General features: G+C 44.6%; 50 protein-coding genes and 7 tRNA genes (1 of these 57 only partly in view). 19 read left to right on the top strand and 38 right to left on the bottom strand.

Annotation, left to right across the window (positions count from 1 at the left end; all coding sequences use genetic code 11):
- Positions 1–190: 190 nt before the first annotated feature.
- Positions 191–2,605: a beta-mannosidase gene (locus tag K5L93_RS03440; protein WP_220718480.1), complete on the top strand. Its 2,415-nt coding sequence runs from the start codon at positions 191–193 to the stop codon at positions 2,603–2,605.
- A 93-nt stretch (positions 2,606–2,698) separates the two neighbouring features.
- Here the strand turns inward: K5L93_RS03440 and exaC are convergent, their stop codons facing one another.
- A complete protein-coding gene (exaC, locus tag K5L93_RS03435; protein WP_220718479.1) occupies positions 2,699–4,219 on the bottom strand; it encodes an acetaldehyde dehydrogenase ExaC in 1,521 nt (506 codons plus the stop codon).
- Positions 4,220–4,462: 243 nt separating this feature from the next.
- Here exaC and K5L93_RS03430 point away from each other — a divergent pair, with 243 nt between their 5' ends.
- Positions 4,463–6,226, top strand: a complete 1,764-nt coding sequence (locus K5L93_RS03430; protein ID WP_220718478.1) for a sigma-54-dependent Fis family transcriptional regulator — start codon at positions 4,463–4,465, stop codon at positions 6,224–6,226.
- A gap of 42 nt (positions 6,227–6,268) precedes the next feature.
- Here the strand turns inward: K5L93_RS03430 and K5L93_RS03425 are convergent, their stop codons facing one another.
- The gene (locus K5L93_RS03425) at positions 6,269–7,615 is read right to left on the bottom strand and encodes a family 8 glycosyl hydrolase (protein ID WP_220718477.1); all 1,347 of its coding nucleotides are present in this window, start codon (positions 7,613–7,615) and stop codon (positions 6,269–6,271) included.
- A 256-nt stretch (positions 7,616–7,871) separates the two neighbouring features.
- Positions 7,872–10,448 (bottom strand): DUF294 nucleotidyltransferase-like domain-containing protein, encoded by a 2,577-nt coding sequence (locus tag K5L93_RS03420; protein WP_220718476.1) that lies wholly within the window; start codon positions 10,446–10,448, stop codon positions 7,872–7,874.
- A 360-nt stretch (positions 10,449–10,808) separates the two neighbouring features.
- Here K5L93_RS03420 and K5L93_RS03415 point away from each other — a divergent pair, with 360 nt between their 5' ends.
- The 3 genes from K5L93_RS03415 (at position 10,809) to K5L93_RS03405 (ending at position 13,900) form a co-directional block, all read left to right on the top strand.
- Positions 10,809–12,269 (top strand): DUF3360 family protein, encoded by a 1,461-nt coding sequence (locus tag K5L93_RS03415; RefSeq protein WP_152781546.1) that lies wholly within the window; start codon positions 10,809–10,811, stop codon positions 12,267–12,269.
- A gap of 694 nt (positions 12,270–12,963) precedes the next feature.
- Positions 12,964–13,548: a PEP-CTERM sorting domain-containing protein gene (locus K5L93_RS03410; protein ID WP_220718475.1), complete on the top strand. Its 585-nt coding sequence runs from the start codon at positions 12,964–12,966 to the stop codon at positions 13,546–13,548.
- Positions 13,549–13,657: 109 nt separating this feature from the next.
- A complete protein-coding gene (locus tag K5L93_RS03405; RefSeq protein ID WP_220718474.1) occupies positions 13,658–13,900 on the top strand; it encodes a hypothetical protein in 243 nt (80 codons plus the stop codon).
- Between the two features lie 48 nt (positions 13,901–13,948).
- Here K5L93_RS03405 and lipA read toward each other — a convergent pair whose 3' ends face one another.
- From lipA to leuS, 14 genes are all read right to left on the bottom strand, one after another.
- Positions 13,949–14,917 (bottom strand): lipoyl synthase, encoded by a 969-nt coding sequence (gene lipA / locus K5L93_RS03400; protein WP_016402207.1) that lies wholly within the window; start codon positions 14,915–14,917, stop codon positions 13,949–13,951.
- The gene (gene lipB / locus K5L93_RS03395) at positions 14,914–15,570 is read right to left on the bottom strand and encodes a lipoyl(octanoyl) transferase LipB (protein ID WP_220718473.1); all 657 of its coding nucleotides are present in this window, start codon (positions 15,568–15,570) and stop codon (positions 14,914–14,916) included. Before lipB ends, lipA begins: the two co-directional genes overlap by 4 nt.
- Positions 15,570–15,848, bottom strand: coding sequence for a DUF493 family protein YbeD (ybeD, locus tag K5L93_RS03390; RefSeq protein ID WP_040307275.1), 279 nt, complete (start codon positions 15,846–15,848; stop codon positions 15,570–15,572). The genes lipB and ybeD overlap by 1 nt, the downstream gene beginning before the upstream one ends.
- Positions 15,849–15,972: 124 nt before the next feature.
- Positions 15,973–17,151 carry a serine hydrolase gene (locus K5L93_RS03385; RefSeq protein WP_220718472.1) on the bottom strand — a complete coding sequence of 393 codons (1,179 nt, stop codon included), beginning with the start codon at positions 17,149–17,151 and terminating at the stop codon, positions 15,973–15,975.
- Between the two features lie 93 nt (positions 17,152–17,244).
- The gene (locus K5L93_RS03380; protein WP_220718471.1) at positions 17,245–18,054 is read right to left on the bottom strand and encodes a septal ring lytic transglycosylase RlpA family protein; all 810 of its coding nucleotides are present in this window, start codon (positions 18,052–18,054) and stop codon (positions 17,245–17,247) included.
- Positions 18,044–19,021 carry a lytic murein transglycosylase B gene (gene mltB, locus K5L93_RS03375; protein ID WP_220718470.1) on the bottom strand — a complete coding sequence of 326 codons (978 nt, stop codon included), beginning with the start codon at positions 19,019–19,021 and terminating at the stop codon, positions 18,044–18,046. Before mltB ends, K5L93_RS03380 begins: the two co-directional genes overlap by 11 nt.
- An 8-nt stretch (positions 19,022–19,029) precedes the next feature.
- Positions 19,030–20,142, bottom strand: a complete 1,113-nt coding sequence (gene rodA / locus K5L93_RS03370; protein WP_220718469.1) for a rod shape-determining protein RodA — start codon at positions 20,140–20,142, stop codon at positions 19,030–19,032.
- Positions 20,143–20,144: 2 nt separating this feature from the next.
- On the bottom strand, positions 20,145–22,007 hold the full coding sequence (mrdA, locus tag K5L93_RS03365; protein ID WP_220718468.1) for a penicillin-binding protein 2: 1,863 nt from the start codon (positions 22,005–22,007) through the stop codon (positions 20,145–20,147).
- Between the two features lie 10 nt (positions 22,008–22,017).
- A complete protein-coding gene (gene rlmH, locus K5L93_RS03360) occupies positions 22,018–22,488 on the bottom strand; it encodes a 23S rRNA (pseudouridine(1915)-N(3))-methyltransferase RlmH (RefSeq protein WP_016402199.1) in 471 nt (156 codons plus the stop codon).
- Complete coding sequence (gene rsfS / locus K5L93_RS03355; protein ID WP_016402198.1) at positions 22,485–22,829, bottom strand: ribosome silencing factor; 345 nt, start codon at positions 22,827–22,829, stop codon at positions 22,485–22,487. The genes rlmH and rsfS overlap by 4 nt, the downstream gene beginning before the upstream one ends.
- Before the next feature lie 57 nt (positions 22,830–22,886).
- On the bottom strand, positions 22,887–23,528 hold the full coding sequence (nadD, locus tag K5L93_RS03350; RefSeq protein ID WP_220718467.1) for a nicotinate-nucleotide adenylyltransferase: 642 nt from the start codon (positions 23,526–23,528) through the stop codon (positions 22,887–22,889).
- Positions 23,521–24,531 carry a DNA polymerase III subunit delta gene (holA, locus tag K5L93_RS03345; RefSeq protein ID WP_220718466.1) on the bottom strand — a complete coding sequence of 337 codons (1,011 nt, stop codon included), beginning with the start codon at positions 24,529–24,531 and terminating at the stop codon, positions 23,521–23,523. The genes nadD and holA overlap by 8 nt, the downstream gene beginning before the upstream one ends.
- Before the next feature lies 1 nt (position 24,532).
- Complete coding sequence (locus K5L93_RS03340) at positions 24,533–25,027, bottom strand: LPS-assembly lipoprotein LptE (protein ID WP_220718465.1); 495 nt, start codon at positions 25,025–25,027, stop codon at positions 24,533–24,535.
- Between the two features lie 45 nt (positions 25,028–25,072).
- Entirely contained in the window at positions 25,073–27,652 is a 2,580-nt protein-coding gene (gene leuS, locus K5L93_RS03335; protein WP_220718464.1) for a leucine--tRNA ligase, read from the bottom strand.
- 173 nt (positions 27,653–27,825) lie between these two features.
- Between leuS and K5L93_RS03330 the strand changes: the two genes are divergently transcribed.
- Entirely contained in the window at positions 27,826–28,320 is a 495-nt protein-coding gene (locus K5L93_RS03330) for a zinc ribbon-containing protein (RefSeq protein ID WP_220718463.1), read from the top strand.
- Between the two features lie 43 nt (positions 28,321–28,363).
- On the opposite strand, the gene lnt is transcribed toward K5L93_RS03330, so the two are convergent.
- The 5 genes from lnt to miaB are packed head-to-tail and all read right to left on the bottom strand — an operon-like array spanning position 28,364 to position 33,835.
- Positions 28,364–29,917, bottom strand: a complete 1,554-nt coding sequence (gene lnt, locus K5L93_RS03325; protein WP_220718462.1) for an apolipoprotein N-acyltransferase — start codon at positions 29,915–29,917, stop codon at positions 28,364–28,366.
- A complete protein-coding gene (corC, locus tag K5L93_RS03320; RefSeq protein ID WP_220718461.1) occupies positions 29,918–30,802 on the bottom strand; it encodes a CNNM family magnesium/cobalt transport protein CorC in 885 nt (294 codons plus the stop codon). It lies immediately after the preceding gene.
- 37 nt (positions 30,803–30,839) lie between these two features.
- Positions 30,840–31,286, bottom strand: coding sequence for an rRNA maturation RNase YbeY (gene ybeY / locus K5L93_RS03315; RefSeq protein ID WP_220718460.1), 447 nt, complete (start codon positions 31,284–31,286; stop codon positions 30,840–30,842).
- A gap of 2 nt (positions 31,287–31,288) precedes the next feature.
- On the bottom strand, positions 31,289–32,350 hold the full coding sequence (locus K5L93_RS03310) for a PhoH family protein (RefSeq protein ID WP_220718459.1): 1,062 nt from the start codon (positions 32,348–32,350) through the stop codon (positions 31,289–31,291).
- A gap of 57 nt (positions 32,351–32,407) precedes the next feature.
- On the bottom strand, positions 32,408–33,835 hold the full coding sequence (miaB, locus tag K5L93_RS03305) for a tRNA (N6-isopentenyl adenosine(37)-C2)-methylthiotransferase MiaB (protein ID WP_220721433.1): 1,428 nt from the start codon (positions 33,833–33,835) through the stop codon (positions 32,408–32,410).
- Between miaB and K5L93_RS03300 the strand changes: the two genes are divergently transcribed.
- Positions 33,797–34,066 carry a hypothetical protein gene (locus tag K5L93_RS03300; RefSeq protein ID WP_220721565.1) on the top strand — a complete coding sequence of 90 codons (270 nt, stop codon included), beginning with the start codon at positions 33,797–33,799 and terminating at the stop codon, positions 34,064–34,066. The genes miaB and K5L93_RS03300 overlap by 39 nt on opposite strands.
- Positions 34,053–35,210, top strand: coding sequence for an FAD-dependent monooxygenase (locus K5L93_RS03295; RefSeq protein ID WP_220721432.1), 1,158 nt, complete (start codon positions 34,053–34,055; stop codon positions 35,208–35,210). The genes K5L93_RS03300 and K5L93_RS03295 overlap by 14 nt, the downstream gene beginning before the upstream one ends.
- A gap of 108 nt (positions 35,211–35,318) precedes the next feature.
- On the opposite strand, the gene K5L93_RS03290 is transcribed toward K5L93_RS03295, so the two are convergent.
- The 11 genes from K5L93_RS03290 to K5L93_RS03240 form a co-directional block, all read right to left on the bottom strand.
- Positions 35,319–35,393 (bottom strand) — tRNA-Gln (locus K5L93_RS03290).
- Between the two features lie 38 nt (positions 35,394–35,431).
- Positions 35,432–35,516: transfer RNA gene (locus K5L93_RS03285), tRNA-Leu, on the bottom strand.
- Positions 35,517–35,538: 22 nt separating this feature from the next.
- A tRNA-Met gene (locus tag K5L93_RS03280) sits at positions 35,539–35,615 on the bottom strand.
- 143 nt (positions 35,616–35,758) lie between these two features.
- Positions 35,759–35,833: transfer RNA gene (locus K5L93_RS03275), tRNA-Gln, on the bottom strand.
- A 123-nt stretch (positions 35,834–35,956) separates the two neighbouring features.
- Positions 35,957–36,031: transfer RNA gene (locus K5L93_RS03270), tRNA-Gln, on the bottom strand.
- 37 nt (positions 36,032–36,068) lie between these two features.
- Positions 36,069–36,153, bottom strand: a tRNA-Leu gene (locus K5L93_RS03265).
- A gap of 35 nt (positions 36,154–36,188) precedes the next feature.
- Positions 36,189–36,265, bottom strand: a tRNA-Met gene (locus tag K5L93_RS03260).
- A gap of 397 nt (positions 36,266–36,662) precedes the next feature.
- Positions 36,663–37,754: a redox-regulated ATPase YchF gene (gene ychF, locus K5L93_RS03255; RefSeq protein ID WP_220718458.1), complete on the bottom strand. Its 1,092-nt coding sequence runs from the start codon at positions 37,752–37,754 to the stop codon at positions 36,663–36,665.
- Between the two features lie 25 nt (positions 37,755–37,779).
- Complete coding sequence (pth, locus tag K5L93_RS03250; protein ID WP_220718457.1) at positions 37,780–38,370, bottom strand: aminoacyl-tRNA hydrolase; 591 nt, start codon at positions 38,368–38,370, stop codon at positions 37,780–37,782.
- Positions 38,370–38,993, bottom strand: coding sequence for a 50S ribosomal protein L25/general stress protein Ctc (locus K5L93_RS03245; protein WP_220718456.1), 624 nt, complete (start codon positions 38,991–38,993; stop codon positions 38,370–38,372). Before K5L93_RS03245 ends, pth begins: the two co-directional genes overlap by 1 nt.
- A gap of 759 nt (positions 38,994–39,752) precedes the next feature.
- Positions 39,753–40,013 carry an ATP-binding cassette domain-containing protein gene (locus K5L93_RS03240; protein WP_220718455.1) on the bottom strand — a complete coding sequence of 87 codons (261 nt, stop codon included), beginning with the start codon at positions 40,011–40,013 and terminating at the stop codon, positions 39,753–39,755.
- A gap of 322 nt (positions 40,014–40,335) precedes the next feature.
- Here K5L93_RS03240 and K5L93_RS03235 point away from each other — a divergent pair, with 322 nt between their 5' ends.
- The 5 genes from K5L93_RS03235 (at position 40,336) to K5L93_RS03215 (ending at position 45,378) form a co-directional block, all read left to right on the top strand.
- Positions 40,336–40,755, top strand: coding sequence for a hypothetical protein (locus tag K5L93_RS03235; RefSeq protein ID WP_220718454.1), 420 nt, complete (start codon positions 40,336–40,338; stop codon positions 40,753–40,755).
- 128 nt (positions 40,756–40,883) lie between these two features.
- The gene (secD, locus tag K5L93_RS03230) at positions 40,884–42,671 is read left to right on the top strand and encodes a protein translocase subunit SecD (RefSeq protein WP_373869965.1); all 1,788 of its coding nucleotides are present in this window, start codon (positions 40,884–40,886) and stop codon (positions 42,669–42,671) included.
- 2 nt (positions 42,672–42,673) lie between these two features.
- Entirely contained in the window at positions 42,674–43,576 is a 903-nt protein-coding gene (secF, locus tag K5L93_RS03225; RefSeq protein ID WP_220718453.1) for a protein translocase subunit SecF, read from the top strand.
- On the top strand, positions 43,573–44,664 hold the full coding sequence (locus K5L93_RS03220; protein WP_220718452.1) for a calcium:cation antiporter: 1,092 nt from the start codon (positions 43,573–43,575) through the stop codon (positions 44,662–44,664). Before secF ends, K5L93_RS03220 begins: the two co-directional genes overlap by 4 nt.
- A gap of 63 nt (positions 44,665–44,727) precedes the next feature.
- On the top strand, positions 44,728–45,378 hold the full coding sequence (locus tag K5L93_RS03215) for a DedA family protein (RefSeq protein ID WP_220718451.1): 651 nt from the start codon (positions 44,728–44,730) through the stop codon (positions 45,376–45,378).
- 116 nt (positions 45,379–45,494) lie between these two features.
- On the opposite strand, the gene yidA is transcribed toward K5L93_RS03215, so the two are convergent.
- Entirely contained in the window at positions 45,495–46,319 is an 825-nt protein-coding gene (gene yidA / locus K5L93_RS03210; protein ID WP_220718450.1) for a sugar-phosphatase, read from the bottom strand.
- 235 nt (positions 46,320–46,554) lie between these two features.
- On the opposite strand from yidA, the gene K5L93_RS03205 reads away from it, so the two are divergent.
- Positions 46,555–47,043 carry a GNAT family N-acetyltransferase gene (locus K5L93_RS03205; protein ID WP_220718449.1) on the top strand — a complete coding sequence of 163 codons (489 nt, stop codon included), beginning with the start codon at positions 46,555–46,557 and terminating at the stop codon, positions 47,041–47,043.
- A gap of 174 nt (positions 47,044–47,217) precedes the next feature.
- Here the strand turns inward: K5L93_RS03205 and K5L93_RS03200 are convergent, their stop codons facing one another.
- A complete protein-coding gene (locus K5L93_RS03200; protein ID WP_220718448.1) occupies positions 47,218–48,252 on the bottom strand; it encodes a YcjF family protein in 1,035 nt (344 codons plus the stop codon).
- Positions 48,249–49,676, bottom strand: a complete 1,428-nt coding sequence (locus tag K5L93_RS03195; RefSeq protein ID WP_220718447.1) for a YcjX family GTP-binding protein — start codon at positions 49,674–49,676, stop codon at positions 48,249–48,251. Before K5L93_RS03195 ends, K5L93_RS03200 begins: the two co-directional genes overlap by 4 nt.
- A 331-nt stretch (positions 49,677–50,007) precedes the next feature.
- On the opposite strand from K5L93_RS03195, the gene K5L93_RS03190 reads away from it, so the two are divergent.
- Positions 50,008–51,108 (top strand): ISAs1 family transposase, encoded by a 1,101-nt coding sequence (locus tag K5L93_RS03190; RefSeq protein WP_220721412.1) that lies wholly within the window; start codon positions 50,008–50,010, stop codon positions 51,106–51,108.
- A 740-nt stretch (positions 51,109–51,848) separates the two neighbouring features.
- Entirely contained in the window at positions 51,849–53,567 is a 1,719-nt protein-coding gene (locus K5L93_RS03185) for a carbohydrate-binding module family 20 domain-containing protein (RefSeq protein ID WP_220718446.1), read from the top strand.
- 138 nt (positions 53,568–53,705) lie between these two features.
- Here K5L93_RS03185 and K5L93_RS03180 read toward each other — a convergent pair whose 3' ends face one another.
- A complete protein-coding gene (locus K5L93_RS03180; RefSeq protein WP_220718445.1) occupies positions 53,706–54,359 on the bottom strand; it encodes an MFS transporter in 654 nt (217 codons plus the stop codon).
- 109 nt (positions 54,360–54,468) lie between these two features.
- Between K5L93_RS03180 and K5L93_RS03175 the strand changes: the two genes are divergently transcribed.
- Complete coding sequence (locus K5L93_RS03175) at positions 54,469–55,500, top strand: IS630 family transposase (RefSeq protein WP_220718255.1); 1,032 nt, start codon at positions 54,469–54,471, stop codon at positions 55,498–55,500.
- Here the strand turns inward: K5L93_RS03175 and K5L93_RS03170 are convergent.
- Positions 55,492–55,968: an MFS transporter gene (locus K5L93_RS03170; protein ID WP_220718444.1), complete on the bottom strand. Its 477-nt coding sequence runs from the start codon at positions 55,966–55,968 to the stop codon at positions 55,492–55,494. The genes K5L93_RS03175 and K5L93_RS03170 overlap by 9 nt on opposite strands.
- A gap of 604 nt (positions 55,969–56,572) precedes the next feature.
- On the opposite strand from K5L93_RS03170, the gene K5L93_RS03165 reads away from it, so the two are divergent.
- Both K5L93_RS03165 and K5L93_RS03160 read left to right on the top strand, forming a co-directional pair.
- Positions 56,573–57,160, top strand: coding sequence for a substrate-binding periplasmic protein (locus tag K5L93_RS03165; RefSeq protein ID WP_220718443.1), 588 nt, complete (start codon positions 56,573–56,575; stop codon positions 57,158–57,160).
- Positions 57,161–57,280: 120 nt separating this feature from the next.
- A protein-coding gene (locus tag K5L93_RS03160) for a bifunctional transcriptional activator/DNA repair enzyme AdaA (RefSeq protein ID WP_220718442.1) crosses the window boundary here: on the top strand, positions 57,281–57,671 show its 5' portion. It continues 488 nt past the right edge of the window; only the first 391 of its 879 coding nucleotides appear in the window; its start codon is at positions 57,281–57,283; its stop codon lies off the right edge, out of view.

Below are 57,671 nucleotides of genomic sequence, written 5' to 3'. Positions count from 1 at the left end.
TGTGGGTGAAGTTATAAGCAAAAAGTTATAAAAACGCTATAACTCTATGACAACTCTCTTGAAACTCTATCAGCCAACACCGGTAATTTTTGATACCTTCCACAAAGCATTTCTCTATCTCTTGTTCCTGTTATCTGCACTACGTAGGCTGCTTATAAATCCTATGTTGTAATGCTTAGCGAGTGCTTAAATGATGCAGATATTCCTAAATCAAGCTTGGCTGTTAAGTTCTCCAGAATATCCAGAGATTAAAGTAGCTTGCCAGATTCCCGGTGATAACCATTCAGCTTTGCTTGAGGCGGGGTTAATCCCCGATCCTTATCAAGCCTGTAATGAAGCAGATGTTCAGTGGGTGGGTGAGGCTAATTGGACGCTATCTACTCGCTTTGAGTTAAGCGCTTCGCAGCTCGACAGCGACTTTATCGATTTACATTTAGGGCGTGTAGATACCGTTGCCGATATCTATATTAACCAGCATTTAGTTGCGCAATGCGACAATATGTTTCGTTTGTGGTCTTTTAATATTAAGCCTTATTTAAAGGCTGGCAGTAATCAGCTGCAAGTACGGTTTTCCCGTTCTGATTTAGCCGCAAAGCAACGAGCTAGTACTTTACCCTTTGCCGTCCCTTCTTCCATGGGCAACAACCAAATTCCTTATATGAATAGTTTACGCAAGTCGCAGTGTCACGCTGGCTGGGATTGGGGAATTTGTTTGATGGTGAATGGTATCTACGATCCGGTAGAAATTAAGTTCACCAACCAAGCTCGATTGTTAGCTGTGCAAGTTGAGCAGCAGTGGCATGACAACAGTGTGGATGTGTTGGTTAAGGTTAGTCATGACTCATCTTGCCGCTCACCAATTGATATTCAATTTGCAGAGCATGCCTTGCAAATCCAGCCCTCAACTGAATCATCCATTACTGAGGCGCGATTCCACATTGCGGAGCCACAGCTATGGTGGCCAGCAGGTTATGGTGAGCAGCCTTTATATTTGCTGCAAGTTAAGTTGGCTGAGCAGCTTATTGAGAAAAAGATAGGCTTACGAAAACTAGAGCTAGATACGCGAGCCGATAGCCATGGTTCTGCGATGACCTTTGTGATTAACGATTGCCCCGTTACCGCCAAAGGCGCTAACTGGATCCCGCTTGATGCGATGCCATCGAGGCAAACAACAGAGCGTTATCGCCAGCGATTAACTGATGCTAAAACCGCCAACATGAACATGTTGCGGGTTTGGGGCGGCGGCCAATACGAGGCAGATGAGTTTTATCAACTGTGTGATGAGTTAGGCTTAATGGTGTGGCAAGACATGATGTTTGCTTGCTCATTGTATCCATCTACCGATGACTTTGTGGCCAATGTGCAGCAAGAGTTAAGCGACCAAATTCAACGTTTACGCGACCATAGCTGCATTGTGCTGTGGTGTGGCGACAACGAAGTGATTGGCGCAATTAATTGGTATCCAGAATCCAAAGCTAATCGAGAGCGCTATGTGGTGAATTACGACAGGCTTAATCGCGCTATTCAACAGACGGTAGAACAGCATGATGCTAGCCGGGTATTTTGGCCTAGTTCGCCCTGTAATGGCGCATTAGATTATGGTGATGCGTGGCATGACGACAGTAAAGGCGATATGCACTTCTGGGATGTTTGGCATTCGGGTAAATCTTTCTCTGCTTACCAACAAATTAAGCCTCGTTTTTGCTCTGAGTTTGGCTATCAATCTTGGCCTTCATTGGCCGAGGTGAAAAGTTTTGTGCCCAAAGATGACTGGAATATTTGCTCACCCACTTTTGAGGCTCATCAAAAGAACCCTAGTGGTAATAGCATTATTACCGAGATGTTTACGCGGATGTTCCGCTTTCCGGCAAACTTTGAACAAATGCTTTATTTGAGCCAAGTGCAACAAGCCTTGGCGATAAAAACGGCCTGTGATTATTGGCGAGCCAATAGCCCCCAATGCAGAGGCATGCTGTATTGGCAGCTTAATGATAATTGGCCGGTTAGCTCGTGGTCGAGCATCGAATATAGCGGCCGCTGGAAGCAGTTGCACTATCACGCCAAGCGTTTTTTTGCTCCGCAATACTTAAGCTTTTTAGAAACAGATGAAGCCTTAGAGTTACGCCTTATCAACGATAGTGCAGCTTCAAACACTTTACGTTGTGACTTACAATTTGTCACTTGGCAAGGGGAGAGAGAGTTTAGTAAAGAGCTGGAGTTTACTATAGCCGCTGATGGAAACGAGGTGGTTTGGTCCACCCCCCTAACAGAGCTGAACCAACTGCGCACTCAAGGTTTTTTCATTGTTAAATGGCGCTCTAATGGTGAAGAGCTGCAAAATACTTGGGTGGGAGGTACCTACAAAAGCCTGCCAATTGCTAACGCAAAGGTGAGTGTACAAGCTGATGAAGTAAATCGAAGTATTACTCTAAGTACCGACAAACCTGCTTTGTTTGTGCATCTAGAGAGCGACGCGAATGGCCGTTTCTCTGATTCAAGTTTTACTTTACTGCCACAACAGCCAATAAGCCTTGACTATATTGGTGATGAGTTTGAGCTCATGGCTCGCAACTTAAGGGTTTATCATCTAGCTAATAGTTACTAAATGTTAATCTTTTCGACTTGGTACTAGCCTAAAAGATTTGAGCATTAATCAATAAGAGAGCCTAGGCTCTCTTATTATTTTTTCAGTTAAAATTTAAAAGAAACCCAGAGGGTTAACATCGTAACTCACTAGTAGGTTTTTGGTATTTTGATAATGAGAAATTGCCACTTGGTGCGTTTCTCTGCCAATACCCGAGCGTTTGTAGCCGCCAAACGCTGCATGGGCAGGGTAGGCATGGTAGCAGTTTATCCATACTCGACCTGCTTCAATTTTACGCCCCATACGCTGCGCTAAGTTCATGTCGCGAGTCCATACGCCTGCGCCTAGGCCATATTCGCTATCGTTAGCAATGGCCAGTGCTTCTGCTTCATCTTTAAAGGTGGTAACAGAGATGACCGGGCCGAATATTTCTTCCTGAAATACTCGCATGTCATTAGTGCCTTTTAAGATCGTTGGGCTAACGTAATAGCCGTTATTGTGCTCACCCGGTAACACAGCGGTGACACCGCCAGTTAATACCTCGGCACCTTCGTTTTTGCCGATCTCTAAATAACTCATAATTCTATCTAGCTGCCCTTTAGAAACCTGAGCGCCAACTTGGGTGTTAACATCTAAGGGATCACCTTGCTTAATGGTTTTTACTCGCTCTAATACCCGTTGCATAAACTTATCGTAAATAGATTCCTGAATTAGTGCGCGTGAAGGGCAAGTACATACCTCGCCTTGGTTGAAAAAGGCTAGAAGTAGGCCTTCAATCACTTTATCCAAATACTCATCTTCGTGGTCTATGACATCGGCAAATATCACATTGGGCGATTTACCGCCTAGCTCTACGGTGGAAGGAATCAGTGAATCTGCCGCGCATTTAAGAATGTGTTGGCCAATTTCGGTAGACCCAGTAAACGCTAGTTTGGCAATGCGAGGGCTAATGGCTAAGGCTTGGCCAGCCTCTTCACCAAATCCGTTTACTATATTCACCACGCCTTTTGGAATAAGGTCTTCGATTAACTCCATTAATACCATAATGGAAGCAGGAGTTTGTTCGGCGGGTTTAAGCACCACACAATTACCTGCTGCTAAGGCTGGGCCGAGTTTCCAGGCCGCCATTAGCATTGGGAAATTCCAAGGGATAATTTGACCCACAACGCCTAGTGGCTCGGGGAAGTGATAACTTACAGTGCTGGCATCTAAGTCGGCTGCACCGCCTTCTTGAGCTCGAATACAGCCAGCAAAGTAGCGGAAGTGATCAACCACAAGAGGCAGATCGGCATTGAGCGTTTCGCGGATCGCTTTGCCATTTTCCCAAGCTTCGGCCACGGCCAAATACTCAAGGTTCTGTTCAATTCTATCGGCAATGCGCAACAACATATTTGAGCGTTCGGTAACTGAAGTGCTTCCCCAGCTTTCTTTGGCTGCATGGGCGGCATCTAAAGCAAGACCGATATCGTCAGCGTCTGAGCGAGCCACTTGGCAATAAACCTTACCATTAACCGGAGAAGGGTTATCAAAGTACTGGCCGTTTACTGGCGCTACCCATTCGCCGCCAATAAAGTTGTTGTATTGCTCTTTAAAAGTGATTAACGAACCTTCGGTACCTGGCTGTGCGTAAACCATAGTCAATTCCTTTTTGTTTTGTTATCAATATGTTTCTTGTGAGCGCGTTTCGTGACACGCCTGCGCTTTACATAGCAAGTGCTAAGCCATTGCGTAGAAACTTGTTGTTAACAAAATGTAAAACTATGATTATTCACACAAACAATTTTGCACAGTGTGAGTAGCGAAATCTAGCCGGCTTAATGGGCTTGTCACACTGTTACTTTTTGGCACAGTTACATTGTCTCACTATGGAACACTGCAATGACCAACAAGCTACAACTTCCTAGCTCTATTAATGCATCTTGGTTGCGCAGCCAAGACGCCGGCCTGCAAGAGCAAGTTGCTCCTCAGGTTTTACGCTTGGCTAAAACCGAGTTGGCAGAGCGCCATCATCGACAACAAGCGTTGATTTCATTGGTGGAGCGCTACGCCTATCCTTTGTTTGAGCAAGTAATGGCACATAGTTCGAGCAGGCTCATTTTGTCGGATGTAGACGGTTACCTTATTCACCATTGGGGAGTGAAACGCTACAACGATAAGTTGGCAACTATTGCGCTAGAGACTGGGGTGAATTGGTTAGAGCGATATAAAGGCACCAATGCGATTGGTACCGCTATTGCCACTGGGCAAGCTGTATCGGTAATTGGCGAGCAGCACTTTATTCAACAGCATCGCTTTATGAGTTGCAGCGCTTGCCCAATCTTTAGTCCGAAGGGCGAAATGCTAGCCATATTAGACATCACCAGTGAGCAACAACGGCATACTCAGCAAACCATGTTGCTTGCTGCTAGCCTGGCCCAGCAAGTTGAAACAGCCTTGTTATGCCAGTTGCCCGAGAGCCATTATCGGGTTGATCTTGCCGCGCAACCGCATTTGCTCAACTCTGGGTGGCAAGGCATTGTGGTGGCCGATAGCGAAGGCAAGGTATTAGGCTTAAACCCAATGGCACGTCAGTTGGTGGATAAGTTACATGTAGGCGAAGCCTTGGCCAGTCACTTTGGTGAGGATTGGCAGCAAGCTCACTTGGCAGATAAGGCAAACCTTCATCTGCAAACTAAGGCTTTAAAAACTAGGTCAATCGTTAGTAAAGGCATTTCTAGTAAGAGTGAGTCTCGCGACCCTCGGGTTAATTCCGCTTGGTGGCAAGCTTGCAAGGTGGTGAGTAAATCAATTCCGCTGCTCATTTTAGGTGAAACTGGTGTAGGTAAAGAGCGTTTTGTAAAACAGCTGCATCAACAAAGCCAACGAGCTAGCAAGGCCTTACAAGCCGTAAATTGCGCAGCCTTGCCAAATGAGCTGGTGGAAGCTGAGCTGTTTGGTTATCAAGCTGGCGCATTTACTGGAGCCAACCCCAAGGGTTTTGTGGGGAAAATTCGTCAAGCTGATGGTGGATTTTTGTTTTTAGATGAAATTGGTGAAATGCCTTTGGCTGCCCAAGCGCGTTTATTACGGGTACTGCAAGAGCGAGAAGTGGTGCCAGTGGGTGGCAATCAGGCCTATAAGGTAGACATTCAAGTGGTTGCAGCAACGCATGTTAATTTGCAGCAAAGGGTGAGTGAAGGCTTGTTTAGAGAAGATCTTTATTATCGCTTAAAAGGTTTGCAGATAAGCCTGCCAGCCCTGCGGGAGCGCAGCGACATTGGTTTGCTCATTAATAAGCTTCACCAACGTTATTGCGAGCATAAACAAGATATAGAGCAGCGCTTGTTTAGTAAAATGTTGGCGTATACTTGGCCGGGTAATTTGCGTGAGCTAGATAATTTTATGCAAGTGGCTTGTTTAATGACCGAGCAGCAAGCCTTGCTACGCAGTGCTGATTTACCCGATTCGTTGCAACAGCAACTGGCCTTAACTAGCCCGCTAGAGCAAAACTGTGAACAAGCAGAGCTGCAGCAAACCATTGAGCAAAACATCGCGCAGGTTTATCAGCATTGCCAAGGTAACGTGACGAAAAGTGCCAAACTGCTAGGCATTAGCCGCAATACCTTGTATCGCAAGTTACGCCAACTAAAACTTAAACATTAAAAAAGAGAGCCTAGGCTCTCTTTGGTTTTTTAAGGTAGTTGATTACTGATTTGCGTCTGTTGGGCCGTAAATCTTATATTCACCCGACATTTGCAGTACTGCAAACATGTGCAATAAACCGTCGTAGTAACGCCACTTACCGGTTGGCGTAGCTTGTTTCCACAAACGTTCGGTGAACTCTTTGGCCTCTTGGCTATCGGTAATTAAAGCAGCAGTGCCGTTCATTGCGTTTTGGCCAGAGCTGCCCCATTCAGATGCAACCTTTCCGCCCATTTCATGTACCGCAAAGTTTTGGCCTTTGCGTTTAAATTCATCAGCATAGAACGAAATTAAACGGTCAGCTAACTCGGTTTGGCGAGGGTCATCGTTAAACCAATGGTAGTCCATGGCAATGTTACCAATTACGCGGAACGCATCGTAACCAGATTTATGGCTAATATCGTTAAACGAGGTTTTTTGTGGAGTACCATCAAAAGCTGCGTATTCAGAGTACAAGCCTGTTTCTGGGTGGGCTGCGTTATACAAGTAATCGCGACTTACTTGTGCAGCATCAAGCCATAGTTGTTGGTCTTCATCTGCCCAACGGCCCAGTAGCTCATAAAAAGCAGCCACGTGGTAAGACGGATCGGTGTATAAACCTAAGCTTTTCTCGGTAACAAATAGGATTTGTTTTTCATCGCGGTTAAACATAGGAACCTGCGAGTCAGTCTCTTCTTTATTAACCATGGCTTGCAGAATTACGTTAGCTTCATCGCTATATTGGAAAATACCTTCGCCGGCACCCCAGCGGTTCTCTGCAAAGAATAAGGCCATAGCAAAGTAAAGCTCGCCGTCTGGTGCAGGGTTGTTATCCATTTTGGCAAACGGTGCTTCTGGTCTTAAATGCCAAGCAAAGTAATCTTTGTACCAACCTTCATGGTGTTGCATGTAAGTTTTAGAGAACTTCCAAAGCTTATTGAACATCTCTTGGTCGTCCATTTGCACGGCGATCATCATGCCGTAAGACATACCTTCCGAGCGAATATCGTTGCTACCAATATCTTTAATGAAGCCCATGTCGTCACCAACCGGGAAAAACACCGCTTTGCCGCTTTCACTGCGAGAATCAGAGTAAAACAGCTGCTGGTAAGTATCTTGTACTTTTTTATTCACTTGCTCTGGTGAAGCGATACCTAGTTCAACAAAGGCATTGCGGTATTCACCAGTATAAAAAGCCCCAGGAGCACTAATGTTGCTGGTGCTAGTGTTGCTTTGCTTCGTTGCTGGAGCAGAAGATTGCTCAACGGGAGCCGCGCAAGAGGCCAAAGCTAAAGGCAAGGCGCAAAACGCCAAGGTTTTCACCGTTTTCATTAAAGTATGACGGTGGGGGGTAAAAGTATTCATAGTCATAATATGCTTTGTTACCTTTGTTCTAATTGTAATCACTGTTCATAGGGCTTTTAAATAGGTGCTAAGCCAAACGATGTATTCAGGCTAGTGCAAAGGGCTGGGGGCTTATACTGTGATTTTCCGCAAAAGACTGTGAAATCTGGATAGTTTGCGTTGCATCGGCATAGTCTGGCCAAGGCAAACAAATATGGTAAAAGCAGCTGTGTAAATTTAATAATTACCGGAGGGGAATTATTGTTCATTTATAGATTTCCTTTTAGCTAGATTTAGCATTGAGGAAATCATGGTTAATTTTGTCGTGAAATAAACTAATTCTTTTCAATACGTTGCGCAGATTTTGTTGCTCTAGCTCGGTTAAATCTGCTAAGGCCAGCACATCATTTACTTTACGCAAATCTGTGTATTCCACGATTTGGTTCATAAAGCGCAGCTGCCAAATATGGTCGAAAATGTAGACCATTTCGCGAAAGCTCATGGCGTCGATTTCTTGTTTGGCGGCTAGCTGCTTAAGTCTTGTCATGGTGTTCGCTTCGCGAATATCGTGCTTAAGTGCGTAAATTCGGCAAAAAATTTCCATTGGGCGTAAACAGGCTTTTAGATTAACTGACTCTACGCCGTCGATATTCTCGGTTTTGATTTGTTTAAAGCTAGTGAGCGGCACTTTGTAAGACAGGCAGTTTTTGGCGTAGGTGGCTAGAAACTGCGGCTGGTTTTGCACCGTTGTTTGAATATGCTGTTGGATACTATCGACCAGCTGTTTTTTTCCATAAGTCGCGCGTATATCAAAAAATACATTTAGCTCTAATATCGAATCAGGCTTGGCGTGATTAATCCAAGCACTAAAGTTGGCAGTCCACTCATCTAGGCTTAGGCACCATTGGTGGTTGGTGGCCATAATCAAACCATCGCAATAGGGGTAACCTGCTTGATTGAGTAGGCCACAAACCCGCTCGGCCAGATGTAAAAAGTAGCGTCTGGTTTGTTTAAGTTTGCTCGGATCTTTGGGCGTCTCAAATACAATGGCATTGTCTTGGTCAGAGAACAGCGTCATATCGTGACGAGCATTGCTGCCAAAGGAAATAAAGGAAAAGGGGACTGGCGGCTTTCCTAGTTCTTGAATGCTTAGCTCTATAAATCGGCAAATGGCCGCATCGTAGGCACTACCAATGGCGCGGCGAAGATTATCAGGGCGAGAGCCTGCATCAATCATTTCGCGTATTAAATCTGGCAGTTGGTTAAGTGTTTCTACCACGCCACCTTGGCTATCGCTAAGCGCAATATCTTCGACCACGCGACTGTTTAGCACTTGGTAATCGCTGACTTGCTTTACCAGGCCATAGGCGCCGCCATAAATCTTTCGGGTTATTGGGCGGAATGAAATCACATGACCATGCTTTTCAGAAAAGAATATCTTTGACGAGCTAACAATTATATCTAGTTGTTTGCCGCTTTTGGTGCTTAAGCAAGCTTCAAACTCCGCAGGCTCGGCGCTGTGTTTGAATAGCCCATCTAAATGCTGCAATAAAGGGGTGTTTTTGGCGTTGGCGGGAAATAGCTGCTGCCAAATATTAGCGCTTTGAAGCTCGGAGTCGCTGTAACCCAGCATGCGATGTAGTCGGTTGTTTGAGTAAAGAATATCGCCGTTGGCTTCTAGAATGTAACCTTCGTTGGATGATTCAACCAAGGCGCGGTAACGATCTTTAGCCTCGTGCAGGGCGACTTCGGCGCGCTTTTTCCGGTTCTCGATGGTTCGGCTTTGACCAATGATATAGCTCATTATGGCGCTAAGCCCAAGGGTAATGATGAAAAAGGTGGTAAACAGCGTTTGTTCTAGTTTATCGATTTCTTTTTGCACATCGTCAAAATAGACACCGGTTCCCACTATCCATTGCCACTCTTCCACTGCTTGCACGTAGCTAAGTTTGGGCGCTGTTTTGTTGGCATCATCCTTCCATTGCCAGAGGTATTCTAAATAGCCTTCATGGTTGGCTTTAACCAGCTTGGTGAACTCAACAAAAATGTGTTTGCCACTTTTGTTTTCATTGTCTGAGTAATGAGTGAGATCTTGGCCTTTTAAGTCTTTACGGTAGGGGTGCATGATCATTCGTGGATGCATGTCGGTGATGAAGAAGTAATCTTTGTTTTCATCACCATAGCGCATTGCTTTTAGCTCATTGGCCGCTTTCGCCTGTGCTTGGCTTAGGCTTAGTTCTCCGCTTTGTTCTCGCGCTACGTAACTGTCGACTATGCTAATGGCCGAGGAAGTGAGCTCTTTTATCATTTGCTGTTTTTGACCCATCATCGAGTCTTCTACCAGTGGGATAATCACTAAAGCAACCGCGCTTACAAATAATATAATGGCCAAAATAGTGGGCAGTACAATGCGAAAAGCAAAGCTGCCTATAAAACCTTGCTGATTAGCGTTGTTATCACGCAGGCCATCAAAATATTCCGCCAGCTCTTTGGCATCTAATACCGCATTGAGTTCTTCATTGTGGGTGGCATCATGATATTTGGCGGTAAAAGTACCATTTTCAAAATCAGCACGAGAAGGCAGGTAGCCGTCGTAATCATCTTTAATATGGGTTTCGACAACGTTCTTAATTTGTTGGCGAGAGTATTTACCATCGAACTCTTGATAGGCTTCTTGAAGTGCTTCTTTGCAGTGTCTAAACCGGCGATGGTCGTAAGGGTCGTATTGGTCTAGCTTGCCTTCTCGTAGGTAGTGATCAAATCCGTCGTGGTCGAAAAAGCCGTCAATCCATTTATGGATGTCTTCTGCTCGAATGCCAAATAGCTGTTCTGTGCGCTGCGCGTGCTCGGAAATTTTCATCGTAATCAGTTGCTTGAACTAAGTTCAGCATAACAATTAGTAGATAATTAGCATATCGATGAAAGGGTAAAATAAAAAGCAGTTAACTTGCATGAATAGTAATCTAAATCAAAAAGTCATCAAACTTTATTGTCTTATACTAAGACAAATTTTCCAGTACCAGTTACTAAGGGTGCCTATGGTACCCTTTTTTCAGCCTGCGGGAAAATATGTGGCTTTAGCTCCCAGCTTTTAGGCACCTGCTTACTAGGTGTTCTGTAGCGTCTGGGATGTCGTCTCGTGTTAGCCGAAGGTTAACATACAGAGCATAAATGGAAGTTAATGCGCAATGGCCCCCGCAATTACATAGGAAGTAAAAACATGTCTAGTAAGAACAAGACATTCTATAGAGATATGCGCCGAAAAGCGCAGGAATTCGACAACCGTGAAGAGTTTTTGAACCACGATCTCAAAATTATGAGTTTTCGTCGTTGGGGGATCCATTTACCACTTCGAGATTACAGCATTGAAATTGAAGATTGGGTACCAGCGCTAGCCGCCACCATTGGTAAAGTTGTAATGGTAACCGCAATGGTTGCCGCGTTTGCCGCGCAATTTGGTTTATCGCCAGAGTTTGTTGCCGAAAACGTACGTTACGAGCTGCTTATTGCAGGCGCGTTATTTGTGATTTTGTTCTCTGCTATTTTAAACCCTAATGCTAACTTGGCCGGTACTCATGGGCCAATGATCCCTCTAATTCCCTTGATTGCTGCTGCAGGAGGACACCCGCTCGCGCTGGGTTTAATGGTGTGTGTATTTGGTTTGATTTTAGCTTATACCAAGGGGGGCTCAAAGTTAATGACGCTAACCGGGGTAGGGGTAAGAGGGGGCTTGCTGATTTACCTGGGGGCTGTGGGTTTAATTGGCCAAATTAACAAAACAGAAGCCTGGGCATCTGCTGGTGACCAAGGTTACATATCGTTTGCGGTGATTGGTGTTACTGTTTTAGTGTATGCCTATTTAGCAAAAGTAGGTAAACGTTGGTTAGCTATTCCGCTTTGTTCAGCCTTAGCCGGCATTGTTGCCTATGTATGTGGAGCAGATTTTGCCTTTACCACCGCACCTGGTTTACCACATTTCAGTCCGTTTTATTGGTGGGGTGAAGATACTGGTTGGCAATTAGGTTGGCCGAATCTTCAGCACTTCATTGCGGTTATTCCTTTTGCATTGCTTGCGGTAGCTATGTGGTCTCCAGATTATTTAGGGCACCGTGTATTCCAAGAACTTAACTACCCTAAAGAAGCCAAAGGCGTGTTAATGGATGTGGATGACACTATGGTGGGTGCATCTGTGCGTCAAGGTGTTGGTGCATTACTTGGTGGCGGTAACTTGGCCTCATCGTGGGGAACTTACATGATCCCTGCTGCAATTGCTAAGCGGCCAATTCCGGGTGGCGCTTTGCTAACCGGTATCTTATGTGTATTGGCATCGGTACTTGGCTATCCAATGGACTTAGCCATGTGGGAGCCAGTGCTGCGTGTTGCTTTAATTGTAGGGGTGTTCTTACCTTTGCTTGAAGCTGGCATGCAAATGATTCACAAGCACAAAGATTCTTTAAGTGCTGGTATTTGTATTTTTGCCTGTGCCTTTGTTAATCCGGTATTTGGTTGGGCTACTACCATGTTGCTCGATAACATGGGTTTGATTGGCGATCACGAGCGTGCTAAAGAACTATCGGCTAAAGATAAGTACCTTATTCCAGGTATAGCGTTTGTTATATGTGTAGGCTCATTGGCAATGGTGGGACAACTGCCGGGTATACCAGCTTTAATTGGTAATTAAACGAGATAAAACCTATCTTGTTTAGCAATAAGGCAGCCTGTTTGGCTGCCTTTTAATTTTCTCCATAAACAGTACTACTTGAGTACCTTGACCACATTTATTCAGCTATTTCCTTTTATTTTCTGACTAAAGTAGTTTGCTTTAAATGCCGATGAGTACTAATTACAGTTGTTTTTGCTGATGTTTTTTGGTGTCGAATTTCTTTACACTTCAATCCTTGGCTAGAATCTCTCGCTGTAATGACCATATTTATGATGAATAGCGCTTTCACAAAAATATCATAAAAACATCATTTATTGAGTGGTATTTTGCGGTTGGTTAAATTTTCGACGTAATATTCTGTAGAAAAATTTCATCATTTTAAATGCTGGTGTTTTTTACTTGCTTAATGACAAATACCAGAACTTTTAGAAATAGCTGATGTACAGACATATAGCGCTTCGCCTAGCTGCTACCGCCACAAATCATCATATAAACTTAGGCTTGAAGCGCTTTGATAAAGATTTGTTTTGTCGATATTGCTTACACTTTGTGTGATCTGTGTCACTTTGTTATTTTGAGGAACTGAAAATAAAATCTTTATAAAACATAGTCTTAATTATTTTATAAGTCTTTATATAGATTTGGCTTAGTACTTGCGAAGAATTTAGTGCGATAAAGGAATACCTTTTAATAACAGCAAAGGATCTGAGCAATGAAAGCACTACTATTAACCTTAACGACATTGTTTATGGCTATGTCGGCAAATGCAACGGTAATGTTAACTAGCGACAACCCAGCGCAAGCACCGGGAGTGGAAACTTATTTAGGTGATTTTCCAACACCTTTTAGTGATCCAACTGCTTTTCCTAACATTCCTGTTGCTCAAAGCGTGTTTGACGCAAGTACTGATATTCGAGCGGCATTTATGCTTGATCTAGGTATGTTAGATGAAACAACCGATGAAGGTACAGGCGGCTACTTAAATGGCCTATTAGATCTAGAGTTTTACTGGTTTAATGGCGCTAATTTAGTGTGGCAAAACTATAACCCTTACACTTGGGATCAAATTGAAGCTTGGCAGCCTAGCTTTGATGTTCTTGCTGTATGGAGTGATAGCAGTTTGTTTGACAACGGCCTAGTAGACAGTGGCGCTTGGACAGTGTTTGCTGCGGTCGAAGGAAGTGTAATTGGTGGTAAGCAATTTTCAGTTCCGGAACCAGCAAGTTATGCTTTAGTGCTATTTGGTTTACTTGCCATTGTGGGCAGAAGAATGCGCGGTTCATTATTCGCTAAATAAACTATAGCGGCTTACAAGGTCATTGAATTTTCATTTAATTGATCTTGTTAATAGCTGTTTTTGTATGTAGTTTATATTTTGTTCGACGTTGTAACAGAAGGGGCCAATTATGGTTTATGTAAAACGGACTTTGACAGCAGCTTTGTTGCTTTCTAGTACCTATGCCGCAGCGGCCGATGCACCAGCAGCACCAGCGCTGTCTCCAAACGATTTGTTTGCAGCGATTAGTGCTGGAACGCCTATTACTACAGCTAATTTGTTAGTTAGCGCTGGTTTGCCAGCATTTGTACCCAGTTTACCGGGTAATGGTGGTGGTCCGGGTGGTGGTGGTTTAACGGCTTCGCCAAATTAGTTGAATCAGTATTTAAAAAGAGAGCCTTAAGGCTCTCTTTTTTATAGTTTATTTCACTTCTTCGCCTTTGGCTTGTAAGTCTGCGTGGTAGCTTGATCGAACCAGTGGCCCACAAGCTGCGTGAGTAAAGCCCATGGCCTCTGCTTTTTCTTTTAGCTCATCAAACTCTTCTGGCGGTACGTAACGCGCTACCGGTAGGTGATGACGGCTAGGTTGCAAGTATTGGCCAAGCGTTAGCATGGTTACCCCGTGTTCGCGTAAATCACGCATAACCTGCAGGATCTCTTCATTGGTTTCGCCTAGCCCCATCATTAAGCCTGATTTGGTAGGCACATTGGGGTGTAGCTCTTTGAAACGCTTTAGCAGCGTTAATGACCATTGGTAATCTGAACCTGGGCGAACTTGCTTGTATAAACCTGGAGCTGTTTCTAAGTTATGGTTAAAAACATCTGGTGGGTTTTTGTCTAAGATTTCTAAAGCACGATCCATACGGCCTTTAAAATCAGGTACCAAGGTTTCTATTTGAATATGTGGGCTGCGTTGGCGAATCTCACTTACACACTCAGCAAAGTGGGCGGCACCGCCATCACGTAAGTCGTCGCGGTCTACCGAGGTAATTACCACATATTTTAGCTTCATGTCGGCAATGGTGGCGGCTAACTTGGCGGGTTCTTCGGCATCTAGTGCTAAGGGTTTGCCGTGGCCAACATCGCAAAATGGGCAACGACGAGTACAAATGTCACCCATAATCATAAAGGTAGCAGTACCGTGGTTAAAACACTCTGCCAAGTTAGGGCAAGATGCTTCTTCACATACCGAGTGCAAATTATGCTTGCGCATAGCACTTTTAATTTCATTGATTCGAGTGCTATCAGAAGGAAGTTTAATACGCATCCAATCGGGCTTACGTAACATGGTTTCCTTTTCCGAGGGTATTACCTTCACTGGAATAAATGCCATTTTGTCGGCATCGCGAAGTTTTACTCCGGGCTCCATACGCACTTTTTTTGCACTCATAGTGTGGGTAGTCCTTGTTGATGTTCTGTACTGCTATAAGCCAGCTGCTTCACCAACACCTTACTAAGGTATTCGGCAACCTGACTAATGTTTGGGTTAGCAACATAGTTGCTAATTTGTGCCATTTCTAAACCGACATAACCACAGGGGTTAATTTGCAAAAACGGACTTAGGTCCATGTCTACGTTTAATGCTAAACCATGGAAAGAGCAGCCTTTACGAATCCGTAAACCTAAAGAGGCTATTTTCCTTTGGTCTACATACACACCGGGGGCGTCTTTTTTGGCAAAGGCCTCAATCTTATAATGACTAAGAGTTTCGATGATACTTTGTTCGATAATGGTGACTAAGTCGCGTACACCAAGTTTACGGCGACGCAGGTTGAGCAAGGGGTAAGCCACTAGTTGGCCAGGACCATGGTAAGTGACCTGGCCGCCTCTATCTGCTTGCACCACCGGGATGTCGCTACTGGCTAGCAGGTGTTCAGCTTTACCCGCCTGACCTTGAGTAAACACTGGCTGGTGCTCTACCAGCCACAATTCGTCATCCTGCTCAGCGCTGCGTTGATCGGTAAAATCACGCATAGCTTGCAAGATGTTTGAATACTCTTGAAGGCCTAGTTGGCGAATGATTAAGCGGTTTTGCTCAGGCATTATAGTACGTGGCGTACGTCTTCAATGGCACCAATTTGGGTGTAAAGGCTCTCAATGTGTTGTTTGCTGGTAACTTTAACTACCAAGGTAATTGATTTGTAATTGCCTTTACTACTTGGACGCGTTTTAGGGCTGTAATCACCCGGCGCTAAACCTTGAATAACACTTAATACTTCATCTTCTAAAGTGTTGTTGTTTACGCCCATGATTTTAAAAGTAAAATCACATGGAAACTCTAAATATTCATCAAATTTAGTTTGCATTTCTGACCTAAGAATACTGATTTAAGCCGCGATTTTTGGTCGAGCTAGAAATAAAAAACGCGTTATTCTAACGCGTTTTTGTGAGCTTTGCCTAAAATTTCCGCCAATTGGCTTAGAGTTTATGCATTGGTCTTATTGCTTAACTAAATAAAGACGCAAAGAATAACTTAATGTAATCCAGTAAACGTTTGAAGATCCCGCCTTGTTCTACTTCTTGCAGAACAACTAATGGGTACTCTGCGACATCTTCTTCACCAATTTGGAAGTAAACAGAGCCTACGGTTTGGCCTTGGCTTAATGGTGCTTTTAGCTCTTCTTTTAGCTCAAAGCTTGCTTGAAGCTGGCTTGCTTGGCCGCGTGGTAGGGTAAGGGCGATATCTTGGTTAACACCTAAAGATACCGTGTCTTGGTCGGCCATCCATACCGTTTGTTCTACAAAGCTGTCGCCAGCTTTATATGGTTTAACGGTTTCGAAAAATCTAAAGCCCCAGTTAAGTAGCTTTTTACTCTCGGCTGCACGGGCTTTAGCAGAGTTAGTTCCCATAACTACTGCTACAAGACGCATGTCCTGATTAGTAGCAGAAGAAACTAAGCTATAACCGGCCTTGCTAGTATGGCCAGTTTTCATGCCATCTACATTTAGGCTTTTATCCCATAACAGTGTGTTGCGGTTGTGCTGAGTAATACCGTTAAAAGTGAATGATTTCTCTTTGTAAATGGCGTACTCGTCTGGCACATCGCGAATCATTGCTGTAGCCAAAATTGCCATATCTTTAGCCGTTGTATATTGCTCGGTGCTGTCTAGACCATGGCTGTTAGCGAAGTGAGTATTTACCATGCCTAAGTGGCCAGCCCAAGAATTCATTAAGCTGGTGAATGAGTCTTCGCTGCCGGCAATATGTTCTGCCATGGCTACACAGGCGTCGTTGCCTGATTGGATAATGATGCCGCGATTTAAGTCAGCAACTTTGACTTGCTTGCCTACTTCGATAAACATTTTTGAAGAATCTGGGAAGTTCTTAGACCAAGCTTTTTCGCTAATGGTTACCAAGCCATTTGGGTCAAGCTTGCCCGATTTGATTTCTTTACCAATGATGTAGCTGGTCATGATTTTGGTTAAGCTGGCAGGGGCTAGGCTGTCTTCTTCATTTTCGGCAGCGAGCACCCGGCCTGAATCAAAATCTACTAAGTAGTAGGCCTTTGCTGCAACAATAGGAGCATTAGGGATAACTTGAGGAGCAGCATAAGCTACGCTCATGCTACTTGTAATCAGAAGCGCAGAGGCGCAGCTAACACGCTGAAATACATTTTTTATCATGGTTGGCTCTTTGGCTTGTTAGTCAATAAACTCGGACGGCAAACACTATAACAAAACTTTTCGGCTGTTTGTTAGTATCCTGCTCTAAATCCACTAGTTTGCTTTTAGATTAATGATATAAGCGTCTTTATAGGGACCATTACGCATGTTTGCTAAGTACTTTTCAGCGCTTAATACATCGTAATAGGGGCCTAATCGCAGTTTCTGCCAGCCATTCTCGGTAACCAATTGAGTGCTTAAGCCTTCAGCTTGTAACTGTTGCTGGTGTTGCTCTAATACTTGCTGATTTTTACTGGCAAGTAGTTGAACATAGTATTGCTGAGCACCCGGCTGAGGCTTTGTGGCGGTATTATCGTTATCAAAACGCAACAGCTTAATTTTTACTGTGGCAGTGCCAGATTTCAGCATATCGAGCTTGTAAGCTGCAGCATAGGATAAATCGATGATGCGCTTTTGGTGAAAAGGACCTCGGTCGTTAACTCGCACAATAACGGTTTTGTTATTGCTTAAGTTGGTAACTTCTACATAGCTAGGCAGTGGCAAGTTTTTGTGGGCAGCCGACATACTATACATGTCGTAAATCTCACCGTTGGACGTGAGGTGACCATGAAACTTTTTGCCGTACCAGGACGCTTCCCCTTCCACTTCGTGCTGTTCTATATCACGCCATACTTGGTAGTTTTTTCCTTGCACGGTGTAGTCACGATTGCCTTGGCGGCTGTAGGGTTCAAAACGGGGGATGGGGTTTTCAATATGATCTAGCTCTGGAGCTGAATCAGGTGCCTTGTCATTACTCATCCCATAGCGCTGATCGCTTGGTGAAGAGCTACAAGCACTAAGTAGTGCTGCTAAGGCAACACTGCTTAAGTAAACGGTGATAAGGCGTCTAAATTTATTTGGCATTGGTTTGCGTCTGGGCCTTTCGTAGTTGCTCACTAAATTGATACACGGCCATGGCATAAAGCGGGCTGCGGTTATAGCGAGTTATCACATAGAAGTTATGTTCGGCTAACCAATAACTGTGGCCATCAGCTTCTTCCAGCTCAAGCAGTTTAACGGGGGGGTTATTTGTTAAGCTCGCTTCAGTTTTAATTCCCGCTTGAGACAGCTCTTGCCAAGTATTGTTAATTTCTAACTTGTTGCTTAACCATGGTTTAGCTTGTGTAGTGTTTGACTCTGCGGCATGTACGACGGGTTTGCCTAATTGCCAACGATGTTTGGCAAAGTAGTTAGCAACGCTGCCGATGGCATCAACTGGGTTGTTTAGCATGTCTACTTTGCCATCGTTATCAAAATCTACGCCGTAATGAATATAGCTAGAAGGGATAAATTGACCAAAGCCCATTGCGCCAGCGTACGAACCTTTAACTTCGTCTAAGGCCCAGCCTTGTTGTTCTGCTAAACGAATGTAATACGCAAACTCTTTGCTAAAAAACTGGCCGCGTTTAGGGTAATGGAAACCTAAGGTATACAAAGCATCAATGACTGGGTAAGTCCCTTTGTGTCGCCCGTAGTAGGTTTCAACGCCAATAATGGCAACTATTATTTGTGCCGGAACCTTAAACTCTTTTTCAGCGCGCTCTATGGTTTCTTGGTGCTCTTGCCAAAAGGCTAAGCCAGCTGCTAAACGTTCTTCGGTAAGGAATAAATCGCGGTAAAGGTGCCAAGGTTTGGCTTCCCATGGGCGAGTAATTGCATCGATTACCGCCTGTTGATAGGTGGCTTGCTCGGCGGCTTTTTCTAAGCTCTCGAGCGGAATATCAAGTTCTTGGCTTAATGCTTCAATACGTTGCTGCTGTTCGGTGTTGGCCAAGGCAGAAAATGACCAGATTTGAGACAGAGCAAGTAATAAGCAACAACATAAGCGCATAGCAATCCTTATTGGGCATAAAGCCGTTTGTGAGTATGAACAGACATCAGAATGCCAAAACCTGCCATCAGTGTCACTATCGATGTGCCGCCATAGCTCACTAAAGGAAGCGGAACACCTACCACGGGTAGTAAACCGCTCACCATGCCAATGTTTACAAAGATATAAACGAAGAAGGTTAAAATAATGCAACCAGCCAACAAGCGGCCAAAGGCTGTTTGTGCTTGAGTGGCAATAAACAAGCCGCGCCCAATGATGTAGAAATACAAACACATCAACAGCACTACGCCTAAAAAGCCAAACTCTTCGGCAAATACTGCAAAAATAAAGTCGGTATGTCGCTCTGGTAAAAAGTCTAATTGAGATTGGGTGCCTTGCAGCCAGCCTTTACCTGAAAAACCACCCGAGCCAATGGCAATTTTAGATTGAATAATGTGGTATCCCGCGCCTAGGGGGTCACTTTCTGGATTAAGTAAAGTGAGTACTCGCTGGCGCTGATAGTCGCGCATTAAGAAGAACCATAGCAAAGGGATAAAGGCGGCAATGGCAGCACCAGCAGCGCCCACTAATCGCCAGCTCATTCCGGCTAAGAACAAGGCAAAAATCCCTGAGGCGGCAACCAGTAAAGATGTCCCTAAATCGGGCTGCTTAGCGATAAGCAAGGTTGGCGCAATTGCAATGGTGGCACCAATCAGCAAGTGTTTGAAGCTCGGTGGGAGAGGGTGTTGGCTAATATAACGCGCAACCATGAGTGGCACCGCGAGCTTCATAATTTCAGACGGTTGGAAACGAATAAAACCGAGATCTAACCAGCGCTGGGCACCTTTACCCACATCGCCCACTATCAGCACCGCCAATAGCATCAACAAACCGGAGAAATAGAAGAAGGGCGCCCAGCGCAAATACACGTCGGGGGGCACTTGCGCTAGTACAAACATCACCACGGTCGCTAAGGCAATCCGCACTAGTTGGCGATTTAGCATCGCCATGCTCTCGCCGCTGGCGCTGTATAAAACAAACATGCCCAAGCCCATTAATAACACTAAACCAAGCAATAAAGGCCAATCTAGGTGCAGTCGCCACCACAAAGAGTTTTTCTGCTCTTGGCTATAGTTGCCCATGCTTAAAAGGTTTCCTTGGTTTCAAAATAACTATCGAATAGTTCACGAATAACTGGCGCTGCATTGGAGCTACCACCACCGGCATTTTCTACCACCACTGAGGCAACAATCTCGGGTTTTTCGAAGGGTGCATAAGCGACAAACATCGCATTATCGCGGTGTTGTTCTTTAAGGCTTTCTGCATCGTATTCCGCATCTTCGGCGATGCCAACAACTTGTGCGGTACCTGATTTACCAGCGGCGACATAAGTGGTGTCTTCAAAAGCTTTGCGGGCAGTACCGTTACTTTTGTTGATTACGCCATACATGCCATCTAAAGCAACCTGCCAGTTCTTATCATTGTTTAAGGCAATAGGCGCTTGAACTTGCGGTGGTAAGCCAATGTGTGAGTTGGCATCACCCACGCTTTTTAAAATGCGCGGGGTAATAATTTTACCTTTGTTTACCAAAATGTTGGTGGCTTGAGCCAGCTGTATAGGCGTAGTGGTCCAATAGCCTTGGCCAATACCAACAGAAATGGTATCGCCTTGCCACCAAGGTTGGCGGTAACGAGCACGTTTCCATTCGCGGCTTGGCATATTGGCTCGGCTCTCTTCATGAATATCAATGCCAGTGTATTTACCAAAACCAAACTTACTCATGTAAGCATGCATTTCGTCTATGCCAGTTTCATAAGCCAACTTATAAAAGTAAGTGTCAACACTTTGTTCAATCGCTTTATAAACATCAACCCAACCATGTCCCCAGCGTTTCCAGTCGCGGAAGCGGCGTTTGGTATTCGGGATTTGGAACCAACCAGGATCCCACATACGTTGTTCTGCAGTTATTTTACCTAGCTCTAAGCCCATTACTGCTAACTGTGGTTTAACCGTAGAAGCTGGAGGATAAACACCCTTAGTGGCTCGATTAATCAGTGGGCGATCGCTAGAGTTCAGCAGCTTGTTATAATTTTTGCTGCTAATCCCGTTAACAAACAGGTTAGGGTCATAGCTTGGGCTAGATACCATGGCTAATACACCACTGGTTTTTGCATCGAGAACAACTGCTGAACCACGGCGTCCGGCCAGTAATCTTTGAGCTTCTAATTGCAAGCGAATATCTATATTGAGGTAGAGATCCTTGCCAGGTATGGGCGGAACAATTTTCATGGTGCGAATAATTCGGCCGCGGTTATTCACTTCAACCTCTTGGTAACCCACACTGCCGTGCAAAATTTCTTCGTAGTAACGCTCAATACCTTGCTTGCCTATCGTGCGAGTGGCTTCATATTCGGCCTGCTTGTTTTCTTTCTCTAGCCGTTCTTTGTCTTTGGCATTAATTCTCGCTACATAGCCTAGTAAGTGGGTAAGGCTGTCGCCATAGGGGTAGAAGCGAATTAGGCTGGCATCAATGCTAGCGCCATGAAATTTGTGCTGTTGTACGCTAAACATGGCCACTTGTTGTTCGGTAAGTTGTGACTTAAGCACTACCGGTTTAAAGCGACGGGTGTGTTTGCGGTTTTGCTGGAATCGCTCAACATCGTTTTCGCTAAGGTCTAACAATTCACTGAGATCGGCGATCATCTGCTCGAGGTCGTCTACATTCTCTGGGATGATCTCTAAACTAAAGTTGGGGCGGTTTTCTGCCAGTAATACCCCATTCCTATCGTAAACTAAGCCGCGGGGAGGAGCGATAGGCAAAACTTTAATGCGGTTGTCGTTAGAGCGAGTAGTGTAGGTTTCGTGCTGTTCAAATTGCAGATAATAAAGGTTACCCAGCAATACACAAATAAGCGCGAAGGTACCTAAAATAGCCACCAAGGAACGACGGTTAAATAACCGTGATTCAGCCGAGTGGTCTCGCATTGCGACGCGCTGTCTTGCCATACTTTAGCGTTTATTCTCTATGATAAGGGTGGTTAGCCGTAACACTCCACGCGCGATAGAGAGTCTCGGCAACGATAACTCTCACCATTGGGTGGGGCAACGTGAGTGCCGATAGCGACCAGCGTTGTTCGGCGATGTTGGTGCAACTTGGGGCTAACCCCTCTGGGCCACCAATTAACAGGCTTACATCGCGGCCGTCCATTTTCCAGTTGTCTAGTTGCTTGGCCAGCTGCGGGGTGGTCCACGCTTTTCCGGTTACTTCTAGAGTAACTACTCGGTTACCCTTAGGGATTACCGCTAAAGTGGCTTCACCTTCTTTATCAAGAATGCGCTTTATGTCGGCATTTTTACCGCGGTTACCGGCTTTTACTTCAACCAGCTCTAGTGGCATATCTTTAGGAAAGCGACGCGCATATTCTTGATAGGCCGTCTCAACCCATGCAGGCATCTTAGTGCCTACAGCCACTAACTGTATTTTCATCCGGCTTTAGACTCAGAAACAGCGGGTGCCCATAGTTTTTCAAGTTGGTAAAAGTCGCGTGCGCTGTCTTGCATTACGTGTAATACCACATCGCCTAGATCAACCAATACCCACTCTGATTCGTCCATGCCTTCGATGCCAATCACTTCAAGTTCAACTTGCTTGGCTTCTTTAACTACATTGTCGGCGATGGATTTAACATGACGCTTAGAATTACCACTACAAATTATCATGGTATCGGTCACGTTAGAGAGTTGGCTTACGTCTAGATTTTGAATATCTCGACCTTTCATATCTTCAATTTTGTCTACTACAAAATCGATCAGTTGTTGGTTTTGCAACAAAAGAACCCCAAATTTGGCTTAAAAGGTAAGTATATCACGCTCTGTCTGGCTAGGTTAAGCGCCGTAAAGCTTATGTTGAAGAATATAGCTGAGGACTTTTTCAGATAACTGATTTTTCAGTAAGTCTAGGTTTGTCTGGTTTTGCAGGAGCTGGCGGATCTCGCTCGAAGAAATATCCATTGCTTGCAGCTGACAAAAGTATACTTTGCCATTGTTGTGAGCGCTTAGCTCACTAACATCCTTGCATAATTTAGCTTCAAGCCATTGGTTAAGCTTTTCTGAGACTCGTAAGTGGTAACTGGGGCGCGCAATCACAATCAAATGTGCGTAGTCGCAAAGCGTTTGCCATTCACGCCATTTATCTAAATGATTGAACGAATCTAAACCCATCACAAAGCCAAGCGGCTGATTTGGGTATTCATTAGCGAGTTGTTTAAGAGTATCGCAGGTATAAGAGTGGCCGCCTCGGGCAACTTCGCGCCAGTCTAGCTTAAGTTGAGGATAATCACTTAGTGCTAGCTCTAGCAATTGTTGGCGGTGTTGCGCGGCGCTAAATTGCTTTTCTTTAAGCGGTGATAAGGCATTGGGAAGCAGCGTTATGTCGGCAGCATGGGTGGCCGCTAGCAATTGCTGGGCACTGATAACGTGTCCAAGGTGAATAGGGTCAAATGAACCGCCAAAAAACAGTTTAAGCATGTTTTACCGCTGGTGATGCCAATTCAAACACTAAGCGCTCTAATTGGTGCCAAGCATGGTCACCGGTAAATTGCTTAATGGCTTTGTCTATTTCGGCAACTTGCATACGCGCGGCGTTAACTTGTTGCGGGTTATAGCGTTTTGCTGCGCTACTCACTAAGCCTTGGCGCTTATTCCAAACACCATGCTGCTTAAATAAGCTGGAATGGTGGCTAGAGGGCTGCTCTTGCAAAAGCTGTAGCAACTTAAACTCTTTGTCTAGGCCCCAATTGATTAAGGTTGGTTCTTCGCCTTCAAGTTGCAGTTGTTTAATGATTAATAAGCTGCGCTGAAAGTCACCGCCTAATAGGGCATCGACCAATTGAAAACTCGAGAAATGATTGGCATGTGACAAGCCCGCTTCAATTTCTTTTAACGAGGGAAGTTGCTGCCCCCAGCGTAATGCAATGGTTGATATTGCCTGGCTAAGCGCCAGTAAGTTCCCTTCGTAATAGTGCAGCAATAGGGCAATTAGGTCATTATCGGCGGGCAGTTGCTGTTGGCTTAAACGTTGCCTTACCCAAGCGTGCAATTGTCCACCTTCTGGCGGATAAATCATTACCACTAAGCCTTGTTGGTCAAAAAGCTTGTACCAATTTTGCTTTTCATTGGCTTTGGTTAACTTAGGCACGCTGAGTAAAAATCGAGTCTCAGGGTTGAGTAACAGTAATAGTTCATCAAGCTGATTTTGAATGGCTTTGTCGGGTACCCGATCAAGTTGCAGTTCAATTAAACGATACTGGCTAAACAGCGACAGCTCAGACATTGCATCAAAAATATCTGGCCATTGAAAGTCTGCATCAAAGGTGAACTTTAAGCGCTCTTCAGCCAAACCTTGTTGTTGCAATTGTTGGCGAATGCTGTCGATAGTTTCAATCTTAATCAGCGGCTCTTCACCTGCGATTAAATAGCAGCTGTAGTTGGCGGCATTTTGCTGTGACAGGCGGTCAGCGTAGATGCGCATATTACCAACTAACCGTAGCCAATTGACGCATAATTTGGTCGGCAGCCATTACCCGCAACTCGTTGTACAATAGCTCCCGCTCTCGTTGTTTTGCCAATGCCGCCGAGGGGTTATCTTGGAAGTCTCGGTGCAGTTGCACATTAATTGGGAAGTTGCCTTGGTCGGCAATTTGCAGGTAACCGCCTACTTGATAGCTTAATTCGTACTCTGCCACCTGACCGTTTTCGAAAAGCGAAAGCGTACGTTTATTAATGTCTTCGCCTCTTAGGTGCAGGGTAGGAATGCCACTTTCTGGAAACTCAAATACAGCGACATTGTTTTGCGCTAGTTGACGTTTTAGCTCACGAACTAGTGGGCTAAATTCATCACTTGAAGATACGTAGATTTGCGTGAGTTTTTCATCTAACAAATAGCTGCCACGTGGGGCAAAACCACAGGCCGAAATTAGGCTAATGGCTAAGGCGATAACGGCGAAACGAATGGTTGTTAAAGTCATGCTTTCTCGTAGTAAAAAACGGCGGGTGTTAGCCCGCCGTATAACTTAGTTAGCAACTATGTTAAGCAGTTTACCTGCAACATAAATCACTTTGCGTACGGTTTTTCCGTCAACAAATTTTGCGACATTTTCGTCGCCCATTGCCAGCGCTTGAACTGCTTCTTGGTCTGCATCCGCAGCAACAGTAAGTTTGGCGCGTAGCTTGCCGTTTACTTGCACAACAATGAGTTTGCTGTCTTCTACCATGGCTTTTTCATCTGCGCTTGGCCAAGCCGCTGTATCAATGTCACCTTCGTTGCCCAGTAGTGTCCATAATTGGTCACAGATGTGCGGCGTAATAGGCGATAGCATTAGTACTACTGCATTAATCGCTTCACGAGTTACTGCGCGGTTATTGGCATCACTTTGATCAGCTTTAGTGAGTTTGTTCATCAACTCCATAATCGCTGCAATAGCAGTGTTAAAGGTTTGACGACGACCAACATCATCACTCACTTTAGCAATGGTTTTATGTACTTCACGACGTAGATCTTTTTGGGCTGCACTCAAGCTTGCAACATCAAGCTCTGGTGTTTCGCCAGCATTAACGTGGTCGTAGGCGAGTTTCCAAACACGGCGTAGGAAACGTAATGAGCCTTCTACTGCGCTGTCTTGCCATTCAAGTGTTTGCTCGGCAGGAGCGGCAAACATCATAAACAAGCGCACAGTGTCGGCACCGTATTTGTCTACCATTACCTGTGGGTCGATACCGTTGTTTTTCGACTTCGACATTTTACTCATGCCAGCGTAAACAAGAGCTTTGCCATCGGCAGTTTTAGCACTGGTAATACGGCCTTTTTCGTCTTTTTCGGTGATGGCATCAACTGGAGAAACCCAAACCTTACCGCCTTTCTCGTCTTCGTAGTAGAAGGCGTCGGCCAACACCATGCCTTGAGTAAGCAAGCGTTTAAACGGTTCGTCTGAATCAACTAAGCCTGTATCGCGCAATAGTTTGTGGAAGAAACGGGCGTAAAGCAGGTGCAAAATCGCGTGCTCGATACCACCAATGTATTGATCAACCGGCAACCAGTAGTTTGCTTGCTCTGGATCTAGCATCATGTCTTCGTTGTTAGCACTACAGTAACGCGCGTAGTACCAGCTAGATTCCATGAAGGTGTCGAAAGTATCGGTTTCATGGAAGGCTTCTTGACCTTCAAATTCAGTTTTTGCCCACTCTGGATCGGCTTTAATTGGCGAGGTTACGCCATTCATCACCACATCTTCTGGAAGAACAACCGGTAGTTGGTCTTCTGGCACTGGCACAACATCACCGTTAGCTAGGTTTAGCATTGGGATTGGCGTACCCCAGTAACGCTGGCGGCTTACGCCCCAATCGCGTAGGCGGAAGTTAACTTGTTTGTTACCTTTGCCAATGGATTCAAGTTTGGCTGCAACGGCATCAAAGGCGGCTTTAAATTCTAGGCCGTCAAATTCACCTGAATTAAACAATACGCCTTTCTCGGTAAATGCTTGCTCTGATAAGTCTAGCTCGCCGTCGCTTGGTTTAATGACTCCTACAATGTCTAAACCGTAAGCTTGAGCAAATTCGAAATCACGTTGGTCGTGTGCTGGCACAGCCATTACTGCACCAGAGCCGTAACCCATTAATACAAAGTTAGCGACCCAAATTGGCACTAGCTTACCCGTTAGGGGATGAACGGCATTTAGGCCAGTGGCCATGCCTTTCTTCTCCATGGTCGCCATGTCGGCTTCGGCCACTTTGTTGTTTTTGCATTCTTCGATGAAGGCGGCTAATTCTGGGTTAGTTTTAGCGGCTTCTAAAGCAAGTGGATGTTGCGCAGCTACGCCAACGTAGGTGACACCCATTACGGTGTCTGGGCGGGTGGTGTAAATAGAGAATTGCTCGTCGCTGTTCTCTAAACCAAACTGCATTTCTACGCCTTCAGAGCGGCCAATCCAGTTACGCTGCATGGTTTTTACTTGCTCTGGCCAATCGTCTAGTTGGTCGAGATCATCAAGTAACTCTTGTGCGTAATCGGTGATTTTAATAAACCACTGAGGGATTTCTTTTTGCTCAACTAAAGCACCAGAACGCCAGCCTCGACCATCAATAACTTGCTCGTTGGCTAATACTGTTTGGTCTACTGGATCCCAGTTTACCGTAGCCATTTTTTTGTAAACTAAGCCTTTTTCGTAAAGCTTAGTGAAGAACCACTGCTCCCAACGGTAGTAATCTGGCTTACAGGTTGCCAGTTCACGGTCCCAGTCGTAGCCAAAACCCAACTGCTTTAGCTGAGTTTTCATATATTCGATATTTTCGTAGGTCCATTTAGCGGGCGCAGTATTGTTGTTAATCGCTGCGTTTTCTGCTGGAAGACCAAATGCATCCCAACCCATTGGTTGCATAACGTTTTTACCTTGCATGCGCTGGTAGCGAGAGACTACATCACCAATGGTGTAGTTGCGCACGTGACCCATATGCAGGCGGCCGCTTGGGTAAGGGAACATAGACAGACAGTAAAACTTCTCTTTACCCGGCTGTTCAACAACTTTAAAGGTTTGCGCTTGCTCCCAGTGCTGTTGCACTTTGGTTTCAATATCACGCGGATTGTATTGCTCTTGCATTGATGGAATCTTCCAGAATGAACCAAATTTGGATTAGGCAGCCTATTGCTACCATACTCGATCCGCATAGGATACCGAGTCCGCCTGCCGACAACAATAGCTAGCGCACATTTGCAGTGAAACAAAAGGTCTATGCTTAATAATGTAAATGCACTTTAGACTGAGGGTGAGTTATGCCAAAGCGAGTAAAAGCCTATCAAGCCTTTGTGGAAGACCTTGAAAAACGCATTCAAGAAAGTGGGGAAGTGGGTCAAGAGGAGTTGTCTAAGCTCATTGATACCACGCAAGAGTATTTACAAGCTGCTAGTGATTTAAGCCAAGACGAATGGCAGCTTATTGCTAACTACGTTCGCCGAGATTTAAGCGACTGGAAAACCGATTACCAACGCGCTTATGAAGAAAGCCCCAGTATGGCACTGCTTAAAGAAAGTATTTGGTATTGGTTAGCTAAGTTAAGTGACCAAAGCCAAGTAGAGTGGCATGAGTTGATTGGTGATCTGCAACATCAAGGCGTGTATCAAAGCGGCGAGTTAATTGGTTTAGGAGTGATAGAATGCGCTGAATGTGGTGATAAAACCGCACTGTGGCACCCAACCATTATTAGTAGCTGCGAACATTGCCAAGGTAAGCGATTTTATCGTCATCCTATTAGCGAGCAGCAGGCTTGAGGTAACTCTAAGCGCTTATAAAAACAGCGCTTTGATGCTTAGTTTAATAGTTGGCAGCAGGTTGCAGCTTTCGCTGGCGGATCCGTTGTACCAAGCCAGAGGCTAAACCAAGTAACACGATTAACGCGACAGGCCATAGGCCAAAGCGCTGATAAGGTGTTATACCGGTAGCAGGGGTAACTTCATCGGTGAGCGTTAGCTGTTGGTATTCCGGCGCACGCTGCTGAATATTGCCAAAGCGGTCGATTATTGCGGTTACCCCAGTATTGGTGGAGCGCACTACTGGTCGGCCAAATTCTAAGGCGCGCATTTGGGCAATCTCTAAATGCTGTTGAGGCCCAATAGAGGAGCCAAACCACGCATCGTTGCTGACCGTTATAATCGCGTCGGTCTCTGGCGTAAATTGAGGTCTTAGCAATTCACCAAAGGCGATTTCATAGCAAATTGCTGCTAGCCATTGATGTCCTTTTACTTCCAAGTTCGGCTGCATGGTATCGCCGCGATTAAACGAAGACATTGGCAAATTGAAAAACGGCGCTAAAGGGCGCAGCAATTGCTCAAAAGGCACAAACTCACCTATCGGCAATAAGTGATTTTTATAGTAGCGATTAGGGTTTTCGTAGTAATACGCAGAGCTTGCCCCTGCTTCTTCCGTTTGCTGACCCAGTGTTATTAGCGCGTTGTAATACTGGTTGTTTTGTAAATCGTGAGCAATTACACCAGTGATTAAGGCTTGTTGTTTATTAAGTAATTGACCGTCTAAGTCATGCAAGAAATCAATGACTTCATATTCTAAGGCTGCGATAGCGGATTCGGGCCAGACTATTACATCGGCATCTTCTATCGCGGCGGTTTCTTGTTGGTACATAACAAGGCTTGCTGCACGATGTTGTGGTAACCATTTTATATCTAGAGGCACATTGCCTTGTACCAATGCAACTTTTAGTGAGTCCTGAGCTTGGGTCCAGCTTAGACCTTTAAAGGTTAATCCCAGTACCAGCGGTAAGGCAATTGTTAGGCAAGCGACCCTGCGAACCTTTCCCTTGTTAACCAAGATAAGTGCAGCTGATGCTGCAATTAACAACACTAGCCAAGTAACCCCATAAAGACCAAACACTGGTGCAATCGTTGATAATGGCGAATCTATTTGACTGTAACCAGGTTGCAACCAAGGAAAGCCAGTTAATACCCAGCTGCGCAGCCATTCACCTAGTAACCAGCAGGCCGGAAACCACAGTAAGAAAAATGTAAGCCGGCGCGGCCCTTGCCATTTGTTGGCAAGCCAACAGGAAAAGGCAGGGTATAGGGCAAGGTAGGCAACCAATAGCGCCATAAGTGCAAGGCTAACTATCAAAGGCATGCCGCCAAACTCGGCCATGCTTACGTGCACCCAGTGAATGCCATAGCCAAACCAGCCTAAGCCATAACAAAAGCCCAGTTTAAAGCCCGACTGCTCTGGCTTTAACAGTAGCAATAAACCCAATAATGAGAGAGGCATCAGTGGCCAAAGGCCATAGGGAGCAAAGGCGAAGGGGGCGATAAGGCCACAAACAAAAGCGGCTAACAAACGTAGCCGCGGTGTTAATACTTGTTTCATTTATTCTTGAATGCTTAATTGCAAGGCTTTTTCTTCCGGGATGCTCACCTGTAGCTGCACTAAACGGCGGCGGTCGGCGGTGCGAACCTTAAAGTGGTAGCCCTCAATTTCTATTGATTCCCCCCGGCCTGGTAAATGGCCAAAGGCATGAGTCACCATTCCACCAACCGTATCCACTTCTTCGTCGCTAAATTCGCAAGCAAAGTATTGGTTAAAATCTTCGATGTCTGTGAGGGCATTTACCGCAAAGGTTTTATCATTAATGCGGCGAATATCATCTTGTAGGGCTTCTTCGTTAGCAAACTCGTCTTCGATATCACCCACAATAATTTCGAGTATGTCTTCAATGGTTACCAGACCAGATACGCCGCCAAACTCATCAACTACAATAGCCATGTGGTAGCGCTCGCTGCGAAACTCTTTGAGCAGTTTGTCGATGCGCTTACTTTCTGGCACTACAACTGCTGGGCGAATAACTTCGCTAAGGGGCGTGGTTGATGCTTCTTCGGTAAAAGCGAACTTGAGTAGATCCTTGGCGAGAAGTACGCCTTCAATGTGGTCTTTGTCTTCGTTGATAACCGGAAAGCGAGAGTGTCGCGCTTCGGTTAGCGTGGGTAAAATCTGTGCAATGGTTTGGCTAACGTCTAAGGTTACCATTTGCGAGCGAGGGATCATGATGTCTCTTACACGTTGGCTTGATACATCAAGCACACCTTCAATCATCTCTCGGGTATTTTGGTCGATCAGTTCTCGTTGATTGGCGTCTTGTATTACTTCTACCAATTCCTCTTTGCTTTTCGGCTCTCCTTGTACCAGCTGAACAATTTTGTCTATCCAGCCTTTCTTAGCAGAACCGTTGCTAGAGTGAGGGTTGTCGTCGCTCATATCTTTCTTTTTTACCTAGTTAGTTATTCAACAGGTATTAGTAAGGATTACTAATACCCAATTTTGTAAGCACTGCGATTTCTAGTGCTTCCATTTCTTCTGCTTCTTGATCCTCGATATGATCATAACCTAGCAGATGAAGGCTTCCATGTACAACCATGTGTGCCCAGTGATCAAACACCGGTTTTCCCTGTTCTTCGGCTTCACGTTCTACTACTTGGCGACAGATGACTAAGTCACCCAAAAGCGGCAGCGAGACACCAGGAGGTGCTTCAAAAGGAAACGATAACACGTTGGTTGGCTTATCTTTATTACGGTATTGCGAATTTAACGCTTGGCTTTCGGCTTCGTCAACTATCCGAACGGTAATTTCGCTATCATGATCTTGTTCTACCAACGTTGCATGCAACCACGCTTCAAATGCACTGATGCTTGGCAGGTTTTCTTGATCGCCCGTGGCGATTTGTAAATCAACAACTGCCATGTTTATTCTCCGCCACTTTGGTTAAGTTTTTGCGCAGCTTCGCGGCGTTGCTTTTGTTTTTCTTCGGCAATGCGGTCACGCTCATCTTGCTCTTCGTAAGCTTCTACAATGGCGGCGACAATAGGATGACGAACAACGTCAGCGGCTTGGAAGAAATTAAAGCTTAGCGCTGGCACCTCACTCAGTACTTCAATTGCATGGCGTAGGCCAGATTTTTGATGGCGTGGCAAATCAATTTGAGTGATATCACCGGTAATCACCGCACGCGAATTAAAGCCTATACGGGTTAAGAACATTTTCATTTGCTCTACCGTGGTATTCTGGCTTTCATCGAGAATGATGTAGGCATCATTTAAAGTACGGCCACGCATGTAAGCCAAAGGAGCAACTTCAATAACATTGCGTTCTATTAGGCGCTCTACTTTTTCAAAGCCAAGCATTTCAAATAGGGCATCGTAAAGTGGGCGTAGGTAAGGGTCGACCTTTTGGCTTAAGTCACCGGGTAAAAAGCCTAGCTTTTCACCGGCTTCTACCGCTGGGCGAGTAAGCAAAATACGGCGTACTTCTTGGCGTTCTAAAGCATCTACCGCACAGGCTACTGCTAAATAGGTTTTACCGGTACCTGCTGGGCCAATACCAAAGGTGACGTCGTGGCCAAGCATGTTACCAATATAGCTTGCTTGGTTTGGTGTACGCGGCTTAATAACACCCCGTTTGGTTTTAATGTTTAATTCTTTACCGTAGTGCTGAGTATTTTCTTCGTCTTGCTCGAGCGCGTGGCTCTCTTGAATCGCTAAGTGGACTTTTTCTGGGCTTAGCTCTGGAATATCGCCACCTTTTAAAGGCGCGGTTTCAACATATAGCGAACGCAAAATGCTACCGGCAATCAAACACATGCCATGGCGGCCAGTAATTTGAAAGTTGTTACTGCGGTAACTAATTTCTACACCTAAACGGCGTTCAAGTTGCTTTAAGTTATCATCAAGTGGGCCGCAAAGTTGGGCAAGGCGAGGGCTAGAGGCTGGCTCTAGATGTATTTCAATAGAATTGATTTTATTACTCAAATTGTTTTCGGGCTGGCTATGGTAGCCAGCCTCAACTCCTTAAAAGCGTATCGGCGACTAAGGCGTAAAGCTCGCCACACCTAGGTGGTCAGCTTGCCCATCGGTTTTGTCGATAATAGTGGCAGGGGCAACGTCATTACGCAACTCCATTTGTTGTTCTGTTCTTAGCAATTCACCACGTAAAGAGTGAGCAAACACATCAACAATTTTCACATCAACGAATTGACCTATTACGTCATGGCTGCCTTCAAAGTTCACTACGCGGTTATTTTCGGTACGGCCACGCAGTTCCATTGGGTTTTTCTTCGAGGGGCCTTCAACCAAAATGCGTTGCTCGGTATCTAGCATACGGCGGCTAACTTGCATCGCTTGTTGATTAATGCGCTCTTGTAAAATATATAGGCGTTGTTTCTTTTCTTCTTCACTTACATCGTCTGGTAAGTCTGCCGCTGGCGTACCTGGGCGTGCGCTGTAAACAAAGCTAAAGCTCATATCAAAGTTAACTTGCTCGATAAGCTTCATGGTATCGGCAAAATCTTCTTGGGTTTCGCCTGGGTAGCCAACAATGAAGTCTGAGCTAATTTCGATGTCTGGGCGCGCTTTACGTAGCTTGCGAATAATTGATTTGTACTCAATGGCAGTGTGGCCACGTTTCATTAAGTTAAGAATGCGGTCGGCACCACTTTGCACCGGTAGATGCAAAAAGCTAACTAGTTCAGGGGTATCGGCGTAAACCTCAACAATATCGTCGGTAAATTCGATAGGGTGGCTAGTAGTAAAGCGAATACGGTCGATGCCATTAATGCTAGCAACGTAACGTAGTAGTTCGGCAAAAGTACAAATATTGTCGTCGTGAGTAAGGCCGCGGTAGGCATTAACGTTTTGTCCTAGCAGGTTTACTTCACGTACCCCTTGTTCGGCTAACGAGGCAATTTCGTATAGAACATCGTCAAGCGGACGGCTTACTTCTTCGCCACGAGTATATGGCACAACGCAGAAGGTACAATATTTACTACAGCCTTCCATAATTGACACAAAAGCAGTAGCGCCTTCGGCTCGAGGCTCTGGTAAACGGTCAAACTTTTCAATTTCTGGGAAGCTTACATCTACTACCGATTTCTCGCCGCCTTTCACTTGTTTGATCATTTCCGGCAAGCGGTGCAGGGTTTGCGGACCAAACACAATATCTACGTAAGGCGCGCGCTCACGAATGGCTTTACCTTCTTGTGACGCTACACAGCCGCCTACACCAATCACTAAGTTTGGCTTTTTACTCTTGAGAGTTTTCCAGCGACCTAACTGGTGAAATACTTTTTCCTGCGCTTTTTCGCGAATAGAACAAGTGTTTAGCAACAGTACGTCGGCATCGTCAGCTTCTTCAGTAAGCTGAAAACCATGGGTTGCATCGAGTAGGTCGGCCATTTTCGAGGAATCGTACTCGTTCATTTGGCAGCCCCAAGTTTTTATATGCAGCTTATTTCCCATCGTTTTACTCATCATTACATCGTTAAAAAAGGAGGCGTATTTTACTGGTTTATAGCAAGCCTTGCTAGTAACAATAACGGTGTTTACCAGAAAAAGGTCAAAAAACATCCGCGTGCTTTTGTGTTGGCTTTGCCGCTCAAATTTTTATTTCAAGATTCGCATCCATTTATCGCTTCAGGTTACACTGCAGAAAATAGTGAGAACAAATTTAAATACCATGAAAAAATTTGATGTTGTGGTAATTGGCGGCGGCATGATTGGGGCGGCTAGTGCGCAAGGTTTTGCCTTGCAGGGCTTATCGGTATTGATGTTGGAGTCTTTTGAGCCCAAAGCTTTTGACACTAATCAGCCAATAGACTTGCGCGTAAGTGCAATAAGCCAAGCCAGCGTTAATTTGCTTAAGCACTTGCAAGCTTGGTCGCATATTAGCGCTATGCGCTTGTGCCCCTACCAACAACTGCAAGTGTGGGAAGACCCCAAAGACAAGCTGATTTTTGATTCAGCCCAACTCGATTTGCCCGAGTTAGGTTTTATGCTAGAAAATCGCATTATCCAATTAGGCTTATGGCAAGCCAACGAGCAAGTAGGCGTAACACGTAATATCGTTAAGCAAGTACAACTAGTTAGTAATACCGCGCAAGGTGTAGAGCTTAATGTTGATGGGAATGCGGTGAGTGCAGGCTTGATGGTAGTAGCAGACGGCGCAAACTCTCAAATGCGCCAGCAGTTAGGTTTAGGCATTAGCGCTTGGGATTATCGCCATGATTGCTTTGCCATTAACGTTAAGTTAGATGCGCCTCAGCAAACGGCTACTTGGCAACAGTTTTATCCCACTGGCCCACGAGCTTTGCTACCACTGGCAGATCAACATGCTGCCCTTATTTGGTATGACGCTAAAGCCACTATTCAAGGCCTCAAGCAACTTAATAAAGCGCAGCTAAAGCAACGCATAGAATCAGAGTTTCCAGCTTTACCGGGTGATATTGAAATACTAGATAGCGCCAGTTTTCCGTTAACTCGACGCCACGTAGAGCGTTATGTAAAACATAGCGCAGTGGTGATTGGCGATGCCGCTCATACTATTAACCCATTAGCAGGGCAGGGGGTAAACCTTGGTTACCGCGACGTGAAGTGCTTGTTGGAACAGTTCGAGCGCTATGACATGGCGGATAAAGAAAAGGCATTACGTCGCTTTGAAGTACGCCGAAAGCCCGATAATCACCTTATGCAAAGCGGCATGGATTTGTTTTACTTAATGTTCTCTAACAGTTTGCCGCCGCTGCAGGCCATTCGAAAGCTTGCAATTAAAAGCGTGCAACAAGCTGGTCCAGTAAAAGACTGGGCACTTAAATATGCTTTAGGAGATTTGCAGTAGCGCTATTGTTTATTCGCTAACATTGAATGAGCCTGCTTTAAGCAGGTTTTTTTATTGTTTGAAAGGCAGAAAGAAAAAAAGGCCTGCTAAAAAGCAGGCCTTTTAAGGTGGCAGGGATAGCTGGATTTGAACCAACGAATGGCGGCATCAAAAGCCGCTGCCTTACCGCTTGGCGATATCCCTACAAAACTCTTTGAACTGGATTCTTCATTAGAGAAGAATGGTGCGGAAGGAGAGACTTGAACTCTCACACCTTGCGATACTAGAACCTAAATCTAGCGCGTCTACCAATTCCGCCACTTCCGCACGAAATACTTCTTAAAACTAATGGTGGCTATGGCGGGACTTGAACCTGCGACCCCAGCATTATGAGTGCTGTGCTCTAACCAGCTGAGCTACATAGCCATCTGCAATTTCACAATGTGAACTTACAAATTTATCGGCAGGGCAAGCAAATACTAGTCAACAACATAGCTTTTACTGTCTTACCTGGGCACATTGCCCTATTCAGTTACTGCATTCTCAGGTAAACCTGAGCACAATAAAAGTGGCAGGGATAGCTGGATTTGAACCAACGAATGGCGGCATCAAAAGCCGCTGCCTTACCGCTTGGCGATATCCCTGCAGAAACTTTTCGAAACAAGCTTACCGATGTTTCGAGTGTCTAAGCCCTAAGCTTTAGACTGCAACCAAGAATCATGCTTCTTGCTGCTTAACTCAAGTTACTAAACTCAAGCCTTAAAATGTGGCAGGGATAGCTGGATTTGAACCAACGAATGGCGGCATCAAAAGCCGCTGCCTTACCGCTTGGCGATATCCCTGCAGGGTCTTACTATTGGTTTCTTCTTAAAAGAAGAATGGTGCGGAAGGAGAGACTTGAACTCTCACACCTTGCGATACTAGAACCTAAATCTAGCGCGTCTACCAATTCCGCCACTTCCGCAAATTTCTTACTGTAACTTTAGCAGTATACAGTAATGGTGGCTATGGCGGGACTTGAACCTGCGACCCCAGCATTATGAGTGCTGTGCTCTAACCAGCTGAGCTACATAGCCTTGTTTTCTACGCTTTGCGTTGAGAACGGGGCGTATTATGCTGATGAGACCCAACAGCGTCAACCGTTTTTTTGCCAAAAAACGGCAAAAAAGTTTGTTTGCGCAGTTTGTGTACGCGATGTACTTAGTTTGCTCATTTCTGCTGTTTGCTTTGTGCGCAATTGACTGTTACTTGCTCGCTTTGGCTTAATAGGTTTTTAAGACGCGCTAACAAACTGTTGCTAATAATAGAGTAAATAAGTCTAAAACTATATTTTGGAGATGCTGTAACGCTTTTGTTTAGAGCTTAATTTGGTGTGAGTAGAGGTTAAACCGTTAAAAGCGTTTTAGCTAAACCTGAATTGCAGATACAAAAAAAGCCAACTTAACGTTGGCTTTTTGGATTTGCAGATAAGGTTTATACGTTAAATAAGAAGTGAATCACATCACCGTCTTTTACTACGTAAGTTTTACCTTCTTGGCGCCATTTACCGGCTGTTTTTGCGCCAGCTTCACCTTGGTGCTCAATGTAGTCGTCGTAACCAACCACTTCTGCACGAATATACCCTTTCTCAAAATCAGTATGGATTTTACCGGCTGCTTGCGGGCCTGTAGCACCAACGGGTACGGTCCAAGCGCGAACTTCTTTTACACCCGCTGTAAAGTAGGTTTGTAAGTCTAGTAGTTCGTAACCTGCGCGAATTACCCGGTTTAGACCAGGTTCTTCTAGGCCCATTTCTTCCATGAATTCGGCTTTTTCTTCGGCATCTAGCTCGGCAATTTCGCCTTCAATTTCAGCACAAACGGCTACTACTACAGCGTTTTCGCTCGCTGCAATCTCTTTCACTTTGTCTAAGTAAGGATTGTTCTCGAAACCATCGTCATTTACGTTTGCAATGTACATGGTTGGCTTAGCAGTTAAGAAGTTCATGTAAGCAATGGCTGCTTTTTCTTCTTTGCTTAGCTCTAAGCTACGTAGCATTAAGTCAGCTTCTAAATGCGCTTGTACTTTTACTAATACTTCTGCTTCAAATTTGGCATCTTTATCGCCACCTTTGGCTTTCTTAGCAACTCGAATTTGCGCTTTTTCACAGGTATCTAAATCAGCCAGTGCTAACTCGGTGTTAATGGTGTCGATGTCTTCTGCAGGATCAACCTTGCCAGATACGTGAACGATGTTGTCGTTTTCAAAACAACGAACAACATGGCCAATCGCGTCGGTTTCACGAATATTAGCTAAGAATTTATTACCTAAGCCTTCACCTTTAGACGCGCCGGCAACCAAACCTGCAATGTCCACAAATTCCATGGTGGTTGGAAGAATACGCTGTGGGTTAACAATGGCTGCTAGGGCGTCTAGGCGCTCATCAGGAACCGGTACTACGCCGGTGTTTGGCTCAATAGTACAAAATGGAAAGTTAGCAGCTTCAATGCCGGCTTGCGTCAGAGCGTTAAAAAGGGTCGACTTGCCTACGTTTGGCAAACCAACGATGCCACATTTAAATCCCATAATAATACCTATTTGTGTAAGGGGCTTAGCCCGCTTTGTAACTGTGTAATCGATTCATTGCTTTGCTTAAACCATCTTTAAGCAATACATCGGTACAACGTACCGCCTCATCAATTGCATCATCAATCAGTTGTTGTTCGTTTTGAGGCGCTTTGCCTAGAACGAAACCAGAAACGCGATCTTTGTGACCGGGGTGTCCAATACCTATCCGTAAACGATGAAAGTCTTTATTGTTGCCAAATTTGCTGATGATATCGCGTAGGCCATTGTGGCCGCCATGCCCACCACCTTTTTTAAAGCGAGCAACGCCAGGTGGTAAATCGAGTTCATCATGAGCAACCATAATCTGCTCAAGTTCAATGCGATAGAATTTGGCTAAAGAAGCGACAGACTTGCCACTAAGATTCATAAACGTTGTAGGAATTAACAAACGCATTTCTTGACCCGCCATTTGAATGCGGCCGGTTAATCCGAAATGTTTGCTATCTGGTTTTAGTTGGACGTGATGATTGTTGGCTAGCTGAGTGACTAACCATGCGCCAGCGTTATGGCGGGTGGCTGCATATTCGGGGCCTGGATTACCCAGGCCCACGAGTAAACGAATATCGTTTATCACTATTCTTCAGTAGCTTCTTCTTCAGAATCAGAAGCTTCTTCAGATGTACCCTTAGGAGTAGTAATAGATACTACTGCTTGGTCGTGATCTTCACCTTTAGCTAACTCAACAGAGGTAACGCCTTCAGGTAGAACGATATCTGAAAGGTGCAGTGAGCTACCTAGTTCTAAGTTAGCTACGTCCACTTCAATGTACTCAGGTAGATCTTTAGCTAGACAGCTAACTTCGATCTCAGTAGCTAAGTGATGTACTTTACCACCGTTTTTAACTGCTTCTGCGGTAGTTTCGTTTAAGAAGTGCAGAGGTACAGCTTTATGGATAGCTTTGGTGTTATCAACACGTTGAAAATCGATGTGTTGAACACGTGGCTTATATGCATGACGCTGCATGTCTTTTACTAATACGTCTACAGCTTCACCAGCTACATTTAAAGTAATGATGCTTGAGTAAAACGCTTCAGCTTCCTGAGCTTTCATCACGTGACGTTGCTCAAGAGTGATTGATACAGGTTGTTGACCAGCACCGTAAACGATAGCAGGAACTTTCTCTGCGTGACGTAGGCGGCGGCTCGCACCTTTCCCTAGGTCTGTACGCAGTTCAGCGTCAAGTTTAATGTCAGACATTGTAATTCTCCAAATAATAAAATGAGGCTAAAGTTTCGCGACCAAACTCTAACCAGTACCTCGCTGAATCAGCGCTAAAGTGAGTAACACTTGGCCACTTCAATTCAAAAGGCGCGGCATTCTACCATTGACGTTTTTGAAAGCCAATAAAAAAGCGTGGTAATTCACAGTACCACGCTGCGGCTGGGTTGCAGTTTATAAAGCAATGAACCTTTCAGAGTACTTTTGCGGTCTGATTGTTAAACCACGATAGTCAGCTTGTGCAGAAGGCACTACCAAAGGTAATCGTCATTAGTTAACGGGGAACACTAGAGTAAAGCCTTAAGCTGGTGAGGCTCTACTTGGTTTTCGCTGGTTTTAGTTGAGTTTGGAGGCGTATAACGCTACGAGTTTGGCTTCATTTAATTACTAGCTAAATCCTTCGTAAAATACTTTGCCACGTTTTAGCGCTACGACAGGTGGGCAATAACGTTTGGCGTAGTCAATTTGGCACCGCTGCGATCCCTTCTAGTCTATTGATGTCGGTAGCTATTCCATCACGCTGCGCGACGAGCGGGGTCTAAGGAAGCAATTGGGCATCGGCTAAAATGATTTTGGCGAGTTGCCTTAGGGTGCGAGCAATCGCCGCTCGTTGCTATTGTCTGCCAGATAGTGTTGATACGCGCTGTAAAGCAAATTACTTAAGGCTAACGCGCTTCACGCAGCCAATGTGCTCAACGGTAAGGCAACCAGTAAGGTTATGTAAGCTAAGATTGACGCTTAGTGTGTCAACCAAAACATGTTGCAAAACTTACCATCGCGTTGCACTGGCATGCCAAGAGCTTCGATATAGCCTTTACTGTTCTTGTCAGTGTTGACCAAGCCATTTAAGAGGCGTAATAGCGTTGATTTTCCTGAGCCTAACGGTCCAAGTAATGCCACCATTTCACCTTGCGGAACACTTAGAACTACGCTTTTTAGGGCGTGGTTGTTTTCAAAGTGTTTGTTCAACTGCTTGACTGTGATTACTTGATTGTTCATTACCGGATCCTGCCATTGTGGCGGGCAGTTACTTAGGCTTGTAATGCGATAGTTAGCTTATCTTGACATGTCAGTTGGGTGACTTATTTGTGGCAAAATAATCAGCGATGTTAATGATTCGTGGTGTAATGATGCTCGCGGAAACGCTGCTTGGGCTTATTGGGCTAGTTTTTTGCGCAAATAGCCAGGTTTTAGGTACTTTTATTGATTTAAAGTTGGGCAGGGATGAGCCAAAAGCGCTATGATACGCGCTGGCTTATTTTAGATAAAAAGATAATTGAAAAAATCTTGGTACTTCCTTCTCATTGCGTGCATTTTCTCAGTGTGTTCTTACACTGCGAGCGCTAACGAGTGCCCAGTTGCTGATACCTCCTGGTATAAAGGGGGGCAAGCCCAGCTAGAAGAAGCCAGTGTATTAGGGGCTGTTGATTTGCTTTATTTGCCTGAGCCTCTTTCCGATGAGCAAGAACCCTACTTAAATAGCCTTTCTGCCGGTTACTTTTTGTCATCGTCTCGACGAGTAATGAGTAACGATAATCGTGCTGATCAGGGTGCTGCTCCTGAATACGTTTTGTTGATTGCATTTTTAACGCCGCCATTATTAGCCTTAGCAACTAAAGCCCAGCGACCGCCAGCCAGCCAGCTTCATTGGACTAGCCACGCTAGCAGTTGCTCTTCACGTATTTCCTGCTGGAAAGACGCAAATACTCTTTATTCTCAGAAACACTCTCGCCCTAGTTAATTCTCTTCGCTCAGCCCTGTCTGAGCCTTTATAACTCGTACGCCCCACCAATGTTGCATTTGTAAAACATGCTTATGCATTGCTGTGTTGGTTGGGCTGCGCTGATTTATTGTTGCAGAGAGTTTATTTTGAAGAAAACGTCCCAGAAACCCATTAATCGCTATGCGAAATGGAAGTATATCGTACTTATTTTCACCTTGGTGGTGATGTTATTTAGTGCTTTACCCTCGTTATACGGCGAGCAATCCGCTTTACATATTAGCCATCGAGGCGAGCAAATTAATGCTGTTGATATTGCTTTTTATTTAGAAGCCGCAAACATCAATGCCAAGAGTATTGTGCAAAAAAACGAGAAGACAGTTGTTTTACTAAACGACCCGTTAGAACAAACTAAAGCTCAAGCGGCGTTAGCGCCGGTTCTTGGCGAGGGCAATACCGTGGCTTTGGCGATGGAGCCGGGCGCACCACAATGGTTGCTTAACCTAGGCTTTTCGCCTATTGCCTTGGGCTTGGATTTAAGCGGTGGCGTGCAGTTTTTGCTGGAAGTTGATATGGCTCCAGTTTATCAAGCTCAGCATCAGTCGGTAGCTGACGAGTTTAGAAGTGCGTTTAGAGGCAGTCGTCCTCGATTTCATAATGATGAAGTGCAAATTACACTGCGCAACGAAGCTGACATGAGCGCTGCTAGAGTTCTCGCCCATGAACAGTTTTCTAGCATGGAAAGCCGAGTTAGTGGTAATACCATCACCTTGTCATTGTCTGAAGAAGAACGCTCTACCTTACGAACCTTAACCGTTCAGCAAAATCTACAAATAATGCGAGGACGAATTGCTGAATTGGGGATTACCGAAGCTTCGGTGCAGCGCCAAGGTCTTAATCGAATTCGTATCGAATTACCTGGTGTGCAAGATCCTGCAGCTGCTAAAGATGTTATTGGTGCAACGGCGTCGTTGTCTTTTCATTCATTGGCAGAAGCGCGCTCGATGAATACCCAGACGGTACTTGATAGCAACGGCGCGAACATTGAGGTGAGCCGCAGGGCTATTTTAGGTGGTGAACATATTATTGATGCACGTGCAGGTATGGGCGAAATGGGGGCTGCAGAAGTGAATATATCGCTTGATTCAAGTGGTGGTCGCAAAATGAACGCCTTTAGCCGCGACAATATAGGCCAGCCGATGGCAACCCTATATAGCGAATACAGCCGTAATGCCGAAGGCGAGAGTCAGCAAGTCAGTAAGGTGATTAGTGTAGCTACTATTCAATCTGCTTTAGGTAGCCGTTTTCGAATTACTGGTGCGGGCAGTATGCAAGACGCTCAAGAACTTGCATTGTTATTGCGTGCTGGTTCACTAACCGCGCCAGTAACGATTATTGAGGAACGAACCATTGGGCCTTCTTTGGGGGCTGAAAACGTACAGAACGGCTTTGCAGCCTTGGCCTTAGGTTTGGGGTTAACTCTGACTTTTATTGCCCTTTGGTATAGGCGAATGGGCTGGGTAGCCAATCTAGCGTTGCTGTCTAACATGGTGTGTTTGTTTGGCCTTATTGCACTGTTACCCGGAGCGGTACTTACGCTACCTGGTATTGCTGGCATGGTGTTAACCGTGGGGATGGCAGTAGACACTAATGTGCTTATTTTTGAACGTATTAGAGACAAAATGCGAGAGGGACGTACTTTTGCTCAAAGTATTGATAAGGGCTTTCAAAGCGCTTTTAGTTCCATATTCGACGCCAATCTCACCACCATGATCGTGGCGATTGCTCTGTACGCCATTGGCAATGGCCCTGTGCAAGGTTTTGCCATTACGCTAGGCTTAGGTTTGCTTACTAGTATGTTTACTGGCGTGTTTTTATCACGTGCCATTATCAATCTCATTTGGGGGCGCGATCAGCGCTGTGAAGTAAGGGTATAACTATGACATCTTATCATTCAAAACTTACTCGAACTCGCTATTTTATGTCGATTATCTCGGCGGTGCTGTTTGTTATTGCAGTGTCGTCACTTGCTATTAAGGGCTTAAATTGGGGGCTGGATTTTACTGGTGGAGTGGTCGCCGAGGCTCGCTTAGATACACATTTACACGCCAGCGACTTTAAACCTTTGTTAGATACCGCTTTGCAGCAGGATGTTCAAGTTATTAGCGCAAACGAACCAGGTAGATGGAGCTTTCGTTACAATCAAGTTGATGGCGACAGTGTAGCGCTTAATCCTTTGCTTGAGTCTTTTAGTGAAACGGTAGAGGTTCTGAATAGTAGCGTTGTTGGCCCACAAGTTGGCCAAGACATGGTAGAACAAGGCGGACTGGCTATTTTTGCATGTTTTGTATTAACCATGCTGTATCTAAGTTATCGCTTTGAGTGGCGTTTGGCACTTGGGGCCTTGGTGGCATTAGTACATGATGTGACACTGGTTTTAGGGCTTTTTGCTATTACTCAGTTTGAATTTAACTTAACGATTTTGGCTGCGGTGTTAGCTGTGCTGGGCTACTCGTTAAACGACTCAATTATTATTGCAGATCGGGCAAGGGAATTGTTTAAAGCGAAGCCTAAAGGCCAGGCTAACAACTTAATTAACGATGCTATACACGCAAGCTTTTCTCGCACTATTATCACTTCGGGCACTACCTTGGTGACGGTATCGAGTTTGTGGTTGCTTGGGGGGCCAGCCTTAGAAGGTTTTGCCGTTGCTTTGTGTTTGGGAATCGCCTGCGGTACCTGGTCTTCGATTTCCTTGGGCGTTACGCTGCCACAATTGATTGGTATAAGCCCAGCACATTACAGGGTTGCTAAACCTAGTTTAGAGGAAGCCATGCCATGAGCCGTTTTCTAAGAGAGGAGTTTGTACTGTTACTAGGCGTGCTTACGGTTGGCTTTTTTAAACTGGGAGGCGACGGCTTATTAGGTACAAAATTAAACTCCATAACGGGGGTTGGGCTTACAGCGGGATTATTTGTAGTGGTAATGGCTGCCATTTTTGCTGTGGTGCGACATTCTGATGCCTTAGCCATTAAGCTGGGTGACCCTTATGGCACGTTAATTCTTACCTTGTCGGTAATATTGCTGGAGGTGGTGATGATTTCTTCGGTAATGATTACCGGAGACGCAAACCCTGTATTAGCACGTGACACCATGTTTGCTGTGGTGATGACTGTATTCAATGGCTTATTAGGTATTACTTTGCTTATTGGTGGGGTGAAATATCATACCCAGAAATACAACCTTGAAGGTATGCAATCATATTTGGTGGCGATTATTCCATTAGCCTTACTGTGTTTGGTACTCCCGAACTTTAGCAGCATAGATGCAAGTGGCGGTATGTCGGTGGCTTTAACCATTACTTTGGTATTAGTGTCGGTTGTGTTGTACGGCGTGTTTTTGTTTATTCAAACACGCAGCCATACGCACTTCTTTATGGATGAAGATCACCAAGATGAACATGATTTTCATGGTCCTTTAGGTAGTAATGCTTACCACACCATAATGCTTGTGAGCTATTTGCTGGTGGTTATTCTACTGGCAAAAAGTTTAGCCGTACCCATAGACGGTACCGTGAGTTTATTGGGGGCACCGGCGGCATTGAGCGGCTTAATTGTGGCTATTTTAATTTTAGCCCCAGAAGCTGTGGGCGCGATTAAAGCAGTACTTAATAATCAATTGCAGCGCGCTATGAATCTATTTTTAGGTTCGGTATTAGCCACCATTGCGCTAACGGTGCCTGCAGTATTGCTTATTTCTGGGCTGATTAGTCAAACCATTGTTCTGGGTTTAACGGCAGCTGAGATGGTGCTGTTAGCAACTACCTTGTTAATGGCATGCGTTAGCTTCAGTAGTGGCAGAACCAATGCGCTAAATGGAGTTGCTCACTTAATCCTGTTTATTGCTTACATCATCTTAATGTTCGAGTAAGGGGCAGCCGCCTTGTGGCTGTTAGCCTCAGGCGGCGCAGTGTTTCTAAGGATACTTATTATTATGCAAGAAATTATTGTCGCTATCTGGCACCACGATTTTGAAACCTTACAGCAAGTTAGTTCACTTAAGAGTTTTATCTTGTTACTTGCTTTGATACTGTTTTTAGAGTCTAGTTTTGTATTTTTGCCTTTTCCAGGGGATAGCTTAATGCTGTTTGTTGGAGGCTTGGTTGGCCTAGGTGTACTCGATTTTTATAGTGCAGCAGCCGCACTTAGTATTGCTGCATCTATGGGCAGTGTGACTGGGTATTTGCAAGGAAGGTTATTGTATAAAACGCGTTTAGTGTTGTTGTTAAACCGCGCGTTACCTAACAATGTATTGCCTCGTGCTAAAGGCTTACTAAAGCGCTACGGCTTTTTATCTTTGTTTGTATCACGCTTTATTCCATTTGTGCGGGTATTAACCCCCATGCTAATGGGTCTATCAAAATTAAGCTTTTGGCGAATGCTTTTTGTGAGTGTATCTAGCTCGATATTATGGTGTTTAGTGTTGCTGCTTGCAGGCAAATGGATAATGGTAAATCCAATATTAAGTCAGCACCAAGCTTTAATGTCTAAGCTTTTGTTAACAAGCAGTTTAAGTTTAATGGTAGCCGCTATTATCGGTTTGTTTTATCGTTATTTGATAACGAAAAAGCAGAGTGCTATTTAATGGAAAATTTTACACTCAAGCATGAATGTTTGAGTGTAAAATACGATGTTTAAAACGGCTATTTTGTCGGTGTTCTCTCGGTAGCTGTTTTAATTAGTGTTTGCTTACCGTTTAGCTTAACAAGTTGGGCAAAGCGTATTTAGTACGTTTTCTTCAATGGCTACAGCAACTCCATCTTCTTTATTGCTTGGAGCTATGTAGTTAGCCATTGCTTTAATTTCAGGATCTGCGTTTGCCATCGCAACCGCTAAACCCGCGTATTGCAGCATGTGGCGGTCGTTGTCGGCGTCACCAGCACACATTACCTGAGATGCATTTAAACCCAAGATATTGGCTAGCTGTTCTACACCCACACCTTTGTTGCTGTCACGGTGTAAAAACTCTAAGAAAAACGGTGCACTGCGCACTACTGTGTATTGCTCGCGTAACTCAGCAGGCAAGTTGGCAATCGCCTTGTCGAGAATGCTTTCTTCAGCAACAAACATAATTTTGGTAAGTGCATCGTTTGCTTGCAGTGAGGCAAAGTTAACTTCACTTACATCCATGCCGTTAATAGAAGATTCTATATCAGTCCAAGGGTTGTGCTGTTGAGTAATAAGACCATGCTCTGCAGAGAAGGCGTGGATAAAAACACCTAATTGCTCCGCTACTTTGGCTAGCTGTGTACCATCGCTGCCATTGAGCGTGGTTTTATGAATGATTTCTCCACTGCCTACACGCTGTACTAAAGAGCCGTTATAGGAAATAACAAAATCTTGGTCGCTGGTTAACTCGAGTTGCTCTAAATAAGGACGTAAACCTTCTAGCGGACGACCCGATGCAAGTACTACTTTTACACCCGCTTGCTTAGCTTGCTGAATGGCTTGATAAGTGCGCGGAGTGATTTTTTTCTCGTCATTGAGAAGTGTGCCGTCCATATCTAGGGCGATAAGTTTAATCATATATGGGCAAACCTTTAGTGAGTGCTAAACAAGCCGAAGTAGGCTAACAGCTAACGTTGTTAAAATGAGCGGCGATTCTACCTTAAAACTGTGACATTGGTGCAATTTAGATCAATCTACCCTTAGCTTTGTGTTTTTGCTGCTGTTTGGTAGGCCTTGGATCTCATGCTAGGGTGCGCTTAGGATAACTAAGTGCGGTTAATCGTAGCTATATTCGTTGTAAAAAGGAGGTAGGGTGTTTCATCAGGTAAGTAATCAACATGATATTCAACAGCTTACAGAGTTGGGCAGAGAGATATGGCTAGAGCATTATACGCCGATTATTGGTGTTGATCAGGTGGAGTACATGCTTAGTACTTTTCACTCTGCTAGACGGGTTGCTGAGCAAATTGAGGTCGAGCAGTATTACTACTATTTGTTGCAGAGTGAAGGTGAAAACCTAGGTTACCTAGGGGTTCAGCGACAGGAACAGCAGCTATTTTTAAGTAAGATTTACGTACATTCTCGTTTTCGAGGACGAGGTTTTGCTAAACAAGCAATGAACTTTGCCAAACAACTCGCCAATGAATTTGGCTTGCAGCAAATAACGCTGACAGTAAACCGACATAATCATGACTCTATAGCTGCATATCAAAAAATGGGTTTTGTTAAAGTCGCTGAGCAATGCACCGATATTGGCCAAGATTACGTTATGGACGATTGGGTAATGGCCTTAGCGTTGTAGCTAGAAAGCTTATTCGTGGGTATTCTTTAAGAAAACGAGTTATGGAAACAGCTAAGTTTACAGTTCAACAAGGCTAGTCAGAACATTTCAGGAAGGCGCAGACAGAGCCACTAAGATTTAAAATCTAACCCTAGGCCATTTAGCTAAGTAAATGGCCTATTGAAGATTGCGTTCTTAGCCTTTTAGTTTCTGTTTCACTTTGTCTAACAGTATGCCTTTTAGCTGTTGAGTCTTGGGTTTGTTGTTGAGTGTCCAAGGTATCGGCCTAACTTGCTCCATGGTTTTGAAACCAAGGCGGGCAGTAAGTAAACCTGCACCAATGCCTTGTGCTGCTTTAGCAGATAATTTGGCAGTCAGTTCTGCGCCCAATAAGTCACTACCAACATCGGCTACAATTTCGCTCGCAGCTGCGTAAATCATGTTAGCAAATACTTGTTTGATAAGCCGAATTCGGCTTAAGTAACCCAGTTCTATGCCATAAATCTTGGCGACGGCTTCAATCATTTTAATGTTGCGCCAAAAGATAATTAGCATATCGACTAGTGCTAAGGGGCTTATTGCAACTAATACTGCCGCTTCGCTAGACCATTTACTAATCACTTGTTTGGCGCGATTATCTAAAGGGCTTAATACCGTTTCGCTGTACAAGCTTACGATCTCTTTATTGGTATGACTGTCACTTAGCCAATTCTTCCAGATCAAGTATTCTTGGCTGTCGGTTAAGCCTTGTAGTTTGGCCAGCTTTTCACAGTAGGCTTTAGCTTTTGAACCATCACTGCTCTCTTGGTCAAGCAAGGCAGCGCCTAATTGGTGTTCTTTTTGATAGTGTTTTAGGCGGCGTAGTTTGGCTAATTCACTAAAGCTTATTGCTCCTAAACCCATCACAATGCTGGCTAATACTGCGCTATATATTGCTGCGCGAGTTGGCGAGCTTTGCCAAAGCTCACTAAGGCTTAGCGCAATTTCTCCAAAGGCGATAACTAAGGCGGCGCTAAAGCCGTATTTTAACCAAGGGCTGGCTTTTTTCGGATGCAGTTCAATGTCTAGAGGTTCTAATTGCTCTTGAGTGTCGTCTTCTTGCCAATTGAGTTCTTCATCGAGCACTTGTTTACTGGCCAATGGGGCAGGCTTGCCTTGGGTCTCTGTAGCTTGTTCACTTGGGATTTCATCGGTATGCAGCACTTGGCGCTGCTTTATAGGGGTATTCATTTAAATTTATCTCCTAGCAAAAACTCAATCGCTTGGTCGATACGGTGATGAGGTAGAGCCTGATAAGGGCTGGTGATTGGCGCTTGAAAAGGACTAAACTCGAAGCCTTGTTGCTGCCAAAAGTCTTGCTTGGGTAACTGGCTAGGCACTTCACCAGGAAACAAGGTGGTTTGTTGCTGGCTCTCTACGTCACTTTGCAATATACCTTTAATGGCAGAAATGCTTTCTCCATTCAGCTGGGCTTTACCGCTTTGTGTGGCTTTAATAGACGCTAAGGCCATTGTGTCGGTAGTAATGCCTTCAAATTTCACATGGCGTTTGCCTTCAGCGACGACTTCACTTAGCAGTTGCACCAAGTTGTTGTGTTGATCGATGCTCACATGGTCGGCTTTAGTGGCGGCAAACAGCAGTTTATCGATTTTGGGAGCAAACAAGCGGCGCAGTAAACTGGTTTTCCCATAGTTAAAGCTGTGCAGAATTTGGTTTACTGCTAACTGCATATCGCAAAAACTATCGTGGCCGCTATTGAGAGGACTTAAACAATCCACCAGCACGATTTGTCGGTCAAACTTTATAAAGTGCTGCTGGTAAAACTGCTTTACTACATGCTCTTTGTAGTATTCAAAACGTTGTTCTAACAAGCCCAGATATGATTGTTTATGTTGTTTTTTATCTTTGCTTGGACTATTTGCCAAGGCTGCTGGTAGCGGGAAAAATGCCAGCACTGGCGCACCCGCCAACTCACCAGGTAGTACAAATCGACCCGGTTGAATGTGGTGCATACCTAGTTGTTGTTTGCATTGGTGCAAGTAGTCGGTGTAAGTATTAGCAATGTCGGCCATGCGATTTTCGTCGGCAGTGCTATGAATATCTAAGTCCTGCACCATAGCTTGCCAAACGCTGGCGAGCTCGGTTTTGCGCGAGTCCTGCAAACTGCTTTCTATATGTTCGCACCATTGAGCATAACTTTGCTCCAGTAAGGGCAGATCAAGTAGCCACTCGCCAGGGTAGTCAACAATGTCTAGGTTGAGTGTGGCAGTGCTGTTGAGCTTTCTCCACAGCATTGATTGTGGGATATATCGCAACTTGAGGCGTATTTCACTCACCCCATGAGTGGGCGAAGGCCAGCGTGGCGGCTGGCTGTGTAGTGCATCCATTCCACCTTGGTAATCAAAACTGGCTACATGTAAGTGCGGCTGTTGGGTGCGTTTAGCCCCTAAAAAACGGTGTTCACGGGCTAACTTCCATAAGGGCAGTTGGTGGTTTTCTGCACCCAATAGCAACTGATTGACCAGGGAAGTGATAAAGGCGGTTTTACCTGCGCCACTTAAGCCTGTTACCGCTAAACGCATGTGTTTATCCATAGTTAGCTTAGCTAGGTCATCGGCTTTCGTTTTAACGCGTGATAGTCGAGAAAAATTCATGAATACAGCTGCAACCTTTGTATGGGTGATTTTTAGGGGCTATTGACCGTTCGCGGTAAAATTGAGTTCGAGACGGCATCATTTTAGGCGTATTTCCAACGTGTTACTGGCTTCTTATTTAGGCTAACCGTACGTCAAGCCTTTGCCTTGGATAAATAACTCTGCTCACTGCTACAAAAGCAGCTCGAAAGACCAATAAGCTTTAACTAATATCAGGACTTATCATCCAAGATCCAAGTTAGGGGGCTAACCTCAGTTGGCTTCAGGGCGGGATCGCACTTTGTTAACTAATATGATCTAATTGTGCCAAACCCTCAGCAGCACAGTCATTTTGAACCTTATTGAACACTTATCTGTTGTAGAAGATACTCGATCGGACATCAACCAGAAACACAACCTTATTGATGTTATGTTCCTTGTGATCAGCGCTATCGCATCGGGATGCGAAGGTTGGCAAGACATTGAATTTTTTGGAGAAGAAAAACTCGACTGGTTAAGAAAATATCGACCATTCGAGCATGGCATCCCTCGAAGACACACGATAGCTCGCATCTTGCGTTCCGTTGTTGCGGAATCTTTGCTTGAAGCTTTGGCTCTTTGGATTAACGAACAACGAACTACTCAGAACAAACCCATTATCGCTTTTGACGGAAAGGTTCTACGGGGCTCCTATCGTAACGACAGGAAAACAGCATTGCAGTTGGTCACGGCTTACGACACCGAGCGTGGCCTCGTTCTAAGCCAAAAGCCGACTGAGACTAAAAATGGTGAAATAAGCATTGTTCGTCAAATGCTTGATGTCATTAATGTAAAGGGTAGTGTTGTCACGGTTGATGCACTGCATTGCCAGCGTGAAACACTAGAAAAAATCAAAGAAAAACAAGCGCATGTTGTTGTCCAGGTTAAGAATAATCAGCCCAAGCTTAGAGCGGCTGTTGTGGAGCAGTTCCAAGCGATTTTTGATGCAGGTAAAGAGAAAATAGTCACCGAGGTCAAAGAGAAAAAACATGGTCGCAGCGAAGAGCGATACGTATTTCAGATAAAGGCCAAATTGCCCGACGAATTGGCGAAGAAATGGCCGACGATAAGAAGCATCATAGCAGTGGAACGCCATCGTGTGATCAATGGTAAAGGTACTGTAGATACCTCTTACTACATTAGTTCTTTGTCGCCAAACCACAAACTACTGGGCCATTATATTCGCCAGCATTGGCGGATTGAGAACAGCCAACATTATGTTTTAGATGTTGTTTTTAAAGAAGATAGCTCTCGTATTACTTTAGATGGTGCCGTTGAAAACATTGCGTTATCTAGACGTTTTGTGATGAATATGCTCAAGCAATGCGAATGTGGTGCGCCGAGCCAAAAAGTGAAGCTGAAGAAAGCGGGTTGGAACGATGATTATAGGGCAAGAGTCTTCTTTGGGTTATAAATCCATCAAAGTATGCTCCCGCCCTGCAGTTGGCTTCGCTTAAGCCTTAATGTAGCAAATTTTGGTAGATACCAAGATTAAATTTTATTCATCTAAGGGCTAGCTTCCAATGCTGCTCCCTTATTCGCCTTTCTATTACACCCCTTGATGTAAATGGATTGTAAAGATAAATATGGGAATAAGATTTTTAAGAAAAAGTAGAAAGCTTATTTATAAAATTTTTATATTAGTACGTGTTTTAAATATTGTATGGATAGCTGTATTTAATTAGCAGTAAAAGCTTTGTTTTAATTGATTGGTTAATTTAACCTTAGGTAATATAAATTAATTCTTAGCTGTAATAGGCACTTGCTTCACACTTTAGAATATCTCCTTTGCTCTTCGTTGACACACACCGATATGTCAGTAAATTACCTGAAGTTGATGTTTTTTTGATGTTATCGGCGTCGATAAGGCAGTAAACGAAAGAGTTATTAACTCTCACTTAGCCACAAGGACCAGTGATTCAGCGTTAAAATAGTGGAGATCTCCACAATGCAGATATTATGACTTAGCTTGCAAGCAAGATTACAGAGCGGTTTTGTTCAGCTCAACTTAAAGTAAAGAAAACAATAGCACTAAGAAATAATGTATTGAATGCTTCTGCTGTTTTAAACGTTGTCTTAACAATATAATTTACTTCTATAAATTGGTCTTTGTGTTCATTAAATATAGTGATCATGGGAAAGGATTTACTAATAATGAAATACAAAACTAAAGCGAATGCTATAAATACGTGTCTATTGGGTACTTCATTGGCTGTGTTTTCACAGCTGACCAGTGCTGATGTTATTTTACATGCCTTTGATTGGCGATATTCAGAGGTTGCAGAAAAGGCAGCTGAAATCGCAGATATTGGTTATAAGAATGTCTTAGTAGCGCCGCCACTGAAGTCGGATAGCAGCAACACTCAGTGGTGGGCACGCTATCAGCCGCAAGATTATCGAGTCATCGATAATAACCGCGGTAATAAAGAAGATTTCCAAAACATGATTAATGCCTTGAAAGCACACGGAGTAAATACCTATGCTGACATCGTGATTAATCAGATGGCCAATGAGCGTGGAAACTCTACCTACTTCCCAGGCAGTGATACCCTTAATAACTATGCAAGTAACAGTGATTACTGGAATAGACAAAAACTGTTTGGTGATTTGAATAATAACCTGTTTTCTCCTGGTGATTTCCACGCCGGCTTCTGTATCACCAACTGGACAGATGTTTGGGAATCAATGAACGGCCGTATCTGCGGTGGTAATGGCGACCCGGGTTTACCAGATTTAGATCCTAATGATTGGGTTCGTGCACAGCAAAAGAACTATGTTCAAGCGATTAAAAACATGGGCGTTACGGGTTTTCGTATTGATGCTGCCAAACACATGACTACTTGGCATATCAACCAAGTGTTCGACGCTAACATCAAACAAGATATGTATTTATTTGGTGAAATTATCACTGGTGCTGGTGCGGGTAACGCTGATTACGATACCTTCTTAGAACCTTACTTACGTGAAACCTCGCACAGTGCTTACGACTTCCCACTATTAAAAACATTACGTGATGCCTTTGATGTTAACGGTAGCTTAGAAGCTTTAGCTAATCCCAAATCTTGGGGTGGGGCTATTGATGGCATGCGTGCATTAACTTTCACTATTACCCATGATATTCCAAGCAACGATGGCTTCCGTTATCAAATCATGAGTGAAAGCAATGAACACCTCGCTTACGCTTATATTATGGGTCGCCAAGAAGGTGTGCCAATGGTATTTAGTGATGCGACCGGTGTTGATAATGGCCGTTGGGTAAATGATTACAAACAAGACAACCTTAAAGCCATGGTTAAATTCCACAATGGCGTTCAAGGTGCTGACGAAGAAGTATTGTATACCGATCAATGTGCCATTGTTTTGCGCCGTGGCGATGCTGGCGTAATGGGTATTAACAAATGTGGTTATGCCAAAGACATTAGCATTAACGCGAGTAATTTAAACAGCGCTAAAAACTATGTTGATGTATTCAGTGGCTCAAGCTTTAAGGTTAACAGTTCTTACCACACCGTTAATGTGCCTGCTGGCTCAGCAAGAATGTGGCTGGCAGAAACCGGTGGCGTTATTGACCCAACAGATGAAGTAGACGTTAGCTTCACTTGTAACAACGGCAATACCAATATGGGTGATAGCGTTTATGCGGTTGGTAACAATGCTGCATTGGGTAACTGGCAAGCTGCTAGCGCGGTGTTATTAAGCCCAACAAGCTACCCAACTTGGACTGGCACCATCAAACTTCCTAAAGCGACGGATATCGAATGGAAATGTATTATTCGTAACGAAACTGACCCTAGCAATGTTATTCAGTGGCAATCGGGTGCTAATAACGCGGTGAATACCGGTAATGGTGCGTCAACTGCAGGTAGCTTTTAAACCAAGGCTTGCTTTGTAGTGCTACTGTACTGCTAGTCAAAGCTATGGCTAGGCAATAGCTAAAAAATAAATCCGAGTGTAAATCATTACACTCGGATTTTTTGTTACTCAGCATTGCTATTTTGTCGCTGGTGGTTATCACGAGTTGCTTGCTTTGGCTGACTTTGCATTTAGCAACAATAGCGGAATGGCCAGCGCAGATAAGCCGCCCATAATTAAAAAGATCCCCGAACCCATTGGCTCATACAAGGCACTACTGAGGAAGGTGAGTAAGGCGGTTCCCATATTTAGCGCAATGGCTGAGTACAATGCCTGCAGCGGGATAGCTTGAGAGCTTGGTGCCTCTGATGCAATGTACTTGATAGCAGCAAGTTGGGTAAGTGCAAAAGTTAAGGCGTGCAAGCCTTGCGATAGCATCATCAGTGGCAATACTTCGGTGCTACCAAAAATACCCCAGCGGATAACTCCGCCCACTGCCGCGAGCAAAAACATTTTGTTGGCATTCCAGCTTTTAAACCATTTACTGCCAAAGATTAGAATGCTCATTTCTAATGCCACACCGATAGACCACAGGTAACCGATGGTTGATTCTGCATAGCCAATGCTTTTCCAGTAAAGCGTGCTGTAGGCATAGTAAGCAGCGTGAGAGCCTTGAATTAACGCGGTTACTGCCACAAATTTAAGCGCGTGTGTTTGTTTAAGTACCGGCCATAGCTTGCCGCTTACCGGTTCACCGTCATTTTCATCGTCGACTAGCGCGCTAGCGGGCGTTAGCAAGCTTAAGCCCCACATCACAACCAAAGAAGCAAGCGTTGCATATAAGATTAACGAGTGAGAAAAATATACCCGTGATCATTGAAGGTGATTGATTTTTTCGTCAATGAGGATCATGCTACACACCATGAAAATTATACTGACTCCTCAACAGAAACAGCAACTCGAGCAGATGCATGATTCCACTCGCGATGGTCGAGTGCGAGACCGTATCAAAGCGGTATTACTTGCTTCTGAAGGTTGGAGTCAGGTGATGATTTCTCAAGCCCTTCGCATCCACGAGTCGACAGTCGCTCGACATCTCAGCGACTATGTTCTTTCTGAAAAACTTAAGCCCGAAAATGGCGGAAGCCAAAGTAAACTTTCTGCTACTCAAACCATGCACCTAATCGAGCATTTGACCGAGAAAACCTATTCTCACACTCATCAAGTTGTCGCCTACGTTAAAGAGACATTTGGACTTGATTATACGGTTTCTGGTATGAACAAGTGGCTTCATCACAATGGTTTTAGCTACAAGCAACCGAAAGGCGTTCCACACAAGTTTGATGAGACAAAACAACGGGCGTTCATCGAAGCTTATGAAGCTCTAAAGACAAGCTGTGGCGAGGATGAATCGATATTGTTTATCGATGCCGTTCACCCGACGCTATCGACCAAAATCACCCATGGCTGGATACGTACAGGCCAAGAAAAAGTGATTGAAACAACGGGCAACCGTAGTCGGTTAAACCTTATTGGCGCACTGAATTTATCCGATATTGGAGCGACGGTTGTTAGCGATTACGAAAGCATTAACAGTGAAAATATTGTTCGTTTTTTCTGTAAGCTCAGAGAGAGTTACCCGTTAGGCCATAAGCTTCATATCATTTTAGATGGTGCGGGATATCACCGTAGTAACTTAGTCAAAGATGCCGCGTTTGTCCTTAATATTGAATTGCATTACCTCCCACCTTACAGTCCAAACCTCAACCCAATAGAGCGGTTATGGAAGGTAATGAACGAGAAGTCGAGAAACAACGTTTATTTCAAAAATAAACGAGACTTTAAGGCGGCGATAGACCAATTTTTTTCTGTGACTCTTCAGGAGATCGCAGGCTCCTTGGCATCTCGAGTGAACGATAATTTTCAGGTACTCAAGCCTGCATCTTCAAGTTGATTGGGTATAAGTGAGGCCAAGCCCTAAAAGGGTAGAAGAGACAATAAATGCAATAGAGCCAAATACCCGAACGCGGCCGTAGTCTAGTTGCAGCTGGCTTACCCACTTAGTAGCAACAGCATCACCGAGGGGAATTAAGGTGGCAATAAAAAAGTTAGCGGCAAGCGTGAGTACTGTTAGCCAAAAGTAGCCGTTTAACCAGCACAGGCTAGCCACTACCAATATACTGGCAAAGCTCACCCATCGAACTCCTGGCAAAAGGTGTTTAGCGGATTTAATTCGCGGCATAAGTAGCACATTGCCAAGAAAACGTGCCAGCATGCTAAAGCCAAGTAACATACCAATCTGGCTAGGATCTAAGCCCTCGCTTTCCAGCCACAGCGCCCAAAAGGGCAAAAAGATCCCCCAGGCAAAGAACAATCCTGAAAAATATAAGCTTATCCAACTGGCTGCTTTAGGCTTAAACACACTACCGAACCTTGTACTATAAAATGGCGGCATTATAGCCCTAATTTTCAAATAACCTAATGAAGTTTAATTAGGGTCTGTTGATCTTTGGTGTTGAAATTTTGTTCGAGATAAGCGGGCTTTAATCGCGGCGAGCACTTAGAAGTCTAGCGGGCTAAGCAAGAAGTGCTTAACAAAGAGTAAAGTTCGCTTATTCGAACCCTTCGGGCAGCATTTCTTAGCCATTTATTCAGCGCTAGCGAGTGATTATTAAGCCCACTTAACTGCACACTCACTGCCTTGCCTAAATGGCTAATAAATTGCTGTAAAAACCATCAGCAAAGATCAACAGACCCTAGCTATTACTTGCTGGTTTTTATGTCTTACGCTCAGTGCTAATCTTACATTTTATGGTTCTTCATTAAAGACTTATTGAGCTACGCTTAGTAAAGCATGTCGTTTGAAATAAAGAGGTTCAACATTATGGGGATAAGTTATTTGTAGGTCTATTGCACTGCTGTTTATCTGGAGTTTCACTAGCTTTGCTTGTGCCAAGGCCGATTTTCGTTTTGCCGCTATCGAACACCTGTTTGAACAACGTGTTGGGATAGAGGTGTTGCAGGTCGTGTATAAAAAACTTGGTTATAATATCGACATTGAAAATTACCCAGCAAAGCGCGCACAGGCTGAGGCATCCAATGGTTTGGTGGACGGTGAAGTAATGCGAATATGGAGTTATGGGGAGCAGAACCCGCAATTGGTTCGTGTGCCAACACCTTATTATTCACTGAACACCACCGCGTTTTACTTAAGCGAACGAGCGCTAACAATATCTACCTTGTCTGACTTAGAGCGATATAAATTAGTGGTAGTGAGAGGGGTTAAACATACTGCCGATGTTACTGCTAATCACAAGTATGTTGAACAACTAAGTAGTACTGACAAACTCCTAAGCTTTGTTCACCGAGGGCGAGCAGATGTGGCACTCACAAATAAAGTTGATGGTTTAGTCGCTTCGAAGCGATTAAAACTTAACGAACACATCGCTTATTCGGCGCCATTGGCGGTGTTCCCGCTTTATCATTATATTCATGAACGAGAGCGCCACTTAGTCGCGAAAGTGGATGAGGTAATTCAGGCGATGCTTAGGTCTGGCGAGTTAGCCCAAGTTATCGAACAAGCTGAACAACAGGTGCTAAATTCTGGCTACTAACCGAAAGGTGCTTTCTAATTTTACTCTCAACATTTCCTAATCTCTTATTTTGCAATTATCGGGTCGAGCCTATGATTCAATTAGGTTAAAGTTGCGATTAAAGGCTAGTGAGGAAACGTTATGGAGCAAAGTCCATTGCAATCGCATCGAGAGTATCAGCAAATAAGTCAAGCAATGGCCTATTTAGTTGAACACCAACAGCAGCAACCAGAACTTAAAGATTTGGCCGAAGATATAGGGTTGAGCGAGTCTCACTTGCAGCGTTTATTTAGCCAATGGGCTGGGGTATCGCCAAAGCGCTTTTTGCAGTATCTCACTTTGCAAAAAGCGCGCGAGCAGTTGTTTGAATCACGCTCGGTATTAGAGCTTGCTTACGATGTTGGCTTATCAAGCGGTGCCCGTTTATACGACTTATTTGTAAACATTGAAGCGGTAACACCTGGTGAGGCTAAGGCTCAAGGTGAAGGTTTAACTATTCATTATGGCTGGGGAATCACGCCCTTTGGTTGTG

Source organism: Agarivorans litoreus (assembly GCF_019649015.1).
GTDB lineage: Bacteria > Pseudomonadota > Gammaproteobacteria > Enterobacterales > Celerinatantimonadaceae > Agarivorans > Agarivorans litoreus.
This window is presented reverse-complemented; position numbering and strand designations above follow the sequence as displayed.

Coding starts and splice junctions, on each gene's coding strand:
- K5L93_RS03440 (WP_220718480.1), top strand. CDS start 191: ATGATGCAGATATTCCTAAATCAAGCTTGGCTGTTAAGTTCTCCAGAA.
- exaC (WP_220718479.1), bottom strand. CDS start 4,219: ATGGTTTACGCACAGCCAGGTACCGAAGGTTCGTTAATCACTTTTAAA.
- K5L93_RS03430 (WP_220718478.1), top strand. CDS start 4,463: ATGACCAACAAGCTACAACTTCCTAGCTCTATTAATGCATCTTGGTTG.
- K5L93_RS03425 (WP_220718477.1), bottom strand. CDS start 7,615: ATGACTATGAATACTTTTACCCCCCACCGTCATACTTTAATGAAAACG.
- K5L93_RS03420 (WP_220718476.1), bottom strand. CDS start 10,448: ATGAAAATTTCCGAGCACGCGCAGCGCACAGAACAGCTATTTGGCATT.
- K5L93_RS03415 (WP_152781546.1), top strand. CDS start 10,809: ATGTCTAGTAAGAACAAGACATTCTATAGAGATATGCGCCGAAAAGCG.
- K5L93_RS03410 (WP_220718475.1), top strand. CDS start 12,964: ATGAAAGCACTACTATTAACCTTAACGACATTGTTTATGGCTATGTCG.
- K5L93_RS03405 (WP_220718474.1), top strand. CDS start 13,658: ATGGTTTATGTAAAACGGACTTTGACAGCAGCTTTGTTGCTTTCTAGT.
- lipA (WP_016402207.1), bottom strand. CDS start 14,917: ATGAGTGCAAAAAAAGTGCGTATGGAGCCCGGAGTAAAACTTCGCGAT.
- lipB (WP_220718473.1), bottom strand. CDS start 15,570: ATGCCTGAGCAAAACCGCTTAATCATTCGCCAACTAGGCCTTCAAGAG.
- K5L93_RS03385 (WP_220718472.1), bottom strand. CDS start 17,151: ATGATAAAAAATGTATTTCAGCGTGTTAGCTGCGCCTCTGCGCTTCTG.
- K5L93_RS03380 (WP_220718471.1), bottom strand. CDS start 18,054: ATGCCAAATAAATTTAGACGCCTTATCACCGTTTACTTAAGCAGTGTT.
- mltB (WP_220718470.1), bottom strand. CDS start 19,021: ATGCGCTTATGTTGTTGCTTATTACTTGCTCTGTCTCAAATCTGGTCA.
- rodA (WP_220718469.1), bottom strand. CDS start 20,142: ATGGGCAACTATAGCCAAGAGCAGAAAAACTCTTTGTGGTGGCGACTG.
- mrdA (WP_220718468.1), bottom strand. CDS start 22,007: ATGGCAAGACAGCGCGTCGCAATGCGAGACCACTCGGCTGAATCACGG.
- rlmH (WP_016402199.1), bottom strand. CDS start 22,488: ATGAAAATACAGTTAGTGGCTGTAGGCACTAAGATGCCTGCATGGGTT.
- nadD (WP_220718467.1), bottom strand. CDS start 23,528: ATGCTTAAACTGTTTTTTGGCGGTTCATTTGACCCTATTCACCTTGGA.
- holA (WP_220718466.1), bottom strand. CDS start 24,531: ATGCGCATCTACGCTGACCGCCTGTCACAGCAAAATGCCGCCAACTAC.
- K5L93_RS03340 (WP_220718465.1), bottom strand. CDS start 25,027: ATGACTTTAACAACCATTCGTTTCGCCGTTATCGCCTTAGCCATTAGC.
- leuS (WP_220718464.1), bottom strand. CDS start 27,652: ATGCAAGAGCAATACAATCCGCGTGATATTGAAACCAAAGTGCAACAG.
- K5L93_RS03330 (WP_220718463.1), top strand. CDS start 27,826: ATGCCAAAGCGAGTAAAAGCCTATCAAGCCTTTGTGGAAGACCTTGAA.
- lnt (WP_220718462.1), bottom strand. CDS start 29,917: ATGAAACAAGTATTAACACCGCGGCTACGTTTGTTAGCCGCTTTTGTT.
- corC (WP_220718461.1), bottom strand. CDS start 30,802: ATGAGCGACGACAACCCTCACTCTAGCAACGGTTCTGCTAAGAAAGGC.
- ybeY (WP_220718460.1), bottom strand. CDS start 31,286: ATGGCAGTTGTTGATTTACAAATCGCCACGGGCGATCAAGAAAACCTG.
- miaB (WP_220721433.1), bottom strand. CDS start 33,835: ATGGGAAATAAGCTGCATATAAAAACTTGGGGCTGCCAAATGAACGAG.
- K5L93_RS03295 (WP_220721432.1), top strand. CDS start 34,053: ATGAAAAAATTTGATGTTGTGGTAATTGGCGGCGGCATGATTGGGGCG.
- ychF (WP_220718458.1), bottom strand. CDS start 37,754: ATGGGATTTAAATGTGGCATCGTTGGTTTGCCAAACGTAGGCAAGTCG.
- K5L93_RS03245 (WP_220718456.1), bottom strand. CDS start 38,993: ATGTCTGACATTAAACTTGACGCTGAACTGCGTACAGACCTAGGGAAA.
- K5L93_RS03240 (WP_220718455.1), bottom strand. CDS start 40,013: ATGAACAATCAAGTAATCACAGTCAAGCAGTTGAACAAACACTTTGAA.
- secF (WP_220718453.1), top strand. CDS start 42,674: ATGACATCTTATCATTCAAAACTTACTCGAACTCGCTATTTTATGTCG.
- K5L93_RS03220 (WP_220718452.1), top strand. CDS start 43,573: ATGAGCCGTTTTCTAAGAGAGGAGTTTGTACTGTTACTAGGCGTGCTT.
- K5L93_RS03215 (WP_220718451.1), top strand. CDS start 44,728: ATGCAAGAAATTATTGTCGCTATCTGGCACCACGATTTTGAAACCTTA.
- yidA (WP_220718450.1), bottom strand. CDS start 46,319: ATGATTAAACTTATCGCCCTAGATATGGACGGCACACTTCTCAATGAC.
- K5L93_RS03200 (WP_220718448.1), bottom strand. CDS start 48,252: ATGAATACCCCTATAAAGCAGCGCCAAGTGCTGCATACCGATGAAATC.
- K5L93_RS03195 (WP_220718447.1), bottom strand. CDS start 49,676: ATGAATTTTTCTCGACTATCACGCGTTAAAACGAAAGCCGATGACCTA.
- K5L93_RS03185 (WP_220718446.1), top strand. CDS start 51,849: ATGAAATACAAAACTAAAGCGAATGCTATAAATACGTGTCTATTGGGT.
- K5L93_RS03180 (WP_220718445.1), bottom strand. CDS start 54,359: ATGTGGGGCTTAAGCTTGCTAACGCCCGCTAGCGCGCTAGTCGACGAT.
- K5L93_RS03175 (WP_220718255.1), top strand. CDS start 54,469: ATGAAAATTATACTGACTCCTCAACAGAAACAGCAACTCGAGCAGATG.